The sequence below is a fragment of the Microcoleus sp. Aus8_D2 genome (assembly GCF_036702665.1).
Taxonomy (GTDB): Bacteria; Cyanobacteriota; Cyanobacteriia; order Cyanobacteriales; family Microcoleaceae; genus Microcoleus.
This window is the reverse complement of the sequence record NZ_JAUBUN010000029.1, coordinates 57,672-102,947: the sequence shown is the minus strand read 5'-3', so window position 1 is coordinate 102,947 and position 45,276 is coordinate 57,672. Positions and strand designations below refer to the sequence as shown.

37 protein-coding genes and 1 pseudogene (1 of these 38 cut by a window edge) are annotated in these 45,276 nt (G+C 46.8%); 9 read left to right on the top strand and 29 right to left on the bottom strand.

Going from position 1 to position 45,276, the window contains the following annotated elements:
• From QUB64_RS21680 to QUB64_RS21660, 5 genes are all read right to left on the bottom strand, one after another.
• Positions 1 to 437 (bottom strand): FGGY family carbohydrate kinase (locus QUB64_RS21680; protein WP_333394190.1); only part of this gene is annotated, 437 nt, incomplete at its 3' end.
• A gap of 206 nt (positions 438 to 643) precedes the next feature.
• Positions 644 to 853: a type II toxin-antitoxin system HicB family antitoxin gene (locus QUB64_RS21675; RefSeq protein ID WP_265234576.1), complete on the bottom strand. Its 210-nt coding sequence runs from the start codon at positions 851 to 853 to the stop codon at positions 644 to 646.
• 305 nt (positions 854 to 1,158) lie between these two features.
• Positions 1,159 to 2,499 carry a serine/threonine-protein kinase gene (locus QUB64_RS21670; RefSeq protein WP_333266758.1) on the bottom strand — a complete coding sequence of 447 codons (1,341 nt, stop codon included), beginning with the start codon at positions 2,497 to 2,499 and terminating at the stop codon, positions 1,159 to 1,161.
• Between the two features lie 330 nt (positions 2,500 to 2,829).
• A complete protein-coding gene (ilvB, locus tag QUB64_RS21665) occupies positions 2,830 to 4,665 on the bottom strand; it encodes a biosynthetic-type acetolactate synthase large subunit (protein WP_333266756.1) in 1,836 nt (611 codons plus the stop codon).
• Between the two features lie 512 nt (positions 4,666 to 5,177).
• Positions 5,178 to 6,470: an MFS transporter gene (locus QUB64_RS21660; RefSeq protein WP_333266754.1), complete on the bottom strand. Its 1,293-nt coding sequence runs from the start codon at positions 6,468 to 6,470 to the stop codon at positions 5,178 to 5,180.
• A 351-nt stretch (positions 6,471 to 6,821) separates the two neighbouring features.
• On the opposite strand from QUB64_RS21660, the gene QUB64_RS21655 reads away from it, so the two are divergent.
• Positions 6,822 to 7,160, top strand: coding sequence for a P-II family nitrogen regulator (locus QUB64_RS21655; RefSeq protein ID WP_006633346.1), 339 nt, complete (start codon positions 6,822 to 6,824; stop codon positions 7,158 to 7,160).
• A gap of 123 nt (positions 7,161 to 7,283) precedes the next feature.
• Here the strand turns inward: QUB64_RS21655 and QUB64_RS21650 are convergent.
• The 5 genes and pseudogenes from QUB64_RS21650 to QUB64_RS21630 form a co-directional block, all read right to left on the bottom strand.
• Positions 7,284 to 8,493, bottom strand: a pseudogene (locus QUB64_RS21650) (RNA-guided endonuclease InsQ/TnpB family protein).
• Between the two features lie 69 nt (positions 8,494 to 8,562).
• A complete protein-coding gene (locus tag QUB64_RS21645; RefSeq protein WP_333266753.1) occupies positions 8,563 to 10,125 on the bottom strand; it encodes a group II intron reverse transcriptase/maturase in 1,563 nt (520 codons plus the stop codon).
• A 723-nt stretch (positions 10,126 to 10,848) separates the two neighbouring features.
• Entirely contained in the window at positions 10,849 to 11,439 is a 591-nt protein-coding gene (rdgB, locus tag QUB64_RS21640; protein ID WP_333266750.1) for an RdgB/HAM1 family non-canonical purine NTP pyrophosphatase, read from the bottom strand.
• 55 nt (positions 11,440 to 11,494) lie between these two features.
• Positions 11,495 to 12,163 (bottom strand): metallophosphoesterase family protein, encoded by a 669-nt coding sequence (locus tag QUB64_RS21635; RefSeq protein WP_333266748.1) that lies wholly within the window; start codon positions 12,161 to 12,163, stop codon positions 11,495 to 11,497.
• Positions 12,164 to 12,306: 143 nt separating this feature from the next.
• Positions 12,307 to 13,734: a phosphoglucomutase/phosphomannomutase family protein gene (locus QUB64_RS21630; protein WP_333266746.1), complete on the bottom strand. Its 1,428-nt coding sequence runs from the start codon at positions 13,732 to 13,734 to the stop codon at positions 12,307 to 12,309.
• A gap of 500 nt (positions 13,735 to 14,234) precedes the next feature.
• Between QUB64_RS21630 and QUB64_RS21625 the strand changes: the two genes are divergently transcribed.
• Positions 14,235 to 15,269 carry a hypothetical protein gene (locus tag QUB64_RS21625; RefSeq protein WP_333266745.1) on the top strand — a complete coding sequence of 345 codons (1,035 nt, stop codon included), beginning with the start codon at positions 14,235 to 14,237 and terminating at the stop codon, positions 15,267 to 15,269.
• 25 nt (positions 15,270 to 15,294) lie between these two features.
• Positions 15,295 to 15,498, top strand: coding sequence for a hypothetical protein (locus QUB64_RS21620; RefSeq protein ID WP_333343322.1), 204 nt, complete (start codon positions 15,295 to 15,297; stop codon positions 15,496 to 15,498).
• A gap of 386 nt (positions 15,499 to 15,884) precedes the next feature.
• Here the strand turns inward: QUB64_RS21620 and folE are convergent, their stop codons facing one another.
• The 3 genes from folE to accA form a co-directional block, all read right to left on the bottom strand.
• Complete coding sequence (folE, locus tag QUB64_RS21615; RefSeq protein ID WP_333266741.1) at positions 15,885 to 16,619, bottom strand: GTP cyclohydrolase I FolE; 735 nt, start codon at positions 16,617 to 16,619, stop codon at positions 15,885 to 15,887.
• 157 nt (positions 16,620 to 16,776) lie between these two features.
• Complete coding sequence (locus tag QUB64_RS21610) at positions 16,777 to 17,502, bottom strand: SDR family oxidoreductase (protein WP_333266739.1); 726 nt, start codon at positions 17,500 to 17,502, stop codon at positions 16,777 to 16,779.
• Positions 17,503 to 17,871: 369 nt separating this feature from the next.
• Positions 17,872 to 18,852 (bottom strand): acetyl-CoA carboxylase carboxyl transferase subunit alpha, encoded by a 981-nt coding sequence (accA, locus tag QUB64_RS21605; RefSeq protein ID WP_333266737.1) that lies wholly within the window; start codon positions 18,850 to 18,852, stop codon positions 17,872 to 17,874.
• A gap of 328 nt (positions 18,853 to 19,180) precedes the next feature.
• Between accA and QUB64_RS21600 the strand changes: the two genes are divergently transcribed.
• Entirely contained in the window at positions 19,181 to 19,675 is a 495-nt protein-coding gene (locus tag QUB64_RS21600; protein WP_333266735.1) for a tellurite resistance TerB family protein, read from the top strand.
• 209 nt (positions 19,676 to 19,884) lie between these two features.
• Here the strand turns inward: QUB64_RS21600 and QUB64_RS21595 are convergent, their stop codons facing one another.
• Together QUB64_RS21595 and QUB64_RS21590 are read right to left on the bottom strand one after the other, a co-directional pair.
• Entirely contained in the window at positions 19,885 to 20,349 is a 465-nt protein-coding gene (locus tag QUB64_RS21595; RefSeq protein WP_333266733.1) for a hypothetical protein, read from the bottom strand.
• A 114-nt stretch (positions 20,350 to 20,463) separates the two neighbouring features.
• Complete coding sequence (locus tag QUB64_RS21590; RefSeq protein WP_333266731.1) at positions 20,464 to 21,507, bottom strand: zinc-dependent alcohol dehydrogenase family protein; 1,044 nt, start codon at positions 21,505 to 21,507, stop codon at positions 20,464 to 20,466.
• Between the two features lie 263 nt (positions 21,508 to 21,770).
• Here QUB64_RS21590 and QUB64_RS21585 point away from each other — a divergent pair, with 263 nt between their 5' ends.
• Complete coding sequence (locus tag QUB64_RS21585; protein WP_333266729.1) at positions 21,771 to 22,631, top strand: sulfotransferase domain-containing protein; 861 nt, start codon at positions 21,771 to 21,773, stop codon at positions 22,629 to 22,631.
• A gap of 68 nt (positions 22,632 to 22,699) precedes the next feature.
• Here QUB64_RS21585 and QUB64_RS21580 read toward each other — a convergent pair whose 3' ends face one another.
• The 7 genes from QUB64_RS21580 to QUB64_RS21550 all read right to left on the bottom strand — a co-directional run bounded on the left by QUB64_RS21580 (position 22,700) and on the right by QUB64_RS21550 (position 29,586).
• Positions 22,700 to 23,347 (bottom strand): GNAT family N-acetyltransferase, encoded by a 648-nt coding sequence (locus tag QUB64_RS21580; protein WP_333266727.1) that lies wholly within the window; start codon positions 23,345 to 23,347, stop codon positions 22,700 to 22,702.
• A 167-nt stretch (positions 23,348 to 23,514) separates the two neighbouring features.
• The gene (locus tag QUB64_RS21575; RefSeq protein ID WP_333266725.1) at positions 23,515 to 24,705 is read right to left on the bottom strand and encodes a multidrug effflux MFS transporter; all 1,191 of its coding nucleotides are present in this window, start codon (positions 24,703 to 24,705) and stop codon (positions 23,515 to 23,517) included.
• Entirely contained in the window at positions 24,695 to 26,053 is a 1,359-nt protein-coding gene (locus QUB64_RS21570; RefSeq protein WP_333266723.1) for a pyridoxal phosphate-dependent decarboxylase family protein, read from the bottom strand. The genes QUB64_RS21575 and QUB64_RS21570 overlap by 11 nt, the downstream gene beginning before the upstream one ends.
• Positions 26,054 to 26,326: 273 nt before the next feature.
• Complete coding sequence (locus QUB64_RS21565) at positions 26,327 to 26,893, bottom strand: hypothetical protein (RefSeq protein ID WP_333266721.1); 567 nt, start codon at positions 26,891 to 26,893, stop codon at positions 26,327 to 26,329.
• A 6-nt stretch (positions 26,894 to 26,899) separates the two neighbouring features.
• A complete protein-coding gene (locus tag QUB64_RS21560) occupies positions 26,900 to 27,502 on the bottom strand; it encodes a hypothetical protein (protein WP_333266719.1) in 603 nt (200 codons plus the stop codon).
• A 117-nt stretch (positions 27,503 to 27,619) separates the two neighbouring features.
• Entirely contained in the window at positions 27,620 to 28,642 is a 1,023-nt protein-coding gene (locus QUB64_RS21555; RefSeq protein WP_293132515.1) for a long-chain acyl-[acyl-carrier-protein] reductase, read from the bottom strand.
• A 251-nt stretch (positions 28,643 to 28,893) separates the two neighbouring features.
• Positions 28,894 to 29,586, bottom strand: a complete 693-nt coding sequence (locus QUB64_RS21550) for an aldehyde oxygenase (deformylating) (protein WP_333266712.1) — start codon at positions 29,584 to 29,586, stop codon at positions 28,894 to 28,896.
• Positions 29,587 to 29,765: 179 nt separating this feature from the next.
• On the opposite strand from QUB64_RS21550, the gene QUB64_RS21545 reads away from it, so the two are divergent.
• Positions 29,766 to 30,584 carry a carbohydrate ABC transporter permease gene (locus tag QUB64_RS21545; RefSeq protein ID WP_333266710.1) on the top strand — a complete coding sequence of 273 codons (819 nt, stop codon included), beginning with the start codon at positions 29,766 to 29,768 and terminating at the stop codon, positions 30,582 to 30,584.
• Between the two features lie 122 nt (positions 30,585 to 30,706).
• Entirely contained in the window at positions 30,707 to 30,955 is a 249-nt protein-coding gene (locus QUB64_RS21540) for a transporter suffix domain-containing protein (RefSeq protein ID WP_333266708.1), read from the top strand.
• 93 nt (positions 30,956 to 31,048) lie between these two features.
• Here QUB64_RS21540 and QUB64_RS21535 read toward each other — a convergent pair whose 3' ends face one another.
• From QUB64_RS21535 to treY, 6 genes are all read right to left on the bottom strand, one after another.
• On the bottom strand, positions 31,049 to 32,077 hold the full coding sequence (locus QUB64_RS21535; RefSeq protein ID WP_333266706.1) for a hypothetical protein: 1,029 nt from the start codon (positions 32,075 to 32,077) through the stop codon (positions 31,049 to 31,051).
• 683 nt (positions 32,078 to 32,760) lie between these two features.
• Entirely contained in the window at positions 32,761 to 33,678 is a 918-nt protein-coding gene (locus QUB64_RS21530; protein WP_333266705.1) for a cupin domain-containing protein, read from the bottom strand.
• Between the two features lie 173 nt (positions 33,679 to 33,851).
• Entirely contained in the window at positions 33,852 to 34,364 is a 513-nt protein-coding gene (locus QUB64_RS21525) for a DUF4112 domain-containing protein (RefSeq protein ID WP_333266703.1), read from the bottom strand.
• 361 nt (positions 34,365 to 34,725) lie between these two features.
• Positions 34,726 to 36,621, bottom strand: a complete 1,896-nt coding sequence (gene dnaK, locus QUB64_RS21520; RefSeq protein ID WP_333266700.1) for a molecular chaperone DnaK — start codon at positions 36,619 to 36,621, stop codon at positions 34,726 to 34,728.
• Positions 36,622 to 37,144: 523 nt separating this feature from the next.
• Positions 37,145 to 37,378, bottom strand: a complete 234-nt coding sequence (locus QUB64_RS21515; protein ID WP_333266698.1) for a hypothetical protein — start codon at positions 37,376 to 37,378, stop codon at positions 37,145 to 37,147.
• Between the two features lie 267 nt (positions 37,379 to 37,645).
• The gene (gene treY / locus QUB64_RS21510; RefSeq protein ID WP_333266926.1) at positions 37,646 to 40,438 is read right to left on the bottom strand and encodes a malto-oligosyltrehalose synthase; all 2,793 of its coding nucleotides are present in this window, start codon (positions 40,436 to 40,438) and stop codon (positions 37,646 to 37,648) included.
• Between the two features lie 62 nt (positions 40,439 to 40,500).
• Here treY and QUB64_RS21505 point away from each other — a divergent pair, with 62 nt between their 5' ends.
• A complete protein-coding gene (locus tag QUB64_RS21505; RefSeq protein ID WP_333266696.1) occupies positions 40,501 to 40,674 on the top strand; it encodes a hypothetical protein in 174 nt (57 codons plus the stop codon).
• A gap of 402 nt (positions 40,675 to 41,076) precedes the next feature.
• Here the strand turns inward: QUB64_RS21505 and treZ are convergent, their stop codons facing one another.
• Positions 41,077 to 42,903 (bottom strand): malto-oligosyltrehalose trehalohydrolase, encoded by a 1,827-nt coding sequence (gene treZ / locus QUB64_RS21500; protein WP_333266694.1) that lies wholly within the window; start codon positions 42,901 to 42,903, stop codon positions 41,077 to 41,079.
• Between the two features lie 318 nt (positions 42,904 to 43,221).
• Here treZ and QUB64_RS21495 point away from each other — a divergent pair, with 318 nt between their 5' ends.
• A protein-coding gene (locus QUB64_RS21495) for an amylo-alpha-1,6-glucosidase (RefSeq protein WP_333266692.1) crosses the window boundary here: on the top strand, positions 43,222 to 45,276 show its 5' portion. The gene runs 117 nt beyond the window's last position; the window shows 2,055 of its 2,172 coding nt (coding positions 1-2,055); it begins with the start codon at positions 43,222 to 43,224; its stop codon lies beyond the right edge, outside the window.

Below are 45,276 nucleotides of genomic sequence, written 5' to 3'. Positions count from 1 at the left end.
CCCCCGTGCCCGCCCTCTGCGATGGATGGGGCGGGCACGGGGGCACCGCCCCTACAAAACCACAGGAGTTTGGCCAGACTGGATGTAGCGCTTAATACTGTGTGGTTGGGTGGTGCGATCGCCCGTAACGTCTCTGTAACCGCTGCACCGCGGGCATCGTTGTATAAAATCGGTTCGCAGACTGGTACACCGTCAGTATCGCACAACATGACTGTGGAGGATGTGCCATCAAGGGCGATCGCGCTTACCCGATTGCGGATGGTTGCGGGGATTTGCTCAATTACAGCCCATAGTGCATTTTGCCACATCGAGGGCAAATCCGGCTGTTGTGCGATCGCAAAACTATGTTCTGTCTCACAATGGATTGTACCCTGAGAGTCGATAATTGTCGATCGAGCGCCCGTAGTGCCGAAATCTATTCCCAAATAAAGATTCATTTACCACTCCCGCGAATTTTCCTATATCTCAGAAACCGGGTTTTTTTACGAAAATCTTTGGTTGTCACCCACAGATTAGATAAAAAACCCGGTTTCTTTGGCCTTAGCGGACAGTTTCAGGGCTGACGCATGGGGGCTAGAAACCCGGTTTCTACGAATTTTGCGTTGAGTGACGAGAAATCTCGAAAGAAACCGGGTTTCTGAGGTTAGCGTGCTTCGACATATTCACATAGCGTAGTTGGTTCGGGAATCGGTAAACCTTCCTCTCGCAATCCTTCTAAGTGAAATTCGATCGCTTCTTTAATTTGCTGCTGTATTTCTGCAAGGGTTGCACCTGTAGCTGCACATCCGGGTAAATCTGGCGCGTAAGCTGAATAGTTATTCGGTGTTTTTTCAATCACAATCGCATAACGCATTAGTTGATACCCACGGGTGGTCAGAAACCGGGTTTTTTACGAACATCTTTCGTTGTCACCCACAAATTAGGTAAAAAACCCGGTTTCTTTGGTCTTAGCGGTGGTCAGAAACCGGGTTTTTTACGAACATCTTTCGTTGTCACCCACAAATCAGGTAAAAAACCCGGTTTCTTTGGTCTTAGCGGGTAAGTCTTGTCTTTGTTAAACCCATCGGTGTAGCAGGTAATGAAATGACGAAAAGCCGATAAATTAGTCAAAAAAGGTTCGAGAAAAAAGACTTGACAAAGGGCTGAAATCGCTATAGATTAGAGCTTACAGTTCTCGATGCGAAAGAAGAATATCCTCACCACATTCCACCACGAATGCCTAAAAAACGGGAGGTGGCCCATTTGTGCTTGCTTATTAAAGGTCAGGTAATCATAGTTCAACCAACTTCCTCCTCTTAGCCAACCGACACGATCGCCCAGCTTACATTCAGTCTCATAATCAACTTTACCACCAACTTCTAACCAGATTTTTTTCTGGACGCTAAAGCCAAAACCACCCTTACTATATTTTACCCACAACTGGTCGATCGTGCGTAAATCATCGCAAGGAAAATTATTAATTGATTCCTTATCAAAATAACCTTCCTTCTCCCGTCTAGCAGCTTTCAGCATCACCTTGAGAGTTTCCCCATCCGCCTCTTTCCACTTCCCTGCTGCTAATAAATCCCGCAGACGAGTATAGTCAACACCCAGCGCTGATTTAAGGGAGTCTGGTGGTTGAGTTGACCGAACACCAAGATCCTGCAAAACTTCAGTAGCAGATTGATAACGTCGCTTACTAGCAGGTAGTATCATTTTATCTAAAATCACACCCAGTTCCGAACTGACAGATGCTTTTAAGTGTTCTCGCCACACCCACTCAAACTCACTTGTATCGAATAAATCAATCGGTTCAACCTGAGTTAACAGATACAGACAAGTGACACCCAGACTATAAATATCACTAGGATAAATGGCTTTGCCCGCGGCTTGTTCCGGTGCCGTATATCCAAGAGTCCCGATCGCAGTTCCCGTTACAGATAAAGCAGTTTGTGTAGCATATTTCGCCGCGCCAAAGTCAACTAAAACCAGTTGCCCATCTTGCCTAAGAATAATATTTTCTGGTTTGATATCCCGGTGAATGACTTGGCGAGAGTGAATGAACTCGAAGGTGGGTAATAAATTATTAAGCAAGTCGCGAATCTGCGTTTCCCTAAAATATCCCTGAGATTCTAGTGCTTGGGCTAAATTTTCACCGTCGATGAATTCTTGGACTAAATACTGCCGTCCATCTTGACTAAAATATGCTAATAAATCGGGAATTTGAGAATGTTTACCCAACTGTTCTAAGCGTACTGCTTCCTGCTCAAATAACTCAGTGGCTTTCTGGATACTATAAGTGCCTTGAGCTTGGGGGTAAAATTGTTTAATAACGCAGGGTGGTTTTGAGGGTTTATACTCGTCAACAGCTAGAAAAGTGCGCCCAAAGCCTCCTTGTCCAATGATTTTTTGCGATCGGTAGCGATCGCCCAATAGCAGTTTATTCCCACATTTTTGACAGAATTTTGTAGAGTCAGAGGGGTTTTGCCATAGGCAATCAGGGTTTAGACACTGGCTCATAAAATATGCTTATAAATTATAGATTAAAGCTCTCGATGCGATGCCAGCGGACATGGTGTTAAATGTGGAACAGCAGATCCAGGTAAAGAGACGGCATGGCCCAAAGCCGTGTCAACTTAATCCCGAAAACCTTTGTATCTCTCGCTTTTATCCGAGGCCAGATCCCCCTAAATCCCCCTTAAAAAGGGGGACTTTGAGATCGCTCCGGTTCCCCCCTTGCTTTCGGGGGGCTAGGGGGGATCTGGCCTCGACGATAAACAGCAGTCTATGACTACGTTTGACCTTAAGTTGAGACTAATAGGCACAGCCTAAGTCCCGACTCAAAACTCCTTAAACTTTTGTCCCGCATTCAGGACAAAACTTATTGCTCGACACATTCTTCGCGCCACAACTCGGACAATAAATCAACTCCGCAGATTCCAATTTACTGCGTTCCGGCAAACCAACCATTTGAGCGTTGCTCTTACCAGGAACTACCATCGGATAGCAGTTTTCGTCCCGCGTTACCTTCACGTTCATCAGCACCGGGCCGTCGTGAGCGAGCATTTGGGCGATCGCACCTGCCAACTCATCCGGCCGCGAAACCAGCATCCCCTTCACGCCGTAAGCTTCTGCCAGCATCACAAAATCCGGCATTCCTACAGTCATGTTCGAGGACGAATAACGCTCGCCGTAGAACGCCTGCTGCCACTGCCGCACCATGCCCTGCCAGCCGTTATTTACAATTACAATCTTGACATTAATGCCGTATTGTGCTAAAGTTCCCAGCTCTTGAATATTCATTTGCACGCTAGCATCGCCAGCAATACAAATCACTTGCTCGTTGGGTAGCGCCATTTTCGCGCCCATCGCCGCCGGTACGCCAAAACCCATGGTTCCCAAACCAGCGCTAGAAATCCAGCGGCGCGGCCCGTTGTTCAAAAATTGAGCCGACCACATTTGATGTTGACCTACATCCGTCGTGTAGTAAGCATCCGGCGCTTGAGCGCCCAACTCTGCAATCACCTCTTGTGGAGACAAAATCTCTGGGTAATGGGGTACAACTAACGGATAGTCCTGTTTCCAGCGATCGATCCTGTGCAGCCATTCCGCAGTTTGTCGGGGAGTTCCCGAAACTCCGGTTTCCCGACAGCGGCGCAGCATATCGAGCAAAACTTGCCGGACATCTCCGACAATCGGCACGTCAGGGCCGCGATTTTTGCCGACTTCCGCCGGATCGATATCGATGTGAACTACCTTCGCCCGCGCCGCAAACTCGTCTAATTTGCCCGTCACCCGATCGTCAAACCGAGCTCCCACAGCAATCAACAAATCGCACTCAGTAACGGCAAAATTAGCGTAAGCAGTGCCGTGCATCCCCAGCATTTTCACAGACAAAGGATGGTTTTCATCAAAGGCACCTTTGCCCATCAGCGTTGTTGTGACAGGTAATTGGAACATCTCGGCGAGTTCCTTAATTTCCTCGTGGGCCCCGGCTGCGATCGCCCCGCCGCCCACATAAAGCAAAGGACGCTTCGCTTCCTTCAGCAACTGAATCGCTTGACTGATTTGTCGGGGATTTCCCTTCACCGTTGGCCGATAGCCCGGAATTCTCACTGATCCGGGTTCCACCGGCAGATAGTCAAACTCTTCTAAACCGACATCCTTGGGCACATCAATCAACACAGGCCCTGGCCGCCCTGTACTCGCAATGTGGAAAGCTTCAGCCACAATTCGCGCCATATCTCTCGGATCGCGCACTACATAGGAATGCTTGACAATTGGGAGCGTAATGCCGTAAATATCAGTTTCCTGAAACGCATCAGTGCCGATCGCCGGACGCGGAACCTGACCAGTCACTACCACCATCGGGATAGAATCCATGTGGGCCGTCGCAATCCCCGTCACCAAATTAGTTGCACCGGGCCCGGAAGTCGCGAAACAAACCCCAACTTGTCCGGTAGCGCGGGCGTACCCATCGGCCGCGTGGGCTGCACCTTGTTCGTGCCGCACTAGAATGTGTTTGATGCCGCCGGTTTCTTCAGCCCGGTAGAGTTCGTCGTACAGCGGCAGAATTGCGCCGCCGGGATAACCAAAAATATGCTTGACGCCGTGGCGGATCAAGCTGTCAATCAAAGCGAATCCACCCGTTGCACGCCTGATGGCTACTTTAGTTTTTAGTTGCACAGAATTTCCGTCCTTAAAGTAATTATGATTTTTATTGAAAGCTTGGATACTACTCTAATCTCTACGATCGAACTATGAAAATTTAACTGCTAATATTTTACAAAACAATTGGGTTTAAAGCCCCGTCTTTTTATGACGGCTTTCATGATAGAGTATATTTGGCTGATTCGCTCCATGTAAAAATCCGGTATCAACTCTCTTATTTCAAAAAATCTCAAACGGGTTGGGGCATCAACCTGCGGGCGAGGCGATGTTAGACAGGCTGTGCCTGCTTTTTATGTTTGAACCCAGAATCCCCGCGCCTTTAGTTCGGGGAGTATGTCAAAAAAAGTTTCGCGCTCGGGCGATCGCGAAATTGTGAAACAGAAGACCGGGCGGTTGAAACCGCTTCTCTACAACCAAAACCCGCCGGACGGCGGTTTCCGAGGGGGCGTAAAGTTATCTTATTTTCTTTACACTGCGGAGGCGGACGAAAGTTTATCTAAAACCTGGTTTCAACCGTACGTCCGATCTTAAGCCTTTAAGACTTTGCGGGTATAGCGCCAAGCTGCGATACCCATCACGCATACCAAAAAGCCCAAACTCATCAGCACGATCCGCAAACCGAGGTCATCCGAGCCGACGGCTTTGCTAACAGCATCCGTCAGCGGGCCAGTCAGTGCTAAAGGCAAGCTGAGGGCAATATTAATCGCATTGTTCTCCAAGCCAAAGACTTTTCCCCGCATGGATTCGGGAGTTTTTTCTTGAATCAAAGCTTGCATCGGGCCGTTAATTAAAGAAGCGCCAAAACCGAAGAGAGCGCTCAATCCGAATCCCAGCCACAACTGTCGGGTAAAGGCAAACATTGTCAACACGAAACCCATCATCAAGAAACCAATTAACGGCAAAGGTTTCTTGTGTACTCGATCGCCCCAGTGACCCAAAAACGCAGCGCCGAAGACCATTCCGATTCCCGCAGCAGCCAGTAAAAAGCCAAATTGAGTTTCTTTGAGACCAATTTTGCCCGAAAGTGCGATCGCCAGAACTTGCAGCGCCGCAAACACCGAATACAAAATCGTCAACTGCACCACCGCGTTGCTGATCGAGCGGTTGTGCTTCAAATAGCGCAAACCTTCCTTGAGATCTTGCCAAGGATGGACGTTTTTGCCACTGTTGCCGGCATGATTTTCTTCGATCTGCATCAAGTAGATCAAACCTGCTGAGATCAGGTACAACCCGCCCAGGAAAAACTCTTGATAAGCTGGCCCGTAGCTGTGTTTGATCCAACTAAATATCGGTTCGCCGATCGTCATCCCGACAATAATGCCGCCCATTGTGGACGAGGCGAACAGAGCATTTGCCGACATCAGCCCCTCTCGCCCCACAGCCAGCGGGATTGCAGCCTGCTCTGCGGGAGCAAAAAATTGCGTTATAGTAGAGACCAAAAACGTAATCACCAACAACACGAAAAAAGTTTTGGGCAAAAACGGCAAAGATCCAATCAACACCGCTCGAATCGCGTTGCAGCCGATCAGCATTTGCTTTTTGGAAAAGCGGTCTACCACGATACCGGCCGCCGAACCAAAGACGATCGCTGGCACCGTGTAGGCGATCATCACCGCTGACAGCATCGAATTTTCCGAATGCTGCCAAGAAACCGGCCAGGGTCGGTAATCGCCTGTTTTCAGCAGAATAATCAGCAATACGTAAAAGATTTTATCCGCCACTTGGGCCAACAACTGGCCAGTCCACAAGGTGAGGAAGGGGCGATTTCTCAGTAGGGCATCAAGCCCGCTGCGGTCAGGGGGAGGGCTAGCTGGGTGCATAGGAATAGTTTAACTGACCGCCTCTGGCAATTGTAGTTTTCAGCAATACGTGCAAATCTGACTTGTGGAAAGCGGAAACGGGCCAAAAATCCTGTCTCCTGTGTTCTTTTTCTGTTTTAGCAGATCGGCGACGGAGGGCTTGGGTCTTTTTCACTCTACCGCGATCGGTCTATCCCCGAGAGCCCGCACCCCGGAAAATCCGAGAACATTGTTAAAGGTTGGCCTGCGTTTGCTCGCGAGTACAACATAAGGTAGTATATTTTACAAAATACTTGCTATTGGCAGCGATCTTAAAAGATGTCACGCCGATTAAGTAATATAACGAAAGTAGTAATGTTAGGAGTGAGAAACTTGAAAAAGGTTGAAGCTATTATTCGCCCGTTTAAACTTGACGAAGTGAAAATCGCACTCGTCAATGCTGGGATTGTGGGGATGACTGTTTCTGAAGTTAGAGGTTTTGGCCGTCAAAAGGGCATGACAGAACGCTATCGCGGTTCTGAGTACACTGTTGAGTTCTTGCAAAAGCTCAAGGTCGAGATTGTTGTCGAAAACGATCAGGTTGACATGGTGGTTGATAAAATTATCGCTGCTTCCCGCACGGGCGAGATTGGCGACGGCAAGATTTTCATCTCTCCTGTAGAACAAATTATCCGCATTCGGACGGGAGAAAAGAACCTGGAGGCAATCTAATATACTGGGGCATTGGGCATTGGGCATTGGGCATTGGGAATGGGGCATTGGCCTGCGCAGGGCATTGGGAATGGGGCATTGGGCCTGGATAATTGGTACTAATCACAATTGACACTCCCCGCCCTAAAAGGACGGAGATTCTTGGTTCAACGAGCCAACTTGCTTCAGCAGGATTTCTCCAACCAAAGTAGAGGTTGATTCTCAAGAGAGCGTTGCTTGCATGCTTCGCAAAGGTTCCGACGTGCCCCGCCGTACCCAATCCCCGACTCAGGATGTTTCTAGCTGCGTTGAAATCTCTATCGATCACACACCCACATTTACAAACGTGCGTTCTAGTAGATAGTGTTTTCTTCACAATCGTACCGCAGAAGCGAGCATTCTTGGCTTGTATATTGCGGGTTTACCGCTACCGTCACTCTGTCAAATACTTTGCCGAAGTATTCGAGCCAGATGCGAAACTGATACCAAGATGCGTCGTTAATAGACTTAGCCAGACAGTGATTCTTCGCCATATTTTTAATTGTCAAATCTTGGTAAGCTATTAAGTCGTTTGACTTAACTACGCACGCCAGCTAAGTTTGATTGCATGGTCTTTACGCTGCCTACTTATTTTCAGGTGGCGCTTGCCGAGAATCTGTCTGGCTTTGCCTCGGTTTTTTGAACCTTTTACTTTTCGAGAAACCCTTCTTTGGGAACGCTTCAGAACTTTTTCACCAATTATTAGGAATCTCGGATTTTCCACTGTTACTGAGTTTGAATCTGTGTAATATTCCTTCAGTCCTACATCTAACCCGATCGTGTTTCCCGAAGGTTCTGTATTCTCTTTTCGGTCAACATCAATACAGAATTGGACGTAAACACCATCCGCACGCTTTACCAATCTTACCCGTTTGATTTGAGCTATTTGATCAAAGTGCAAATCACGCGTTCCTTTTAACTTCAGTCGTCCGATTCCTTTTTTGTCAATAAAAGAGATTGACTTTCTATCTGATGCGAGCTTCCAGCCAGTCGATTTGTACTCAACTGAACGACAATCTTTCTGAAACTGTGGATATCCTTTTTTACCAGGAATACCCTTTTTACAGTTTTCGTAAAATCGGGAGATAGCAGACCAGGCTCTTTCGGCGCTAGCCTGTCTGGCTTGGGAATTGAGTTCGTCGGCAAAGGAGAATTCACGAGCTAATACAGCGCAGTATTTGTTCAAGTCGTACTTGTTAACTTTTGGGTTGTCCATCCAATAGCGCAAACAGCTATTGCGGACCAACTGTGCTGTACGAATTGCTTCAAAAACTGCTGCAAACTGACTGGATTTTCCGGATTGAGTCGAGGGCAGGTATTATCCTGCGCCCCTCTCAGGCACGATCGCAGCGTGCAGGTTTCCCAGCACTGCGCTCCCGATATTTTAGGCAAGTGCCTTGCTCATGTGTGTATAGTCGTGACATGATTCGTGTAGGGCTTCTAGGTTGTTTAGCTTCCAGTTATCATGTTTTCCGTCTATGTGGTGTAGGTTTACTTTTTCCTCAGAGGTGAGTTTGTATCCACACCTAGCACATGAATGGTGTTGTCTTTTTATGACTGTTGAGGTTGTGCCGTTGTAGAGTTTACTGTTCCGTTCGCTCCAGTACGCAACATCGCCGTCATAAGGAGATTTGGTTCCTTTGACGTTGATGTGTTTGTTTTCGGCATAAGAAACTTTTGGGAATGCTTTATCCAGCAATTTCTTACTGGTGTGGCGGTTCTGTTTGGTTTCCTTGTTGAATACCTTGAATGCTCGACGTTGGATATATGCCAGAGAGTTTCTCGCACCGTCCATCTTGCAATATTTGTGGTAATTCCGCCAACCTCTTACGATCGGGGCTAATTTCTCAGCTTTTACCGTCGCACCATAGTTCGAGCTATTGATGATAGATTTTACTTTCTTACGGAATGCTTTAAAGTTCTCCGTCGATGGAGTGCTTCTGAATTTTCCGTTTTTCTGGACTTTGAAGTGCCAGCCGAGGAAATCAAATCCGTCTTTCGTAGCAGTTATCTTGGTCTTCTTCGCACTGACCTTCATTCCTCTTGCTGATAGGAACTGGTCGATTCTATCAAGTATTTCTTCCGCATTGTCTTCAGGTCGAAGGATTATTACCATGTCATCCGCGTAACGGATTGATGGTTCCACTTGGTTTCCCGTAGGGATTCCTTTCTTGTTATATCGGGTGTTATAACTATGGATGCTTTCGATCCCGTTGAGTGCGATGTTGGCTAGTAATGGACTCACCACGCCACCTTGCGGTGTACCTTGGTCAGGGAATTCTACATTGGTTCCCGCTTTTAGACATCGGAAGATACCGAGTTTTAATCCGGCGGGGGCAATGAGATTGTCCATGATTGTGGTGTGTGAAATCCGGTCGAAACACTTTTCGATATCTAATTCGATTACTCGTTTGTTGATACCGTTGCTAGATGAGCGGAGATTTAATTGCAAGATTTTCTGCGCGTCATGCGCCCGTCCCGTCCTAAATCCAAAGCTATTAGCATGAAAAGTGGCTTCGTGCGCTGGTTCGAGTGCGAACTTGGCGATACATTGCCATGCTCTATCGGCGATAGTAGGCACTTTTAGCATTCGCGTTGTTCCGTCCTTCTTGGGGATGGGAATTTCTCGTAGGCCTTGGTGCTTCCATGTATTAGTATTCGATTTGAGTGTGTCACTCAGGGTAAAGCGTTCTTCAAAAGAGAGGGACGCTTTCCCGTCGATACCTGCCGTTTTCTTACCAGCATTTAGCTGTGTAACCTGACGAATTGCCAGAAATCTCGCAGCTTGAGATTTCATAATCAGTTTCTGGAGTGACCGCGCTTTCCGCTTGTCGCCAGCCTGAACTGCTTTGAACACGCGACGTTGTAGGCGGAATAAGTTCCGACGGAATTTCTTCCACGGGAGGTTCTTCCATGATTCACTGGTGTTTAAACCGCGACTAATCATACTCTACTCAGTGTAGTGTTTTCTAAATACCTTGCTCCAATTACGGAGCATCCTACCCGTATCTGAGGGGTTAGTCCTCTCGTCTGGTCTACCGTAAGTGCGACCACTTACAGACCTCAGATTCGTTTTTATTCGTTCCACCTGAATGATATTCGTCTCGGTTAGGAGTAGCCACTTCAACCGCCAGAACCCCAAACTCATGCCGCTTGTAGCTTAAACATCGGCGGGGTACATAGTCTCTGGCGAGGTCGGACTTTACGATTACGTCCGCCCATTCATAGGTCGCTTTTCTAGGCTCTGTTTCTCCGTTCGAGACACCCTGTTAGCCGCAGTGTCGATTGTAATTATCGTCTGATTCGACCCTGTTCCCCGCTTCACTCTATAGAATTCCGAGTCTATTCGGTGGGGGCAGATAAGGAGTCATATCTGAGTTTGATAGGAAGGACTTCCACCTTCATCAATCAGGCAGTTCAACTAATGTTTTTATTAGTTGGAGTAGTTATTTACGGACTAGATACCGTGATTCATACTCAACGAATCGCACTAAGTCTTGAACTCAAAAACTAGCAGGGCTTTACCTCCTACTTTATGCTAACTCGTCGAGCACAAAACTCTTTGGCGTCGCAGCAAAAGTTTACAAGGAAAGCCGTCCTATAAGGACGGGGTTTTAGACCCAGTTTTTTGATAACCAATAACCAATAACCAATAACCAATAACCAATAACTAATGACTAATGACCAATGACTCCATTTGTGGTAATAGAGCCTGGAATGCTTGACCGCGGTGGGAGTGCGATCGCTTGATATCGGGCGTCATTTCTGCAAAAGTCTGTTGCTGTGCGGGTACGTAGAAAATCGGATCGTACCCGAAACCTCCCGTACCGCGAGGAGCGTGCAGGATTTCGCCGCGGCAAATTCCTTCTACTTGCAGGGCAATTGTACCGTCGGGACGGGCGATCGCGATCGCGCACACAAATTGTGCTCCCCGGTTTGGTTCGGTTCCCAATTCTTTGACAAGCCGAGATATCCTGTCAGCATCGGTTTTTCCGTAGCGCGCCGAGTAAATCCCAGGTTGACCGTCGAGTGCATCTACCATTAAACCAGAATCATCGGCGATCGACCATTGGCCAGTTGCTTTCGCCACTTCAGACGCTTTCAAGCAAGCATTAGCAATAAACGTTTCCCCAGTCTCCTCAATTTCCAACTCTTCCGGTTTAAGCTGCAATTCCCATCCCAAATCCTGAAGATAAACTTGCATTTCCTTAAGTTTGCCCGGATTGCTGGTAGCCACAACTAGCAATTTGCGATTATTCATAATTTCGCTTAAAACTTACGCATTGATACTAACCAAGATATTGGAAAAGCTGATTTTAGCATATTAGCGCGGTCAAACTAACTTTTTCTGCTTCGGCGATCGCAGAATCTTCCAAAAACTTGTAGAATTGTACAAATTGTTCGACAAAATTAATGACCAAAAAACCCTGCTCATGCCCGGGCTTTAACGTGCCGGCGTTTATAATAGTTAAGTTGCCCAAATGTCGAACCATCTTGTAATTTGTATGACCATTGATGACATATCTGTATTTTCCATCTCGAATTAAGTTTGGGAGATCTGTGTTTGCTTCAATCGCATACCCATAATCATCAGGATTTAGCCGAACCATATCATTTTCCCCAAGCCCGTGACACAAAAGTGCTAAACCATCTGGTGTTGGGAATTCCCTAGTTGCAGGGAGAGAACTTAAAAATGAATGCGAAGTAACCGAAAGAGAATCTGGCTGTGTAGCCTTTTTTAGCTCTCGCATTTCATTTTTTAATAACCAGCGATCGTGATTCCCTGAAACTGTTAAAATTGCTTCGCGCCTCAAGATATCACAGCATTGATTAGCGTCACCTAAACCATCAACAATATCTCCGACAGAAAGGATATTGTCAACATTTTGGGATTTGATAAAATCTACGGTTTTCTCTAGCAATTGTTCCTCAGTGTGAAGATCGCCGATCGCACCTATAACATTGAAGTTTTTGTTGGCAATCATAGTACGGAAATGATATTATGTCACTCACCGACGATTAAATTTTAACAGTTGATAGAACAATTGACAGTGGACAAGGGACAATGGGCAGCAAAAACCTAGATCGGATTTTCGTTGTCAACTGTCCCAGGTCAACTGTCAACTGTTTAACCTTTCTGTGCCCAACTCTTCGCCCAATTCAAGTTTTGCATCACCTCTTTCAAAGTCGCAGCTTCCGAATACAACCGCAACACCGGTTCAGTACCGCTAAACCGAATTAACAGCCAACTTCCGTCAGCTAAACGAAATTTATATCCGTCAACTTTGTTGCAATCTACAACTGCTTTCCCAGCTATTTCTGTGAGAGGTTGATTTTCTAACAGCCCCAGCAAGCGCGAACGTTCGTCCATATTTGCTAAGTGCAAGTCGATTCTGTCGTAAGCTGAAGTAAAATTAGTCTCTGTTTGCAGTCGGCGATAGATGTCGCTCAAATCTTCCCCGGATTTGACAACGGCTTCTAACAAATACAGCGCCGATAGCAACGCATCTCTTTCGGGGATGTGCGTACCGTAGCCGATTCCTCCCGATTCTTCGCCGCCGACTAGGACTTGAGTGGTTAACATTCGATCGGCGATATACTTGTAACCGATCGGCGTTTCAAACAATGGTAGGCCGTAAAGTTCAGCAATTTTGGGCATGATGTCGGAACCGCTGACGGTTTTGATGACTTCCCCGGTCAACCCGCGCCGTTTGGCTAAGTGTTCGATTAATATAGGAACTAGGATTTGCGAACTGAGGAAGTTTCCGAAGCAGTCAACGGCTGCAATTCGATCGCTATCTCCGTCAAATACAAATCCGATCGACAAACCAGAGTTTTTTCGCTGGTGAGTCCGCATCACCCGAAACAACTGCGACAGGTAGCGCGGCAAAGGTTCCGGTGCACCGCCGCCAAACAGCGGATCGCGATCGCTGTTGACTTCTTGCACAGTTTCTTCTAATATTTGAGCTAATCCGCCCGCCGCCGCGCCGTGCATTACATCTACAAATACTGTAATTTTCCCGGATGCGATCGCCCCCTTAATCGCTTCAATATCCACCATTTCCCGCAAGGTTTTGCAGTAAGCCGGCCAAGGATTGAAATTTTCCAATTTTCCGGGAGTTGCTGAAAGTGCCGCCGGATTTTCGAGTTTTGCTTCTATCTGGTGCGTAACTTCGGGCGAAACCGAGCCCCCAAATCCGCCCTTGACTTTTAATCCTAAATATGCACCGGGGTTGTGGCTGGCTGTCAGGACGATCGCACCTAAAGCATTTAATTGTTTGGCAGCTAAACTGAAAGCTGGAGTTGGGGCGTAGGATTCGCTCAGCAGCACGTCAAATCCGGCGTTTTGGACTGCCTTAGCTGCTGCGAGGGCAAAATCTTCAGCCAGAAATCGGCGGTCGTAACCGACAATTACAGTCCCGCTGGTGGCATTATTGCCGCCAGTTTGTGCGAGAACTTGTGCTGCTAGGGGAGCTACCAATGCTACGCGATCGAATGTAAAATCGTCAGCAATGATGCCGCGCCAGCCATCTGTACCGAATTTAATAGGATTCATCGTTTAGTCACAAGCCATAAGTCACTCGTCTATTTTATGAGCTTATTTGGCGATCGTCAGTCGATTTTAGATTTTAGATTTTAGATTTACTTGCAGCCTTGAATCTGGCAGCTTGAACAAGACTTTAAAATTTTGGGAGATCCATTTAAGGAGTGTACGTGGCACGGTACCCGTTTTGGGGTAAACGACTGTTGACAATTTACCTAGACTTACCTAGGATGCAAGTGAGTAAACTCCCGGTAAATCACTGGATAGATTGATGAGTATTGGCCAGAGCCACAGAGCTTAAGGCCGTGAGCGTTGACACGACGATACGGCGCCCTGAAAAAGAAGGCCTTCAGAACGTCCGTCGGCACAGATGGCGGACACAGGCGATATCGTCTAACATAGTAAAAATCTAGCCGCATTGACAGGGAGAATCAATGGCTACCCTAACTTATTGCAAAGGCTTGCCCACACCAGTGTATGAGCTTAACGAACTCGGAAAAACAACTTTCGAGATGTTTTTAGAGGCTTACGCCCCGATTTTTCGGACTGCAAGCATTGAAACAATTAACCACTTACTTTCAGGCGCTCCTTTCAAGAAATCCGATTGGAACACGCACTTACAGCAAACCTACGGCATCAACAAGCGCCACGCCAATGGTGTAATCAGTTCTGCCTCATGTCGTGTAGACGGCGCAAAAGAACATAGGATTTTACACCTGAAAACTCTTGAAGTCAAGATTAACTCTATTAGTGCGTGGCTCCAGAAAGCCGAGCGTAAGTTGGCATTAGCTCGCAAATTTTATGCCAAGAAAAAATTGCCCAAGTCAAAAACAGGTTGTAATTTTCCCATAGCTTGCTCGCTGCAATATAAATCCACAAACTGGCATAATTTGCGCTTTCAGATTCACAACAAAAAGCGTAAACTGACATTATTAAGTAATAAACTAAAACATTTAAGGCTTAAGCCAGTCAAAGTTTTCATCCCTCATGGCGATTTTTTTGTCGTCGCCTCGAAGGATGAGTCTTTTGGCAATCAAGTTTGTCAGTGGAATGGGGATAAAATAACTTTTCGAGTCCCTAAGTGCTTGGAGTCACGATTCGGAAAAACCGTGTCCTCTGTTATTGGTGATTTTAGCCGCAACATCAACAGATTACCAGAATGCGGTGCTAAAACTTGGCATTTCTATCGTAAGAATGGAAAGTGGGTTGTCGCCGTGCAGTTTACCCCAAATCCCGTGAAGCAGGTTTCTAGAGAGAGAATGTACGGTTGCATTGGTATCGACATGAACCCCGGTTCTATTGGGTGGGCGTATGTTGATTCTCAAGGGAATCTCAAAGCCAAAGGGCAGATTCCATTGCAGATGGGCTTACCGAACGGCAAACAACAGGCTCAAATTGTTGATGCCTGTTTGCAACTAGCAATAAAAGCCACGGAATTTGAATGTCCCGTAGTTTGTGAGGAACTTGATTTCTCAACAAAAAAGCAGTCACTGGGAGAAAAAAGTAGAAAGTATGCTCGGATGTTGTCGGGCTGGGCGAGAGCGTGAGTTCTACAAGCAACTGGGTTCTATTTTGTCGAATCGTGGCATTGAGTTAATTGCAGTCAATCCAGCTTATTCAAGCATTATCGGTTTGATGAAATACCTGAGAATGTATGGATTAGCTAGTGATGAAGCGGCTGCACTGGTAATTGCTCGCAGGGCTATGAAATTGAGTGAAAAAGTACCTCGCTCCTTAACCGCCTATTCTGAAGTGAATTCAGAAAAGCACTCCTGAGAGCGAGTGGAACCAACTGAATAAACAAATCAAACGTTCCGCTGTAATATCACGTCGTTGTGATTATTATAGCGTTTCTAACTGGAGTTTCTTGGTCAACCTCGATGTCGGGGAAGCGTCAAGCGCGCTTGTAAGAATGTTTTAAACTTATACCGCAGAGTTTACCCAGGTTTGCCTAGGTTTTTATAAGCGGCTGGTTAAAAGTCATCATTAGTCAGCAGTAAGCAGTCATCAACTGACAACTGTCACAGGTCAACCGACAACTGACAACTGACAACTGTCAACTGTCACAGGTCAACCGACAACTGACAACTGTCACAGGTCAACCGACAACTGACAACTGACAACTGACAACTGTCACAGGTCAACCGACAACTGACAACTGACTAAAAGAATGCCGGTTGATGGCGGATCAAATTCAAGAATTCCTCGCGAGTTTTCTGTTCTTCTTGAAACACTCCCAACATGGCACTTGTCACCGTCCAAGCACCGGGTTTTTGCACGCCCCGCATCGTCATGCACATATGACTGGCTTCCATCACAACAGCAACTCCCTGCGGTTCCAATATTGTCTGAACTGCTTCAGCAATTTGGCGCGTCAAACGTTCTTGCACCTGCAACCGGCGGCTGTACATCTCGACAATTCTGGCTAATTTGCTCAGTCCCACTACTTTTTGGTTGGGAATATAAGCGACGTGAACTCGACCCATAAATGGCAACATATGGTGTTCGCACATACTGAATACGCTGATGTCTCGCACCAGTACCATTTCGTTGTGACCTTCGTCAAAGATAGCGCCGTTGAGGAGTTCTTCGAGGGATTGACTGTAACCGCTGGTGAGAAACCGCATTGCTTCTGCTACCCGCTTCGGGGTTTTGAGCAATCCTTCGCGTTCGGGGTCTTCTCCTACTCCCAGCAGCAGCGTCCGAACGGCCTCCATCATTTCTTCCTGGCCTACTTCTGAGGCTACGGGTACGTTGGATTCTTGACCGTTCGAGGAATTGCGATCGGGTCGAGTGGTGATCCGCGGGGCGTTGTTGTCTGCGGTTTCTAACAGTTTCATGCTGTCAGTAGAGATTGAGCTCGAGCCATTGGAACCGCTGTTCGATGCAATTGTCATAAAAAGTTGGTGTGAGGATGAATCTATTTTCGATTGGCGATTTTCGATTGGGCATAGACCTATCGATTTGCGATTTGCGATTTTCGATTGGGGGATAGAGCTAGAGATTCAAAGATTGTTGAATTCCAGAAAAATCCAGCAGTTTACAATCTCAAGTTCACAAAACTCCGGCGTTGGACATCAGCGTGATTTCTTCAATTACTGCACTTGCCGGCAACTGAACTGCGTGCAGAATTGATTGGGCGACGATTTCTGGAGTTAACATCGCGGTGCGATCGAAATCGGCTTGGACGCTCTCTGTGTCCCACATGGGAGTGTTGACAGAACCCGGACAGATGGCTGTGACGCGAATTCCGCGAGCCCGTTCTTCGGCGGCTAATGTCTTGGACAAAGCCATGAGACCGAATTTGCTGACGCAGTAGGCTCCCCAGTTGGGGAAGGTTTGGCTGCCGGCGATCGAGGAAACGTTGATGATGATTCCCGATCGGCGATCGCGCATTCCCGGCAAAATTCCTAGAATGCACTGCCAAACGCTAGTAAGATTGAGGTCTAGAACGTTCTGCCAGTCGGCTAGGGGCGTTTCGGTCAAGGAGCCGGTGTAGCCCATGCCAGCGCTGTTGACCAGAATATCCACGGGCCCGAATTGAGCGGAGATCGCGCTGATTCCGCTTTGCACTTGCTCAATTTTTGCCAAGTCTAAGGGATAAGCTTCTGCTTTCACTCCGAATTCTCGGGCTGCTGCGGCAACAGCTTCTAGGTTTTCTGACTCTCGGCTAACTAAGGCTAGATTTATGCCCGCGGCAGCGAACGCTAGAGCAGTCGCTTTGCCAATACCGCTGCTGGCTCCGGTAATCAGAGCCTGCTTTGTTGTTCGATCGTTCATTAGCGTGTCCTGATAGTTCCTAATTTTACGAAAAACACGGAAATTAGTTGGCAAGTGTTAGCTTGACGCTTGTGAACTACTAAACCCTTTATCCCATTGCCCAAGGCATCTGGGACTACTTTTCGCATACTTTCGATCGGCAACTACCCGTCAAGCATTGCAGCCTTTTTCGGCAAATCAGACAACTGTCTGGTACGGCTGATAACAATTAATTATGAGAGCAACATTAAGAACTGTTAAGCCGAGATCACCTGAGAAATTATAACACTGCTGACAGATTCGCAGAACAGTCAGGCGTGAGTTATTAGTTATGAGCGTGAAGTTAAGAAATTTGTAATTCACAACTAATAACTCAAAGGAGCGATCGGCTCAAGCAGACATTTCAGTGAATACACCAATGTGGCGAAACTTTTGATACCGGAGCTGGCGCCGCTGCTGGCCCGTGAGCTGTGTCAATTCTGCTAAGTTTTCTAACAAAGCTCCTTTGAGCATCGCCGCAGCTTTCAGGGGATTGGAGTGAGCGCCACCAACGGGTTCGGGTACTATCTGATCGAGAACGCCGAGGTTTTTCAAATCCCAGGAAGTAATTTTGAGGGCTTCGGCGGCTAAGTTGGCTTTCCCAGAGTCTTTCCAGAGGATGGCAGCACAAGCTTCGGGGGTGGCTACGGTATAAACAGAATGCTCCAGCATCAACAGCCGCTCGCCGACACCAATTCCCAAAGCGCCGCCGGAACCGCCTTCGCCGATGACAGTGCAGATAATCGGAACATCGAGGCGAAACATTTCTCGGAGGTTGCACGCAATCGCTTCTCCTTGTCCGAGCTGTTCGGCTTCTAAGCCCGCCCAAGCCCCGGGAGTGTCGATAAAGGTGAAAATTGGCATACTGAAGCGATCGGCGTGTTCCATCAACCGCAGGGCTTTGCGGTATCCGCCCGGAGCGGCCATGCCGAAGTTGCGGGCGATGTTGTCTTTGGTGTCGCGTCCTTTTTGATGGCCGATAATGACCGTAGGACGCCCGTCTATGCGGGCAATTCCGCCGACGAGGGCCGGGTCGTCTCCCCCTCGCCGATCGCCGTGAAGCTCGATCCACTCGTCGCTAATTGCTTGAATGTAATCGAGGGTGCTGGGGCGGCGCGGGTGACGGGCGAGTTGCAGCCGCTGCATGGGGGACAAGCTGCTGAAAATTTCTTGTCGCAGTTGGGCGCTGCGAGCTTCTAGTTTGCGAATTTCGTCGGTGACATCGACGGCGTTTTCTTCGGCGAGTTGGCGAATCTGGTGAATTCTGGTTTCGAGTTCGGCCAGGGGCTTTTCAAAATCTAGGAGTAGTGGTTTGCGGTCTGGGTTTGCCACGCTGATAATTTCTATAGGGTTTTTAAGGTTTGGTCGATCGACTGTTTCCCGATCCTACCTTGTCAGTTGACACTGAAAAAGAGGGTTGCTCGGAAGTTTTGAATTTTGAATTATGTTTTTCTTCGTAACCCGAGTTGAAAACCTGAGGCTTGAGCCTCGTTTTTTGCTACACTATTTTTGCTTAATCCCAGAGTTTTACCAGAAAGAATTGGTTTAAAGCCGGAACCCTTGTAGGGAGAAATTAAAAGAAGACTATTCATTAATCCAATCCTCTTGCTTCCAGGTAGCTGTCAACTGTCAACTGAACCGTACGACTCCCCACGCCCCTATGCCCGCCCACAGCCACAAAAGACCTAACCCTGCTGAACTGTTCCCAAGTACAAAAACCGACACAAGTGCGATCGAACTCACTCCGTCGGAAGCTTTGACAGCTATTTCAGTCTTAGCTGTTGCCGCCGACGGTGAAATATCGGAAGCCGAAAGACAAACCCTTGCCGCCAATCACATTCGCTTGTTCGGCTCTTATTCTGGCGAACACTTCCAAGAACTATTTAAGAAAGTTCTGAAATTGAGCAGTCAGTACACTCCGGCCGAAGTATTTGCCGCAGCTAAAAACGCATTGAATGCTCAGCTTCGAGAAACAGCTTTTGCGATTGCTACAGATTTGGTTTTGGTAGACGGAGTTTTCACAACAGAGGAAAAAGATTTCTTAGTTGAACTTTCCCAAGCTCTGGACATCTCAGAGGAAATGGGCAAAAAAATCATCGAAGTCATGACTATCAAAAACTGCGCTCAAAACTTCAGATCATCTCAGCCTATTTGATAAGTTCAGTCCTGGAGGCACGAATAACCTCATTCTGTCATTCTGAGTGTAGCGAAGCATCTCAAGCCCAAGGAAAAACGTCGAGCTTGCGTCCTGGACTGAAGTTGTTACTTAACAGTTACCGGTTATATCATGTCCGGTGAAATAACAGTTAAAACAGGTACAATCTGGTCTATATAGGAGAGCCTTTTCACAGCCAAGTAAGAACATTAATAAGGACTTCCATTCGGAAAAATTAGTTTAATCCGCTTGGAACGAAGCTGTTCTTCCTCTTTGTGAAGTTCTACTAATTGCTCCACTACATCAGCAGTCACCCCTAACAATTTAGCCATTTGACAGATTTTTTCGTGTTCCTGTTCGCTATACTCACCGTCTGCGGCAGAAGCTTTAATAGCTTGATAGACAATATCCGTTTGTACCAAGTTGTTTATGCGATCGGAAGAGTTCGCAAGTAGCTCCGCCAGATCGTCGTTAGCTTCGTAAATCTCCAATTCTTTAAGCACAGATTCTGGAGCACCCAAAGCACTGAAGAAGCCAATTTGCCAGTCTCGTTCTGCTGGATCGAGTACGCCATCTCCCTTGGCGCAGACAAGTACAGCTTTGCCCACTGCTGCAAAATCTGCTTCAAAATCATCACCGTTAGGAAAGATTTTAAAACCTAATATCCGGTTCAAGACCCAGAGGTTTCCTTTTCTTTGATAATCTGTAGTCCGGGCTATTTTTTTGTCCTCTTAAGATTTGACGGTTGAGATTGCACTTTTAAAATTATGACTCAGAACTGCCTTGTGTCAACCATTTGAGGGACGCACCATTACTTTAATGGCTTCTCGGCTATCCATCGCGGCATACCCCATTGGGACATCATCAAGTTCGATCGTCATATCGAGAACCGGTGAAGGGTCAAGTTTACCAGCCACTACATCAGCAAGGAGTTCGGGAATATAGGCACGAGCAGGCGCAACTCCTCCCCGTAAGGCAATATTGGACATGAACAAACGGGGGATATTAATAGTTCCGTTACCGTGAGGCATTCCCACAAATCCGATCGCTCCTCCTGGACGAGCAATCGCGATCGCACTCGCCATAGATGACTCGCTACCCACGCATTCAAGTACAGATGCTGCGCCTCCTTGGGTCATCTCCAACACGGCTCCAATCGCCTCTTCACCCCGGCTGGTGACAACATCCGTAGCCCCAAATTGTCGCGCTATTTCCAAGCGTCGTTTGTGACGACCTAGCATGATGATCCGCGCCGCTCCCAAGCGTTTCGCCGCCAGTACGCCGCACAATCCGACTGCACCATCACCCACAACAGCTACTATACTTCCGTCACGCACACCGGCTGAAACCGCAGCATGGTGACCAGTTGACATCACGTCCGTCAGTGGCAGGATGGCGGTAAGAAGGGCATCATCATTCTCGGCGGCTTTGGGAATCACAACTAGCGTCCCGTCGGCTAATGGCGCACGCACGGCTTCTGCTTGTCCGCCGTTGTTCTTCCCTCCCCAAAAGCCACCTTGAATGCAGGAGGTTTGCAGCCCTTTGCCGCAGAACTCGCAAGATCCGTCAGAGAAAGCAAAGGGAGCGAGGACGCGATCGCCTTTCTTCATTGTCCGCACGTCCGCTCCTACCTCTTCTACCACCCCCATCCATTCATGGCCTGTTCTCCAACCCTGTTGCCAATCTTCTAAACCTCGATAGAACCATAGGTCAGAACCGCAAATACAGGCATGAGTAATGCGGACAATGGCATCGGTAGATTGCTCGATAACTGGGTCGGGAACGCTCTCAACGCGCACGTCGCCCGCTGCATAGTATACTGTAGCTCGCATTTGATACACTCCTGTTATTTCAATGTCCGATCTTAAGTTGCCTTGCCACACAAGAAATATATAGCAATCCTAAATCAGTTGTACAAATATGTAGGGGTAGTGCCCCGCCGTGCCTACCCCCACGGATCGGGGCAACCACGGGGGGTTTGCCCCTACAACAATTACACAATTCATTTACGATCGCTATAATATCTTGTCTAGGAAGGAACTAACCCCTTCTGTCATCGTCTAAATCCTGTAAAAAAAATAGAGTTCAATTGGACATGAGTTTAGTAATCAAAACCGAGCTATTTGATTCCACTATTTGGAAGGCGATTCACCCCCGTAAGACGGATATAATCATCGCTACTTGCGCGAAATCTGGAACAACTTTGACTCAGCAAATAGTCAATTTAATTATTAACGGACACAGTGATTTTAAGTATTTGTACGATTTAAGTCCTTGGGTAGAAGAGAAGCCCGAAATATTTTTTGGCTCGTTAGAGGACAAACTTAACCATATAGAGAACTTGCCCGCTCCAAGATTTTTCAAAAGTCACTTGCCTTTCGATGCGTTGCCATACTATCCAGAATGGAAGTACATCTCCATAGTCAGAGATGGGAGAGATATTGGTCTGTCTCTATATAATCATTTCAAAGCTCAAGATCCTAAATATTATAAGGACTTCGGAAATCAGTTTGCCGGCAGTTTTCCAGATTTTTGGGAGAAGTGGGTAAAGAATGAAGAATTTCCGGGATGGATTTTTGGGACTTTTGTCAAAAATAATTGGTGGAAGGCCAGACATCTTCCCAACGTACTTTTAGTTCACTATTCCAATTTAATCAATGACAAGCCAAATGAAATCCCGAGAATTGCTAACTTTCTCAATATAGAGATAGACTCAGCAAAGATGAAGACAATCTTGCATGAGTCTTCCTTTGAATATATGTCAACTAATTGGGAAAAATTTCAGCCCCCTGGTTTTCTGCCTGGGGCTTTCTTTGGAAAGGGAAAAAATGGCAGGTGGCAGGATTTGTTAACTCAAGAGCAAATTGAAGAATATGAAACTATGATTTGTGAGCAATTAGGCTCCGAATTGGCAAACTGGCTCAAAAGTGGTGGACCTTTAACCTCCTCTAATTAACAAAACATTACCCCTCTGTCAAGAAACAGCAATAGACATCTCCAAAAATCGTCAAAACTTTCCTACGATCAAATTGGAGAGGACATCAATAGGCAATTAGGAGGATTCTCAATAGAATTAAAAATCTGTTTACCCTTGAACTTGTATGACTTGTATTCAATGGCAAACTCTTCAGTAAACCCAAGGTTCCGAAATATGTGCCCAGAACCCACGCTGGTGGCTTCAGCCATAGCAATTTCAAAGTTATGGTGTTTAGCTAAGTTCAAGTTTTCTCTCACTAAATTTGTAGCGATATGTCTCTTAGTGTATTTCTCTTGGACTCCCAGCATCAAAATATGCAGCAGTTGTCCGGCTTTAACATGATTACAACTTCGGTAATTTTCCTCCAATTCTGACAGCAAAGAGAAAACGGATTCAAACTTATTATCAATACCCTCCGGAGGGTATTGATCGATTGTCATAAAATCTTCGGAAATAATGAACCCCACTACCTCTCCTGTTTGCCGATGTTTAGCGATTATCGATATTTCTTCATCGGCTGCTTTCTGACAGACAGGTAAAGCCAGCCGATAAAACTCATGAAAGGAAATTTTTAGGGCTTTGGCGATCGGCTCAAAACTTGAAAAAACCTGGGAGATACAAGTAGCAGTCTCTTGGATATCACCAGACTGCATGATTTGGAACAGGATTTCACTGTTTTTCTCGAGAAAATTCATAGATTTGGTAAAACTTACAAACGATTACAATTAAGGAATGGGAATTAAATTACCTCCGTAGTTGGGTTGGGGTTACGAAACCTAACCTACAAATTTTGGATGTTACTTTTGGTAACAAACATCCTTTGAGATTTTCCTAACATAATTTAATTCTTATTCGGAGATGTTTATTTCTGAAATTGTAGTTGAGAATATGTAGCAAGCGAAGCGATCGCAAATAACGCCATTACCTCAGACATTACATTCACGGTGTGTCCATCAAAGAAAAAGCTAACTAGGACACTTGCTAAGGAACCGCCCAACATCTCCAGAAATCCAATTACGGCAGCAGCACTACCAGCAGTATCTTCTACTGATTCAAGTGCATGATGGATAGCATTAGGTGCGATTAGCCCATAACAAAAGGTGTTAATGATGAGAAGAGGTAATAGTGTAAGTAACTGAGCCGCACCAGTCATCGAAACTAATACAAGTGTAATAGCTGAGGTGGCAGAAATTACTAACCCAAAGCCAAGCAATCTTGGTGATGGCACACCGCGATTGTTCAGTAGTCCACTGAGAAAAGACCCAGCTACAATACCAATACCAGTTGAAGCAAAGATCAACCCATAAGTAGCTGTTGATATCCCTAGAACATTAATCATTACAAGTGATGAAGCTGCAACGTAAGCAAACAGACATCCAAAACTGAGTGCATCGACAAGAGCATATCCAATAAAAACTCGGTTATTAAGAACACGCAGATAATTTCCGATCAGCCGATGTGGTTTGATAGCATTTAGATCCCGACTTTTAATTGACTCATCAAGTCCGAGTGCAATAGCTAGTAAAAGTATCAGCCCTCCTACAGCTAATAACCCATAGATACCTCGCCAGTTAGCGATCGCCAATATTCCCACACCAATTGTTGGTGCAATGATTGGTGCTATGTTGATCGCTAGGCTAATGTAGGAAAGTTGGACGCGAGCCGTAGCACCTTCAAACAGATCGCGAACCATTGCCAGCATCAGCGTTGCACCAGCGCCAGCCCCAGCACCCTGAAGGTAGCGCCAAGCCACGAGAGCATTAATTGATGGGGCGATCGCACAAGCAGCACTAGCAAATGCAAAGAGTCCGCAACCTGCGAGTAAGACCGGTTTTCGCCCGTAGCGATCGGAGAGGGAACCAAAGGCGAGTTGGGATGTAGCATAACCAACCATAAATAGACTGAGTGTTAGCCCTACAGCCGCAGGAGAGGCATTTAGTGAAGTACCAATGGCCGGAAATGCTGGTAGTCCCATATCTATTGATAGCGGTAGCAGTGCAGCCAGTACGCCAAGGATTATGGTGAAGCCTACCGAGTTAGGTTTAAACTGCATACATAACCTTTGTCGTTACCGAGTCAAGTGTTTGCCAAATTCGGTCAATCCAATCTAGATGTTCTGGTTTCATCAAACAAGAACGCAGACAGGTAATAGATTCTAGGTCCCAATTGATTCCTTCCCCAGTCTCTAAAAATAGTTCTTTCGGTAGATTAGCCAGAGCTAGGTGGAGGTTTTCCTGTTCCGCCGTTTGAAAAATCTCCTTTGCCAGTCGGGAAGATTCACTCGCACTCTGAGATTTTACTACCCAAACAACGATATCTAATTCAGGCGGGAAAGCTACTATAAATCGCGCATCATTTTGGAGTTTCTCAAAAAGAGTCAGTGCTGCTTGTCGCGACTTACTCAAATAGCCAGTAAACTCACCACCTGGTATGAGAGGTAATAACCGTTGAGTTGCCCAGAGTGCTACCGCCGATGAACCCGCTCTGGAACATTCCAAACTAATTTCACCTAAATGCAGTTCCTCAGAACTAAAATAGGTGTAGGGTGAATCATGTTTATAAAGCTTCCCAACAGAAGGATCTTTGAAAACAATACAGCCACAGCCGTAAGGCTGTAGTCCATGTTTGTGCGGATCGACAACAATCGAATCAACTTGTTTGAGACAGTCAAAAGCGGCTCTGGCTTCGGCATCAAGATTCTCTACCAACATAAAGTAACCGCCGTAGGCGGTATCGGCATGGATGCGGAACCCATATTCAGCCTGAAGTTCGAGAATTTCTGGTAGTGGATCTACAGAACCCGTTGCTGTCGTCCCGATGCTAACAACAACCGTGCCAATATCATCTTCATGTAAAAGTTTTTCCAGGGCTGCTACATCCATTCGGGCGCGACTGTCACACCGAACAGATTGAAAGGGAATGCGAAGCACACCACAAATTCTGGAATGAGTATAGTGTGACTGAGTAGAGGCGACAACTTTTTTGTTTGGTTGTAAATTTCCTGCAACCCACAAAGCCTCTAAATTCGCCATCGTCCCGCCACTTGTTAGATGTCCTAAATGAGTTTCCCAACCGAACATCTTGGCAATTTCTGCCACCGCTTCCTTCTCCATTGCCGAACTTGCCCGTCCACCATCTAGGGCATGATTGTTGGGATTGATCCAAAGCGATAGCGTATATGCAAGGCGGGCAATTTCCGTGGGTGGTTTGAGCATTTGCCCAGCGTAGAGGGGATGGGGATAGGGATAATTGTCTTGCATCCGTTCTGCGACTTCCAAAAGCACGGTTCGCATAGCATCTAGGTTAGGAGAGCGATCGAATTTTGGTAAGCTGTGAAAACCTTCTTCTAGTCGTGCTAGTGCTTCTTGAAGTAATCCCAAGCTTTCTTTTTCTAATGTCATGTATTTGCATCCTCTGGTGAATTTATAGGTTGGTTAAGTAAGTGGACATAAATAAACGCCATGATGTCATTGTTCGTTAAACGTCGCAATTCGCTTGTGCTTTGGGATTGCTTCGTTCCTCGCAATGATACGTAATATACAGCATATTCTATGTATATGTGGTACACACAATCTTGTAGTAGGTAAGGTGCGTCGCCACCCGTCAGGGGAGCAAGTTCCATTGAATATCTCACAGCGACGCACCCGGAGCGAACTAACAACTGCTTAAAATTGTCATTCTGAGCGAAGCGAAGAATCTTCGGTGGAATCCTTTGCAGAGAAGTCTTTGCTCTCAGAATTGAAATTTAGCGGACAGCCCCCCTTTACTTGACCCGTAGGGTCGAGTAGTTTGAGTCGGCTCTTTTCAAATTTTTCCAAAGTTTTGATAGCGGCACTACTTTCGGAAGCAGCTATCAAAGACCCTATTTCACCTCCACCAAAATTTTCACAAATACTCTTGTGTCCCTCAGATATTCCGCATTGATAAGCTCGGACAAAATTTTCGTGTTCGGCTGCGAGGATGCTAGGTAGAGTTTTCAGGATGGGCAATAGCTTCTGCTTGCAAATGACATTAATCAGATAATCGTGATTCCACATCATTAACCCACTTAAATTCTCTGACTGTACTAACGACTGGGTATTGCCAATAGTCATAGTAGGGCGAATGTCACTTTCATATTTCTCTCTCGTAAAGTTTCCAGTTAATTTCATGGCGGCTCCCGAGGCATACATAAGTTTAGTAGTCGTTTCTAAATCAACTTTTGCTTGGTCGAGTTGGTCGTTACCAATGGCAGCAACCAAGCGTTCTCAACTAATAATTAACGCTTGGCTAAACACTAAAAATACCCAATGTCCTTTCTTCCAGACATGAAGCGGAGAAAGAGTTGGGTTGGTTTCGATATTTAAACTTGGATGAGAATTACTTAAATTCTGGGGATTGTCAATATTATTAATTAAATTGGATTCGTCTAATCCGAACGCTCTTATTAAGAGAAGAGCATAAGTTTTAAATCCAGATTTAACAGAGTTTTTATGATCGGTGAAATCAAGACCTGCACTGATTTCTAAAAAGCCTAGATCAGCTCTCAACAGGCTCGTAACTATTAACTTAGCAGGTGCTTCGGCTTTAACGTGTTGGACTTCCATATAGCGATCGAACTCTTGAACTTGCTGGTACTTCAGGTTAGTACCAGTCAAGAACTCTTTCGCCAAGGGAATGACTTCTACTGGGGTGAGTTGCTGCAAGGCGACATTGATAGTATTAGCCTGCAAAGATTCCTCTAGAGACAAAGCCTGTTGAAATTGCGCTAGCGTCTGATGTACCTGAATGGCAACGGGCTGACTCAATGAGTAGCTGCTGAGTAAATCCTGGGGTGGGAGCAAACAAAGATTCCATAAATTAAGAGGCATAGAAGCACCTGTATTTAATAGAAACCATCTCAAGTTCTACTGTTGTCAGCCTTGAAAAAGTTACTGGTTATTATCAGAAAAACTTTCCTCAATAACCAATAACCGCAACAAATTACATCAAAATGACATCAAAGGTCGGAAACCGTGCTTAACGGAAATTTCGCCGATTTGCTCCATCTTTTCTACAGTAATTTGATTCCGTCCCCAAGAAAAATTGGTGTACAACTTTTCAAATTCCAGCAGCATGGATTCGGCAAAACAGGCAAATAACTGCCGGCCCGGCACATCCATATTCACAATCTTCATAATCTTCCACTCAATATCGAGGGAATGCTCCACAATCCCGCCATTGAGTACGTAAATTTCGGGATGCTGAACCTGAGTTGCCAGATTTTTCGGATAACCACCGTCAATCAATAAACAGGGTTGCTTCAATGTCTTGGGGTCAATTTCTACTCCCTTTGGCATACTGGCTACCCAGACTACAATATCCGCTTGGGGCAGGGCTTCTTCCAAATCCATGATTTTGCCTCGCCCCAATTCCGATTGCAAATCTTGCAATCGTTCTTTGTCGCGGGCAATGAGCAACAATTCTGCTACATTGGTTTTAACATTCAGCCAGCGGCAGACAGCACTGCCAATATCGCCAGTAGCACCGCAAACCGCCACAGTGGCTTTTGAAAGTTCAATCCCCAATTTTGGGGCTGCTTCTTCTACTTGGCGGCAGAGGATGTAAGCCGTATGGGTGTTACCAGTGGTGAAGCGTTCAAACTCCAACTTGAGATTGCGAATTTGCTTAATTTGCTGCAAGTTGAAGGTTTCAAAAATGATCGAAGAAAAGCCACCTAAAGCAGTGATATTAATCCCGTTTTTTTGAGCGTGGGCCATCGCATTAATAATTTTGCGAGTGGCTGCTTTGATCCGGCGAGTGGCTAGCATTTCTGGTAGAAAACACGACTCCACATAGCGGCCTTCTATTTTTTGCCCGGTAATGCTAGTGACAGTGATATGATCAACTATTTGGGGCGGTGCGCTGCACCAAAAGTCGAGCCCTTGATCGGCATATTCTGGATAGCCCAGCTCGTTAGCTACTGATTGGGCGTGTTCTAAGCTGGTTAAGTGACCGATTAGACCAAACATTAAGTTGTCAAATGAAGGAAGAAGAAAGAAGTCAGTTGACAGTTGACCTGGGACAGTTGTTAGTTGTCAGAAGTCAGAAGTCAGAAGTCAGAAGTCAGAAGTCAGAAGGGAAAATTATTTTTTTTTAATTTAGTTCCCGTTCTTTATTTCCAACTTGATTGGGGTGCAAGACCTTGTAAGGAAGAACGAAGAAGGGAAAATTAAAAGGTTTTAATTTTTAATTTTTATCCCATTCCTTATTTCCAAATTGATTAGGCTGCGAGGCCTTGTGCTGACATCCGCATGATGTCGCGGTTGTTAAAGCCAATGTTGCCTAGGGCTTCGCCGTAGGCAATCATAAAGTCTTCGATTAAGGCGTCTTTTTCCATTCCCAAAACGCTAGCATCGTCTGCGACAGCGTTTAGCAGCCTCCAGATGATGGGCAGGTTTTGGCGGTTGGCGGCTTCGAGTTCGGCTTTGGATTCTTCAAAGTGAGCTTGCAGCCAGACTTCCCCAAAGTTGAGGTGGCTGTATTCTTCTTTGACGACGCCTTCGGTGATTTTGCGGGCAAAGTCATCGGCGACGGGGATGTAGATGTTGTAGGCTGCGATCGCAAAACACTCGATAATTAGTGATTGAATCAGCAAGCAAGTTACAACCTTACCTTCGGCGGATGCCGTTTGGAAGTTGCTGTGCAAATCCGAAAAGAACTCCTTGGCAAATGCCATGTCCGGCGTGACTTTGAGATTCCGGCCGCAAGCTTGGAAGCCTTTCATGTGGCGGTTCTCCATCTTGGACAAGCCAATTAACTCTTCCTTTTTGTCAGCCAACAGTTCGGCCAGTGTCAGGTAATTGTCGTGAGCTTCTTGTTCGCCTTCAATCACAATGGCGTTGATGCGGCTGTAAGCGTCTTTGTAAGTTTCGGTTTGAAAGTCAATTGTTGGGCTGGCCTCAAGCTGGGGCATAGATATGTTGTCTCCTCATATAACCTTGTAGGATGTTTGGAAACCCCTTAAAATTTTGGGGTCGCGTGCACTACACTTTACCTATTTTTGACTAAAAATTTACGGTTGTGTGGGAATCTGGGAGGCGATCGGGTTTGAGAACCTCACAGGCTTATTATTTTAGGTGAATTCACAAGTTTATGGGTAAATCGTGGGACAGGTCTCAAACGCTTGAACTTCTGAGTTTTATTGGGTTGCTGGCGGGGGCTGCGCTGGTGCTGCTGCCGCTAGCTGCTGTATTTTTGGTTTCTTTATCACCATCTGGTGTGGGTGTCAAGGCCACAGGCCTGAGTTTTGAGAACTATCAGGAGGCTTGGCGTCGGGGTAATTTTTTGTTAGCATTTCTTAATTCTACTCTAGTGGCGATCGCAGTTACTGCTTTTCAGGTAGTGACTTCTGCTTTAGCCGGTTACGCTTTGGCCAGGCTGAAGTTTCGGGGGCGAAAAGCCTTTGTTTTGGTGGTTTTGGCGACGCTAGTGATTCCGTTTCAGCTTTTGGTGATTCCCATATTCATGGTTTTGAAGTGGGGCCATTTGCTGAATACTTACGGGGCGCTGATTTTGCCGACGGCGGCTAACGGTTTCGGGATTTTTCTGCTGCGCCAGTATTTTCTGACAATTCCGGTGGAGTTGGAGGAGGCGGCAATGCTGGATGGGGCTAACCGCTGGCAGGTGTTGTGGCGGGTGATGTTACCTTTGGCGCGCCCTGCGTTGGTGACGCTGTTTTTGTTTACGTTTATCGGCGAGTGGAACGATTTGTTTAAGCCGCTAGTTTTTACGACGAGGCCGGAGTTGCGGACTGTGCAGTTGGTTTTAGCGGAATTTCAGGAACAGTTTACTAGCAGTTGGCAGTTGTTGATGGCGGCGGTGGTAATTGCGACTGTGCCGGTGGTGTTGCTGTTTTTGGCGGGCCAGCGGCAGTTTATTCGCGGGATTGCGGCGACGGGAATTAAGAATTGAGTTGAAGTTACGATCGCAATTAGGTTTGTAGTGAGGACTTCAGTCCTTTGTTTGCCTTGAAAGTAAAAAATTTCTAAAGTCCTGAGTACAAACAAATATGTCATTGCGAACGATGTTAATCTATGCAAAAGCTGGGCTTGTTTTTATTTATTGCATCTTTTGTACCCTGGCTAGCAATCTTGTTTGTTGTGCCGTTTCTGCCGCTAACCATCGCTGAAAAAACTCGAATTGATATCTTTCTAGCTGTTGGGGCAGAAGTATGTTTTTGGCTGAGCGTGGTAATTTTGGGAAAAGAAGTAGTTACCAAATATCGGCGTTATTTGAATCCCCGCTATCTTTGGAAAAAAATTAGAAATTTCAACCGCAAATAAACATGACTCAACGCAAATTAGGTTCGTAGTGAGGACTTTAGTCCGCATCCAGAAGGACTAAAGTCCTCACTACGAACCGAGATCGAGGTTGAGCTATTCGCTGATAATTTGCAAACGAATAGAGCGTTCTCCATCTCCAAAATCCACTTCAATCTTTTCTCCCGAAAGACTGTCCAAACATCCCAAAAGTAAGCGCAAGTTGGGCGTGCTTGCTCCTGTATCCACGTACAATCTATCAGCCAAACTGCCTAAACGTTTCCACACAGTGTAGAGCTTGACCACAGTTTGTTCTAGCTGTGCGGCTTGTTTGACGACATCGGCGGTGGTTCCCAAACAGCCGACTCGCAAAGATTCTTCCAAAGCCATTTCCATGTCTAGGTGAGACTGGTTGAGAGCTTGGACTTGGGCGGCCGCATCGAGATATTTCGATAAATTCTTGGCGTCGGAAGTTAGCTGTTTTACTGTGTCTACGTCGGGATTTTCTGCTACTTCTTTTTGAATTTCGCTTTGGTGAGATGGGGAGAGTTTCTCCATTTCCTTGACTAAAGGAGCGAGATAGCGGGAAGGAAGAGAACCGCTAGATGCTTTTTCTTTGACTTCTTCTGGCAATAAATCGGAGTTCATTGCCATCCATTCGTCGGATAGTTGTTTAACTTCGCGGCGGGTAATACGATCGCCCTTTGATGCCGCATCTGTTACCATTTGCTGTACTTCGGGAGATGCTTTGGCCGTTTCTACAAAGGCTCTTTTGCTGAAGTTCCTAATGGAATCTGGGTCTAAATCTCCTTGCTCGATCAGAGTCTCGGCACTCTTAGCTAATTCTATCAAAGAATAGGCTTGACTTTTGCTGATTTCTCTTTCTTTTAGCCAGTTCAAAAAGCCGGTACCGCGTCCGTCGCCGCCTTTTTTTTCTCTGTCTCGGACTGTTCGGAGAATGCGTCCGCGCCAGATGTCGGTTTGTAAGTCGAAACGATCGCACACTTTCCAGGCATTGTCAACCTGATTGTCAAAATCGAAGTCTGGTATTTGTTCGTCTTCGGGATCTGGTAATTGGAAATCGATATCTGTCAAGCCTCTGAGGGCTTCGGCAAGTTCTGCGGGAGATTGGGGGACTTCAGCCATTAGGGGAAAATTGTGTAGAGCGACAGCCGGTTTAATTGGGAATTTGCACAAATTAATATTTGAGACGCTACCCGTAGTAGTAAGGTGGGCAAGGGTGACACTACTGATAGAGTGTTTGTGCAAGTCATATCATTATTGCACGATGAAGGGCGATCGGTATGTGCCGAGACGATATCCGAGATAACTTCCTCCCGGTTCAGGAATAGATGGACATTCCTGGACGCACAGAGAGACTCCAGAAACCGGGAATAGGAACGAAAATTCTGCGTTTTAGTCCCGAATATTATACCCGTTTCAAAAAATAATGCAACTGTAGGCCCGCGATCCAAACCACGAGCTTCATCAGTCATTCCCAATTATTCAATTCTTTAATCTAAAATCTCAAATCTCAAATGGTATTAACTCCTCTTCCCGGTTTCTTTAAGCTTTTGCGTCCAGGACTGATGGATTTATCAAAAAATATAAGATCGCGAAGTTAGTTTCTTGCGAAATATTTAAAAATGTATAGGAGGCGAGCGAGCGATAAAAACTGATTAAAGCTGATTATAGGCAAAAGAAAATTGATTGAGTTAATAGTATAAACAAGGAACCTTGCCACAACTAGCATCGGCAGTCCAACCATTGCAAATTTCGTTAGGATCGATCGCTAGTAGTGGCAAATTTTACTGCTATCTAGGCGGCCCCTATATGTTTGCTTCTAATGGATGTTGAAAGTCGGATTCAACAATAAATCTTGTTGTAGATATAGGATAAGTCTTAACATAGACCATACAACCTGTTGCCGAGGAAGGATTGTAAGGGCTATCTGGTGGATACCGAAGCCAACTGCCCATCGGGTAATCTCCTAACTCATCGCTCCAGATTCCCTCGATCACAAAAATTTCTTTGACCTCAGACTCGACGACATTTGACAATGCCGTGCCTGCTTGCCATTGTTCTATCCAGACTTTTTCAGGAAAATCGATTTGCTTGTAGAGAAACTTCACCTGAATCTGAGGGATAACACCGTTTTCCCAAGCCAATTTCTGGATAGTGGTTTTTAGTTGCTGACGAGTTGTACCGCCATGTTGGCGCAATTTGACAAAACTCAGACAGCCATTGTCGCTATAGGGACGATGAATAAACCCTTCAGGATTCAGCAGATAAGAACCAGGTGGATAAACGCCAGTTTCGTCAGCGAAGTTGCCCTGGAGTACCAAAATTTCTTCCCCACCTGGATGTCCATGTAGCGGGAAAAAGCCACCCGGATCAAATCGAGTCAGCATCGTCACTGGATGATCTTGAACTTCATTATCGCACTCAAAGCAGGCAAACCATATTCCGGTGTAGATTGTAGGGCGCCAGGTTAGCATTGTCGGCAATAGTGCTACCCGCTGCGATAGGTTATTGTGAATTTTTTGACTTTCCCACGGGATGTGAGAAGACTCTTCATCGTTTTTTATCCACTCATTCCATTGTTCAAAACCAGTGCTGTGGAGTTCAAGGTGTTTTGTATTCATGCTCATTAAAATCTCCTGTATAATTGGATTTGGCAAAATTTTAGCAGCATAAATGGGCTCCCGCACACAAGCTTTATTTTTAGTTAATATTTTTGGGGTCACTGTAATGCAGGCGTGTAGAGTGGGTTCACGGGCTGCTGCTGCCTGATTGTTGGCGCTGCGATTAACCATCAGCTTGTGGTGTTGGGTCGATCGCGCTGATGATGGGAGCGCAAAATTTTTGTCTGTTAGTAATTGCCTTCAACTAGATATTGTCGCAATAACTTAATTTAATATCAACCGCCTGTCAGTGCCCTAAATACCCACCCAAAAAGCATCACGCTCAAGAAAATCACGCCTCCGATAATTAATGCCAAACCAAACAGCAAAGCAGCGACAAACAGCCAGTCGGCTTTTTTCCCTGAATCGGGGCTACCTAAATGAGCGTCTAGCAATTCTATATTTTTGACATTAGCTTTCCAAGTAACATCGAGTAAATCTCCAGCAACGGGTACAGTGCCGGCAACTGTATCAAATACGATGTTAGCGGCCATTTGAATTAGGGTTTCTTGCGGTACTCCGAGTTGCGCGGATTTGAAGACTACGTAACCTGCAAAAATCGAGCCGATTAAGTCGCCTCCGCCCGGTATGAGTCCCAATATTGGATCGAGTCCGATGCGGTATGGTGTGCCGGGAATGGGAATTGCATTGTCGAGTAAGTGGCTGATTTGGCGCAGACGCCGCAAGGATGCAATCTGGGATTTGTTGAGTGTATTTGTGGCGGGAGTTTGGGCGGGAGAACGTGACATTTTATTGCTCCAGATTGCGATATTACTGCTATTTTATGATGTTTGTTGCAGCATATTCTAGCTTTTTTACTATGCCTTAAGCAAGATTTTTACTAATATTTATGACAAGTCCTACTACCAAATATTTTTGGGGCTTGTGTTCTCAATTATTCTCGATTGGTGCGTCGCGATGAGATTGTCGATTAAATTTAGGGATTTTTAAGGCGACACACCCTACAAATAATATTGACATGATTTTTCATAATTGCCATGATTTTGTCCGATCGCCCTTTTCGACAATACGCAAGAAACCCGGTTTTTCTTCAAAACCGGGTTTCTTGCTTCTAGCTACCTGTTCTCAGTTTAACTAGGAAAGCGGGATCTATTTGCCATCAGTAAAGTCAGCATCAATCACGTCGTCCTCGCCGCCAGTCGGGCCGCCAGTCGGGCCGCCAGTCGGGCCGCCAGTCGAGCCGTCTGCTTGTTGGTACAGGTTGCTGCTGACTGCGTAGAATGCTTGTTGCAACTCGGTTGTCAGCGTCTTGATGGCTGCGTCGTCTTCTTTGCCGATCGCCTCGCGCAAGTCTTTGATCAAGCCTTCAACCTTAGTCTTGTCAGCATCAGGAACCTTATCGCCCAATTCTGCTAACTGCTTCTCAATTTGATATGCTAAGGAGTCGGCTTGGTTTTTGCGATCGATCCGTTCGCGACGTTCCTTGTCAGCAGCGGCATTCGATTCGGCTTCCCTCACCATGCGATCGACTTCATTGCTGGGCAAAGTAGAAGCACCAGTAATGCTAATCGATTGCTCTTTACCAGTACCTTTATCCTTAGCAGCTACATTCAAAATACCGTTAGCATCGATATCGAAAGTAACTTCAATTTGAGGTACGCCACGGGGAGCTGGAGGAACTCCATCTAAGCGGAAAGTTCCCAAATCTTTGTTGTCGTTTGCCATTTCCCGTTCGCCTTGCAAAACGTGAATTTCCACGTTTGTTTGGCCATCTACAGCAGTCGAGAATGTTTCCGACTTCTTGGTAGGAATTGTGGTGTTGCGAGGAATGATTTTGGTCATCACGCCGCCCAAGGTTTCGACGCCCAGAGACAGCGGGGTAACGTCGAGCAACAAGATGTCTTTGACTTCGCCTGCGAGCACGCCGGCTTGAATTGCTGCACCGACTGCGACCACTTCATCGGGGTTTACCGTTTGGTTGGGGTCTTTGCCGAGGATTTTTTTGACGAGTTCTTGCACCGCTGGAATGCGTGTAGAACCGCCGACTAAGACGACTTCATTAATTGCAGATTTGTCGAGTTTGGCGTCGCGGATCGCGTTTTCTACAGGAATGCGAGAGCGATCGATCAAATCGGAACAAAGCTCTTCAAACTTGCCGCGAGTCAAGGTGGTGTCCAAGTGTTTTGGCCCGTCTTGAGTCGCAGTAATAAACGGCAAGTTGATTTCTGCTTGAGTAACGCTCGACAGTTCAATCTTGGCTTTTTCGGCCGCTTCCGTCAGACGTTGCAATGCTTGCTTATCTTTGCGGAGGTCAATTCCTTCGGCTCTTTGGAATTCGTTAGCGATGAAATCGACGATTTTTTTGTCGAAGTCGTCACCGCCGAGGTGAGTGTCTCCAGAAGTTGCGAGCACTTCAAATACGCCGTCGCCTACTTCGAGAATCGATACGTCGAAAGTACCGCCGCCCAAGTCAAATACGAGGATGGTTTCGTTGCTCTTTTTATCTAATCCGTAGGCTAAAGCCGCTGCTGTAGGTTCGTTAATAATCCGCAGAACTTCAATACCGGCAATTTTTCCAGCGTCTTTAGTAGCTTGGCGCTGGGAGTCGTTGAAGTAAGCTGGCACTGTAATTACCGCTTGGGTAACAGTTTCGCCGAGGTATTTGCTGGCGTCTTCTACGAGTTTGCGCAACACTTGCGCGGAAATTTCTTCCGGAGCAAATTGCTTGCCGCGGGCGGGACAGTCGAGTTTGAGGCTGTTCCCAACTTTCAGGACTTTGTAGGAAACTTCAGTGGTTTCGTGGGTTACTTCGTCAACCCGACGCCCGATAAACCGTTTTACTGAGTAAAAGGTGTTTTCGGCGTTCATCACGGCTTGACGCTTGGCGATTTGTCCGACGAGTTGATCGCCATTTTTAGCGTATGCTACTACGGAAGGTGTGGTGCGACCCCCTTCGGCGTTGGCTATGACGGTGGGTTTGCCGCCTTCCATAACTGCGACGCAGGAGTTTGTCGTACCTAAGTCAATTCCAACTACTTTTCCCATAGGGGTGTTCCGGCTCCAATCTCTACAAAATTTTGGTGTTCTATCTGTGCGATAGTCTGGTTATTCAGAACTGCGATTCTACCTCGCGGTTTACGGGTAGTCAGTTCTGCTTTAATACAGTCTTCGATAGGGTGCTTATCTCTATACTGCGGGCGGTTAGACCTTGCGAAGAAGGGGTGTTTACCGAACCTGTTGGGGGACGGTTGCATCTGTGGGGCTTGCACCGCTACAGCTTTCGACTGCTTTTGTTTACTCTTCCTAATGTACGGCGTGCGATCGATTTGGGCATTGTGGCAAACCGTATATGTTGTGTTGTATTTGCCGTCTTGTGTGTATAAATTTTATTGGGCCAGTTGGGGCGACTCCCTACGGGATAGCTTCGCTCGCGCGTTCTTTTGGATGCAAAATAGAAGTAAAATTTATCAATTAGAGTCAGGAGTTAGACAGCTACCAATTTGCTGCTTGTTTAATTGTACTCATCAGAATAAACAGTGAAAAATGAGTATCTTAATGATTGTTTTGTTTAATAATCTGCAAATAATGCGAGCAGTCCTTCAGACGGTGCTGGTGGGTTTTCCATGACTGACAGTAAAAAGGCTCGATCGCGATCGGACAGTGCTGGAGATGTATTATTATAAGCTGCTGGGCCGTTGATTATAGCATCGGCTTCGGCAATGAATTCGCCCTGGACAAACGGGTAAGCGCACCAAGAGAGTCGGGTTTCGGTACTGGTTTCGGTTTTGACGAGCGATCGCATTTTGCTATTCCTCCCGCTACTAAGATTGCTTGACTACTATTATTATTTTAGCCAAAAAAGCACAGCGACAGGTTTCAACCTGCCGCTCTAAAAAAAACAGTTCGCCTACTGACAACTGACAACTGTCAAGCGGTCAACTGACAACTAAGAGGGCGGGCACGGCGGGGCACCGCCCCTACCACAGGTCAACTGACAACTAAGAGGGCGGGCACGGCGGGGCACCGCCCCTACCACAGGTCAACTGACAACTGTCAAGCGGTCAACTGACTACTGACTAATCAGCAAAGCTGCGGGAAAGTAACTGAGAGCATCACCAATTGCCAGTGTACCGTTACTTTCCACTGGCTGATTTGCGATCGCATCCTTCCAAACCGACGGCATTTGCTCGGACAATTCCAGATGAGTATCTTTCCAGACTTGTTTGCCGATCGGCATTTCTTCCGGTTTGACAACTCCCGTCAAATATCGAGGAGCGATCGCAATAACTGTAGTATCCTCAAAGGTTCTGGCAAAAGCAACCACATTATCTTTAAACGTGCCCGCTACTTGCAAGGGTCGATAGTCGCCTGATTTAAAGACTTCCAAGTATTTTTTTCTGGCTTCTAGCGCTCTTGCAGTCAAAAACAACTTAATTCTAGCATCTTCCCGCGTCGCAATCAAATCTTCAATTAGTTGCAAAATATCCGTCTGAGCTTGCTGTTTAATTGACCGCAAAACCTTGATTCTGCGGTCAAAATCAACGGGACGGCGGTTGTCTGGATCGACGTGGCTTAAATCCCAGAATTCCGTCCCTTGATAAATGTCGGGAACCCCGGGCGCCGTAATTTTTAGCAGCGTTTGAGATAAAGAATTGAAAATTCCGTAATGAGCTACTTTTTTCCAGAAAGGTAGAAATTTCTTGAAAAACTGATTTTGTTCCGAAGGTTCTAGAACGCTATCGATAAAGGTCATAAAACCCGTTTCGTAGTCGTTGTCAGGTCTCAGCCAAGCTGTATAAACTTTGGCTTCGCGGACGGCTTTGATCGCATAATCTTTGAGGCGATCGACATAATCGGTGTTTTCACTTCCCTCAAACGGAAAACTGCCGAGTAGAGTTTGGTACAAGAAGTATTCGTCATTGGTATCGGGAACCATGCGATTCACAAAGTTAACTTTCTTAGAAGAGTTTACCTCTCTCCAAGACCTGACTTGCTGTTCCCATTCCTCGGGAATTTCTGACAAAACATTAATTCTGGCTCGCACATCTTCACCGCGTTTGGTATCGTGGGTAGCTGTAGCATTCATTTTGTGCGGCCAAGCTGCTTGCTGCTGCTTGTTGAACTCGTGAAAATCTGCCAGCGAAACGCCGAACTGACTGGGGTTTCCTCCGACTTCGTTGAGGGATAAAAGCCGATAGTAGACGTATAATAGCGTGTCTTCAACGCCTTTAGCCATCAACGGGCCTGTCAACTGCTGGAGTTTCATGACAAAGTGCCTGCGCTCCTCTTTTTGTTCGGCTGTGAGGGTTTCTTCTGCTTCCAGCAACAGCACTGTTTCGATAAATTTAAGTTCTTTGAGGAGTCGCGGTACTACTTCTTTGGCGTGGGCGATCGCATATTTGACGTAAGTGCGATCGGACTCTCGCAAACCATCTTGATTGATGTAAGTTCGGTAGACTGGAAAAATAGTCAAAACCGCTGACAGCGCTTTTTCCAAACCCGGACGAGTAAAGTCATTTCCCTGTCGGGATTGACCGGATATATTCTTCAAAAGTTGAGCCAGATTGTCTACATCTCCAGCCAAATTTTTCTCAACAATCAGCCCTTTTTTATCTAAAAACAACTGTTCGTAAGGAACATTCAAACGAGTAAATCTCTGATATATTTCGCTAAATTGCTGTTCGCGATCGCACCGACAAAAAACGCCGTTTACATAGTTCAAAAAGTCGTAGCCGCTCGTTCCCTCAATCGGCCAATAGGACGGCAAATCTTCCTCGTGTTCCAGAATCTTTTCCACAGTAATGTAAGTGTCTCCAACTCTCTCGCGGAGCCGTTTCAAATATTCTGTGGGGTCGTAAAGTCCGTCGATGTGGTCGATTCTCAATCCGGTAAACTTTCCCTCTTCCACCATGTCGAATATCAGAGCGTGGTTTTTGTGGAAAACTTTAATCTCTTCAACTTTTACCGAAATCAGTTCGTTGACAGTAAAAAACCTGCGGTAGTTGATTTCTTCGGCGCCCACTTTCCAGAAAGAGAGACGGTAAAACTGCTCCGAGAGTAAACCATCTAGCAAATTAAAGCTTTCTGGATTGCCCTTTTCTCCGTTAAAAAAATTGATATTTTCATCGATAAATTCCTGGACGATGGGATTTTGATTGTAGAGTTCCCACAACAGCCCTTTGACAAAAGCTATCTGATCGTATCTGGCTTTACCTTTAGTTTCGGAAGGTGTATTCTTAATTAGATAAAGAATCCCCAAAAACTTGATAAAATCTGGATGGCGCCTGCCTAATTCCCTGCCTAAATGCCCCAAATTATGACTGATAAAATTAGCATAAGATTCAATTTTTACAGGCAGTTTTAAGCTGTAGTAATTGATAGTGAGCCCAATTTCGCTGTATTTGAGTTGAATCTCGCCATTTTCTAGACACTCGCCATAAAAATTGCCCAGCAGCGGAGCCAGCACTCGACCTCTGAGATGTTCGTAAGCGTGATTCCATTCAATATCGAAGTAATCGAAATAGTCCGAATCCGGGCCGTGTTCCAATACGTCTAATAGCAACAAGTTTTGAGTGTCGTAGGCCATGTGGTTCGGGACAATATCTTGCAGCCACCCCATGTTCAGTTTCTTGATTTCGTAGGTGAGGGCTTCAAAGTTTTCTGAGGTTCCCAATTCAGGATTGATTTGATTGGAGTCAACCACATCGTATCCGTGACTGCTGCCTTTTCTGGCTTTGAATATCGGTGAGGCGTAAATGTCGGTAATTCCTAATTCTTGCAGATAGCTGAGGATTTGTTTGGCAGCTTCAAAGTTAAAACCTGCATGAAATTGAATCCGATAAGTGGTTGTGGGAATTCTCAGCACTGTTAATTTTACTCCTAATTGATTAGTCGATCGGGTAGTTTACAGAAATTAGGCAAAAAGTGGCTGGACGCGAGCTAACTAAAATTATTGTAAGGTCGATCGCGGCTCAATGGGACGATCGCACGCTCCAGCATCTTTCCCCGCTGACGCACCCTACGCGCGTGTCGGTGATTGTAGGGTGCGTCAGCGGGCGCACCATGCCGGCTACCTACTCCAGCATCTTTCCCCGCTGACGCACCCTACGCGCGTGTCGGTGATTGTAGGGTGCGTCAGCGGGCGCAAGATGACGGCTACCTACTCCAGAATCTTTCCCCGCTGACGCACCCTACGGGCGTGTCGGTGATGGTAGGGTGCGTCAGCGGGCACAAGATGGCGCACCCTACTCAAGCATCTTTCCCCGCTGACGCACCCTACGGGCTACACGCGTGTCGGTGATTGTAGGGTGCGTCAGCGGGCACAAGATGGCGCACCCTACTCCAGCATCTTTCCCCGCTGACGCACCCTACGCGCGTGTCGGTGATTGTAGGGTGCGTCAGCGGGCACAAGATGACGGCTACCTACTCCAGCATCTTTCCCCGCTGACGCACCCTACGACAAATAGTAGGTTAGGTTTCGCTGCTGCTCGAGCCAACCAACTATTTGACTAATTCGTAGAGAGCGAAACTCTGCGGCTTAACAGTCAATTCTTGCTCTGAAGTTATTTTTTCAGGCAAGCTAGAACCTGAACCCATCCATTTTACATCAGCAGAGTCTAAAATTTTGTGACCGTTGCCTTGGGGAAGTGGAGCAGTAAAAGCTACTTCTTGCTTGTTGAAGTTTAGAATGCAGAATATCTGGCTTTCATCCGTCCAGCGACGGAGAAATAATATTTTTTCGGCTTCTATACAGGAAACTTCTAGACTGTTTTTGTCGAGTTTTTTCAGGGCGGGAATTGTCCGCCGCAGTTGAATCAAATGTTGGTGCCATTCCCAGAGGATTTTGTGTTTTCCTGCTGTTTGTTTTTCCCAGTTTAACTTGCACTTTTGGAAGCTCTCAGGACTCTGGGGGTCTTGAAATTCGCCTCGGTCTTCAAAAGCTTTAAATTCTTGTTGCTTGTCTTTGCGAATCGCTTCAATTAAGTCAGGATCTGAGTGGGAAACAAAGTACAGAAACGGCGCTGTTTCTCCGTACTCTTCTCCCATAAACAAGAAGGGAATGTAGGGAGAAATCAAAACTGTACCTGCTGCGAGTTTCAGTGCTTCAAAGTCCACTATTTGCGATAGTCTGTCTCCTAAAATGCGGTTGCCGATTTGGTCGTGGGTTTGGGAAAATACCAGAAATTTCTCGCCCGGTTCATCTTTGACAGAATTGCCGTGTTTTCGCTTTCTGTGAGGTGCATACTGCCCGGAGTAAACAAAGCTTTCTTTGAAGGATTTTTCTAGGTGTTCGCACTTGCCAAAGTCTTGGTAATATCGGTCATTTTCTCCGGTAAGCAAGGCGTGCAGTGCGTGGTGGAAATCGTCGCACCATTGCGCGTCTAGTCCGAAGCCTCCTAGTTCTTTGGGACGTATTGTGCGGACATCGTTTAAGTCACTTTCTGCGATTAAGTAAAGTTTCCTTCCGATTTCTTGGGAAATCTCGGCGGTGGCGTCGGAGAGTTCTTGCAAAAACGGTCGGGCACCTACTTCAAATATTGCTTGAATTGCATCTAATCTCAGACCATCGATGTGATAGTCTCGAAACCAGTATAGGGCGTTTTGAATAAAGTAGTTGCGCACGCCGTCGCTGTAGGCGTCGTCGAAGTTGAGGGGGTCTCCCCAAATCGAGCCGTATTTTGAGGTAAAGTAGGGGCCGAAGTCGCGGAGGTAGTTTCCTTCGGGGCCGAGGTGGTTGTAAACGACATCGAGTATTACTGAGATGCCGTGTTCGTGGCAGGCGTCGATCAGTTTTTTGAAGCCTTCTGGGCCGCCGTAGGAGTTTTGAACGGCGTAGGGATATACGCCGTCGTATCCCCAGTTTCGATCGCCTGGGAATTGGGCGACTGGCATAATTTCGATGGCGTTAATTCCCAATTCTGTGAGTTGTTTGAGTTGGGGAATGATTGCTTCAAAGGTTCCGGCTTGGGTGAAGGTGCCGGCGTGCAATTCGTATACGATCGTGTCGGCTAGCGGCACGCCTTGCCAATTTTTGTCTGTCCAAGCAAAGGCGCTGTCATCTATTACTTGGGAGGGGGCGTGGACGCCTTGGGGTTGATATTTTGATGCCGGGTCGGGTCGCTCGGTTTTTCCTTCGAGTTGGTAGGTGTAAAGGGTTCCGGGTGCGATGTCTGTAGCTGTGGTTTGCCAGTAACCTTCTGCGGATTGTTGCATGGGTATCAGGCGTTTGTCTGGGGAAACTATTTGGACTGCTATCTGTTTGATTGTGGGCGCCCAAACGGTAAATTCACATTGGTTGTTGCCGAGGTAGTTTGCTCCTATCTTCACTTTGAGTTATTCTCCTGATTAAATAGGTTGGTTGTCCGATCGCCCTTGGGACGCAATCAAATGCTGTGTTATTAAGGTTCAGCGCCTGTGTAGATGGTAATATTACTTAAAATCACAAACAACTAACTTTAGACAGAGCAACGGTTAGAATTATCGCTGGGGCAAAAGTACGGTTTGGTTATGTCTAAATTAGAGCATGAATCTGCACTCTTAGCGATCGCCATTCTTTGCCACCTGCAAATAGTGAATATTTATTGCTTATATAATGTCTAAAATATACCTAAAGGTAGATCGCAAATCAGCGTGAGCGTGTATTCTATGGTTATTGCTTTTGGACGGGAAATCTGCTGCAATCTGGACTCGGCCGAGTCTCGCGAGTGGTTGGTGACAAACGGGATCGGCGGTTACGCTAGCGGGACGATCGCAAATCTCCTCACCCGCCGCTATCACGGGCTGCTGGTGGCAGCCCTCAAACCCCCGCTGGCACGGACTTTGATGCTCGCCAAGCTGGACGAGACGGCCGTGTATGCCGATCGCGCCTACCCGCTTTATACCAACCGCTGGGCCGACAGTACGATCGAACCCCACGGCTACAACTGCATCGAAAGCTTCCACCTCGAAGGGACGACGCCTGTTTGGAGGTATGCCCTCGCCGACGCTATCCTGTCCAAGCGGATTTGGATGCAGCAAGGTGCTAACACAACATATATTCAATACCGCTTGGATCGCGCCTCACAACCGATCGCGATCGCAGTCAAAGCCCTAGTCAACTACCGCGACTACCACCACATGACAAGCGCCGGTGACTGGCCGGTGAGCCTGGAAACCTTGAGACGAGGGGTTTGCGTGACGGCTTTTGACGGAGCCGCGCCGCTTTATCTGCTGACAGATGCCGCCCCAGAAGCGAAATTTCGAGTCTCTGCGCCCTTATACGATTGGTACTACGGATTTGATTTGGCAGCAGAAAGGCGGCGCGGGTTGGACTACTGCGAAGATCACTTGCACGCGGCGACTTTTCACTTCGCGATCGCACCAGGACAATCTCTGACACTGATCGCGAGTACCGAGAAAAATCCCCTATACCAAAGCCCGATGAAAGGGGGAGAGAGGGAGAGGGGGAGATGGGGAGATGGGGATAGGGAGAAATTAGCGATCGACATTCCAGCAGGAGGAGTAAACTCGGCTTTGGTGTTAAACGGCGATGCGGCTTTAGAATTGCGTCGCACCTACGATCGAGAATTGCTGCAAAAATGCTCAAAAGCGAGCGAATCTCCCGACTGGATCGATCAGTTAGTGCTAGCAGCCGACCAATTTATCGTCAACCGCCCGCTACTGAAGGAACCCGAGGGTAAAACGATTATCGCCGGATATCCCTGGTTTAGCGACTGGGGGCGCGATACGACGATCGCCCTGCCCGGCCTCACAATCTGTACCGGGCGGTGGGAAATTGCCCGATCGATTTTGCGAACATTTGCACGGTATGTCGATCGCGGAATGCTGCCGAACCGCTTCCCCGATGCTGGGGGCGCCCCGGAATACAACACCGCAGACGCTACGCTGTGGTACTTTGAGGCTGTTCGCGCTTACTGCGACTGCACCGGCGACGACCAACTTTTGAGCGAACTCTGGCCGACATTATGTGAGATTGTCGATTGGCACGTAAACGGAACTCGGTATAACATCCGCGTCGATCCTGACGACGGTTTACTCTACGCGGGGGAAAGCGGCGTGCAACTGACTTGGATGGATGCGAAAATCGGCGATTGGGTGGTGACTCCTCGGATTGGTAAGCCGATCGAACTTAGCGCGCTTTGGTACAATGCCGTGCAAGCAATGGCAAGTTTTGCTCGAAAATTGGGCAAGTCTCACAATGAATACCAGCAGTTGGGCGATCGTACCGCCACCGGATTCGATCGCTTCTGGAACGACTCAACCGGTTACTGCTACGACGTTCTCGACGGCCCAGACGGCAACGACATTTCCCTGCGGCCCAACCAAATATTCGCCGTATCCCTGCCCTTAGACTCGATACCAGCGCACTGGGCCACCTCCTTGTCAGCGGGGATGCGCCAGGAAACCCGTTATACACCGTTACTCGCGCCCATCCAGCGCCGCGCCGTCGTGGACGCCTGCGCCCAGGGGCTGCTCACTTCCCACGGCCTGCGCAGCCTCTCGCCGCAACACCCGCAGTATCGCGGCGCATATGAGGGCGACCAATTGCAGCGCGACAGCGCCTATCACCAAGGCACAGCTTGGGGCTGGCTGATCGGCCCGTTTGTCTTGGCGCACTTGCACGTATACAAAGACCCAGCACAAGCTCGCCAATTCCTGGAACCGATGGCACATCATATAAAAGCTGGCGGAGTTGGCAGT

Coding starts and splice junctions, on each gene's coding strand:
- QUB64_RS21675 (WP_265234576.1), bottom strand. CDS start 853: ATGCGTTATGCGATTGTGATTGAAAAAACACCGAATAACTATTCAGCT.
- QUB64_RS21670 (WP_333266758.1), bottom strand. CDS start 2,499: ATGAGCCAGTGTCTAAACCCTGATTGCCTATGGCAAAACCCCTCTGAC.
- QUB64_RS21660 (WP_333266754.1), bottom strand. CDS start 6,470: ATGCACCCAGCTAGCCCTCCCCCTGACCGCAGCGGGCTTGATGCCCTA.
- QUB64_RS21645 (WP_333266753.1), bottom strand. CDS start 10,125: ATGATTAGTCGCGGTTTAAACACCAGTGAATCATGGAAGAACCTCCCG.
- rdgB (WP_333266750.1), bottom strand. CDS start 11,439: ATGAATAATCGCAAATTGCTAGTTGTGGCTACCAGCAATCCGGGCAAA.
- QUB64_RS21635 (WP_333266748.1), bottom strand. CDS start 12,163: ATGATTGCCAACAAAAACTTCAATGTTATAGGTGCGATCGGCGATCTT.
- QUB64_RS21630 (WP_333266746.1), bottom strand. CDS start 13,734: ATGAATCCTATTAAATTCGGTACAGATGGCTGGCGCGGCATCATTGCT.
- QUB64_RS21625 (WP_333266745.1), top strand. CDS start 14,235: ATGTTTTTAGAGGCTTACGCCCCGATTTTTCGGACTGCAAGCATTGAA.
- folE (WP_333266741.1), bottom strand. CDS start 16,619: ATGACAATTGCATCGAACAGCGGTTCCAATGGCTCGAGCTCAATCTCT.
- QUB64_RS21610 (WP_333266739.1), bottom strand. CDS start 17,502: ATGAACGATCGAACAACAAAGCAGGCTCTGATTACCGGAGCCAGCAGC.
- QUB64_RS21600 (WP_333266735.1), top strand. CDS start 19,181: ATGCCCGCCCACAGCCACAAAAGACCTAACCCTGCTGAACTGTTCCCA.
- QUB64_RS21590 (WP_333266731.1), bottom strand. CDS start 21,507: ATGCGAGCTACAGTATACTATGCAGCGGGCGACGTGCGCGTTGAGAGC.
- QUB64_RS21585 (WP_333266729.1), top strand. CDS start 21,771: ATGAGTTTAGTAATCAAAACCGAGCTATTTGATTCCACTATTTGGAAG.
- QUB64_RS21580 (WP_333266727.1), bottom strand. CDS start 23,347: ATGAATTTTCTCGAGAAAAACAGTGAAATCCTGTTCCAAATCATGCAG.
- QUB64_RS21575 (WP_333266725.1), bottom strand. CDS start 24,705: ATGCAGTTTAAACCTAACTCGGTAGGCTTCACCATAATCCTTGGCGTA.
- QUB64_RS21570 (WP_333266723.1), bottom strand. CDS start 26,053: ATGACATTAGAAAAAGAAAGCTTGGGATTACTTCAAGAAGCACTAGCA.
- QUB64_RS21560 (WP_333266719.1), bottom strand. CDS start 27,502: ATGCCTCTTAATTTATGGAATCTTTGTTTGCTCCCACCCCAGGATTTA.
- QUB64_RS21555 (WP_293132515.1), bottom strand. CDS start 28,642: ATGTTTGGTCTAATCGGTCACTTAACCAGCTTAGAACACGCCCAATCA.
- QUB64_RS21550 (WP_333266712.1), bottom strand. CDS start 29,586: ATGCCCCAGCTTGAGGCCAGCCCAACAATTGACTTTCAAACCGAAACT.
- QUB64_RS21545 (WP_333266710.1), top strand. CDS start 29,766: ATGGGTAAATCGTGGGACAGGTCTCAAACGCTTGAACTTCTGAGTTTT.
- QUB64_RS21540 (WP_333266708.1), top strand. CDS start 30,707: ATGCAAAAGCTGGGCTTGTTTTTATTTATTGCATCTTTTGTACCCTGG.
- QUB64_RS21535 (WP_333266706.1), bottom strand. CDS start 32,077: ATGGCTGAAGTCCCCCAATCTCCCGCAGAACTTGCCGAAGCCCTCAGA.
- QUB64_RS21525 (WP_333266703.1), bottom strand. CDS start 34,364: ATGTCACGTTCTCCCGCCCAAACTCCCGCCACAAATACACTCAACAAA.
- dnaK (WP_333266700.1), bottom strand. CDS start 36,621: ATGGGAAAAGTAGTTGGAATTGACTTAGGTACGACAAACTCCTGCGTC.
- QUB64_RS21515 (WP_333266698.1), bottom strand. CDS start 37,378: ATGCGATCGCTCGTCAAAACCGAAACCAGTACCGAAACCCGACTCTCT.